The sequence below is a fragment of the Luteimonas sp. Soil_N_1 genome (genome assembly GCF_057656255.1).
Window position 1 is genome coordinate 1,642,389 of the sequence record NZ_JBDGKS010000001.1, and the last position, 56,852, is coordinate 1,699,240.

Sequence of the window (56,852 nt, forward strand, 5' to 3'; positions counted from 1 at the left end):
GCCCGGCTCACCGGTGCATTGGACACCGCGTAGATGCCATCGCCGTTGCGCACCACGCGCGCACCGCCCGCCACACGCTCTGCAAGCGCAGCCACGTCAGGAATGGTCATGGCCTGGCGACGCAGGCGCGACGTGGTGGCGGCATCGAGTCCCACCGCCTCGGCGGCAGCGAGGCTGGCGATGGCTTCGGGCCGGTCCATTGCGGTCACCGCGGCCTCGAGGCGGGCCTCGACGGCATCGGCCACCCGTGCCCGCAGTCGCTGCATCGCGTCGCTGTCGGCCTGTCCGGTGTCGATGGCGTGCTGGCGTGCCGTCGACAGCAGTGCGGCCGCAGCCGCGTCGTCGCGCTTGCCGATCGATGCGACTGCAGACGCGCCGGCGGCATCGAGCAGCCGGTTGGAGACGGGGACGAGCCGCAGATGCTCGGGGTCGGCCTGCCAGGCAAGCGCGAGCGAATCGAATGCGTTCGCCCCTGTGGGTGCGGACAGGTGTCCGTTCCGCAACCGGCGTTCGGCATCCGCGAGGTGCCGGTCGGATGCGGACACCGGTGCGGCCTGCACCTGGGGCGTCTCCGTGGCGCTCGCGGCGGTCCGACCGTCCTCATGCGCCTGGCCGACGACATCGGCCGGAGGCGGCGTGCCGGTGGACGCCTGTGCCGCAAGCGGGGATGGCTCTGCCGGCGCGGGGCTGGCCTGCGGACGCAGCCACAGACCGCTGCCCAGTGCGACCAGCAGCAGGGCCGGCGCCCACATCAGCAGCGGCCGGCGCCTGGCGCCTTCGCCGATGCGCCGCACGACACCGCTGAGCAGCGGCTCCCGCTGCCCGTCACGCTGCGGAATCTGCGCCAGGCCCTGCAGCATGTCGTTGGCATCGGCGAAGCGGCGGGCCGGTGACTTCGCCAGTGCCCGGTCGATGAAACGCTGCCAGTGGCGCAGGGCGGGTGGCAGGCGCGGAATCGGATTCTGGGTGTGCGCGATCGCCATCGACAGGGCGTCGTCGGCCTGGTATGGCAGGCTGCCGTTGAGCATTTCCCAGGCCAGCACGCCGACGCTGTAGAGATCAGCACGGAAATCGACCTGCTGGCCGCGCGCCTGCTCGGGTGCCATGTAGGCAGTGCTGCCGACGGCGAGCCCGATCATCGTCACCCGCGTGCCGTAACCGCGACGCAGGGCGATGCCGAAATCCGCCAGCAGTGGCCGGTCGGCTTCATCGAACAGGACGTTCTCGGCCTTGACGTCGCGATGGATCACGCCTCGTGCGTGCGCATATCCCAACGCCGACAGCAGCGCCCGCAGCACTTCGCGCACGCGGGCGTGATCACTGCTGAGGTTGCGGCGCCCCAGGTGGCCATGCGGCAGGTGGGGCATCGAATACCAGGGCAGCCCGTCGACAGTGCGTCCCACTTCGTGGATGCCCACGATGTGGGGATGCTCGAGCCGCGCGATGGTGCGCACTTCGTTCTCGAAGCGGCGCCGGCTCACCTCGTCGGCGAGTGCCTCGGGTCGCATGACCTTGATCGCCACATCGCGTCCCAGCGACAGCTGGGTGCCGAGGTAGACGGTGGCCATGCCGCCGTGGCCGACCACGCGCAGCAACCGGTAACCGGCGATGTCCGGCAAGACCGTCGAATCGGGTCCGGTTGGCGTGTACGACATGGGTCCCCCTGTGCCCGCACAGCATACCGACGGCGGATCGGAAAACGGTGTGACGCGTTTCCGGATGCATCGGGCCGCGCGGCCACACGGGCGAATGCGCCCGTTGCCGGGCGCGTGCGGTCAGGCCGCGCGTGCGTGTCCGGCCGCGACCATCGCCATCGCCACCGACTCGGCGGCCTTGATGCCGTCCACGCCTGCCGACAGGATGCCGCCGGCGTAACCCGCACCTTCGCCGGCCGGAAACAGGCCGCGGGTGTTCAGGCTCTGGCCGTCGGCATGGCGCGTGATGCGAAGCGGTGACGAGGTGCGGGTTTCCACGCCGGTCAGCAGCGCATCGTGCATCGCGAACCCGCGGAGCTGCCGTTCGAACGCCGGCAGCGCTTCGCGGATCGCGGTGATCGCGTACTCGGGCAGGGCATTCGACAGATCGCCCAGGCGCACGCCGGGCGTGTACGACGGCACCACGCTGCCGAACGCGCTCGACGCGCGACCGGCCAGCAGATCGCCGACCAGTTGCCCCGGCGCCTCGTACTCGCCGCCGCCGAGTTCGAACGCGTTCGACTCCCAATGCCGCTGCAGCGCGATGCCGGCCAGCGGCCCGCCTTCGGGCGCGTAGGGCAGGAAATCCTCGGGCGTGATGCCGACGACGATGGCCGCATTCGCGTTGCGTTCGTTACGCGAGTACTGGCTCATGCCGTTGGTCACCACGCGGCCAGGTTCGCTGGCAGCCGCGACCACGGTGCCGCCCGGACACATGCAGAAGCTGTAGACCGAGCGGCCGTTGCGTGCGTGGTGCACCAGCTTGTAGTCGGCCGCGCCGAGCAGCGGATGACCGGCCTGGGGACCGAAGCGCGCAGCGTCCACCAGCGACTGCGGGTGCTCGATGCGGAAACCGATCGAGAACGGCTTGGCCTCGAGAAACACGCCGCGTGTGTGCAGCATCGCGAAGGTGTCGCGCGCGCTGTGGCCCAGCGCCATCACCACGTGGTCGCTGCGGATCTCGTCACCATTGGCCAGTGTCACGCCGCGCACATGACGCACGCCGTCGGCATCGGTGTCGACCAGCAGATCGTCGACGCGGCTGGAGAAGCGGATCTCGCCGCCCAGCGATTCGATGGTGGCGCGCATGTGCTCGACCATCGACACCAGCCGGAACGTGCCGATGTGCGGCTTGCTGACGTAGAGGATTTCGTCGGGCGCACCGGCGGCGACGAACTCGGTCAGCACCTTGCGGCCGTGATGGCGCTTGTCGGAGATCTGGCTGTAGAGCTTGCCGTCGGAGAACGTACCCGCGCCGCCTTCGCCGAACTGCACGTTGGATTCGGGATTCAGCACCTTCTTGCGCCACAGCCCGAACGTGTCGACGGTGCGTTCGCGCACGGCCTTGCCGCGTTCCAGCACGATCGGCCGGAAGCCCATCTGCGCGAGCACGAGCGCAGCGAACAGGCCGCAGGGCCCCGTGCCGATCACCAGCGGGCGCAGCGGCATCGCATCGCTGGCGCGCGCCACGAAGCGGTACGAAGTGTCTGGTGAGGCACCGACCTTGCCGCTGCCACTGGCCACCGCGCCGTCGCCCTGTTCGCCTGCGGCCGCGGCTTCGGGATCGAGCTCCAGCCGCTGCAGGATGTCCGCCTCGCGCGGCGTGTCCACGTCGACCGAATAGATCAGCACGATCGCCCCGCGCCGGCGCGCGTCGTAGCTGCGCTTGGCGACGGTGAAGCCGGTGAGTTCGTCGGCGTGAATGCCCAGGCGCGCGATGATCGCCGCGGGCAGCGCGGCATCGTCGTGATCGAGGGGCAGTTTGAGGTCGGTGAGTCGGAGCATCGGAATCAGTGCGGTGGAGGCGGGCGTGGGTTTGCTGGCGTGGCGCACCGCACGCATGTGGGTGCGACGATGCAACGGGCGCAGGATCTGGCGCGGGAGACAGGATACCTGTCGAGCCTCTGTAGACGGGGTCGGCTTGCCTGTCGGACCGTCGCATACAGGCCACGGGTAATGGCAGACTGACGGTTCGCAGGACGCGGATCAGGGGAGGCGGGTATGCGCTGGTTGAAGTGGTCGGGTGTGGGACTGCTGGTGGTGGTACTGGTGCTCGCGGCGCTATGGACGTGGTCGCGGTTGCGTGGACCGACACCGGAGCAACGCGCGGCACTGGAGCTGCTGGAAGCGCCGAATGCGTTCGAAGGACGCAACGCCTTCGATGCGATCTGGGTGCTGGCTTATGACGTGCCGGCCGCGAAGTTCGCGTCGGTTGTCGACGAAGACATGCGCGTGCTGGCAGATGCGACGCGCGAGCCGGACGCACTGCTTTCTTTCACGAGTGCCGCCGCGCGTCACCCTGCTCTGGCGCCTGCCCGCAGCGTGGTGGGGTCCTGCAGCTTCAGCGGCGCGACGTGTCTGGGCAAAGTGTCTGCTGCATTCGACGATTACGCATCGCTCGTGCAGGAAAACCGCAAGCTGATCGAGCGTGTCGAAGCGTTGTCGGCCTACAGCCATTTCGAGTCGCGTCTGCCCTACGACTATCGAGTCCCGTTCCCGCACACGACCTTGCTGACCTGGCCTGTCACCGCGCATGCGGTCCAGTTCGCAAGGGGAGAACAGCTGTCGGCGATCGAAGCAACCTGCCGCGACCTCGCCACGATGCGTCGCATCGGTGCGAACAGCGACCTGCTGCTTGTGCAGTCGGTCGGGACATCGCTGGCGACCGGTGGATACGGCGCGCTGCTGGCGGACATGCTGACCGGGCTTCCGCGCGGGGTGGCGCTTCCGGCCAGCTGCGAAGGCGCGCTTGCGGCGCCCACGGTGCAGGAAGCATCGGTGTGCCCGGCGATGCGTGGAGAATTCGCATGGATTACAGGCGTGGCGATCGCCACACCGGAGATCTACCCGTCGGGTGGGTGGAGCTGGCTGGTCTTCGATCCCCGGAACTTCCGCCTTCTGATGGCCGAACGGATTGCAGAGCCATGCGCCAGGGATGCGGAGGTACTCCAGCGCGACGAGCCCTTCATCGCGAGCGGAACGCAGCGCCCCGCCTGGCAGCAATTCGACTGTGTCGCAAACAGCGCCGGTTGCGGATTCGCCGACGTCGGGCCCACTTATGTCCGCTACGGCAACCGCACGTTGGACCATCGCGCCCGCCTGCAACTGCTCGGCACGCTCGCCTGGCTGCGCGACCAGCCCGATGACGGCACGCTCGCCGAACGCCTCGCACGCCGTCCTGCTGCGCTGCGCAGTCCCGCGCGTGACATCACGGTCACCGCTGACGGACGTTCGCTCGAGATCGTGCAGTACGACACCAGCAACGGTGCGACCTGGTCGTTGCCGTTGCCGGCCTACCTTGTCGAATCGACCGCAGCCCCGGACTGACCACTGCGCCGCTTGCGGCGCACGTAGACCTGCTTGCGCACGCGGGCGACCAGTTCGCCCGAGGCATCGACCACGTCGGTGGTGAACCAGTGCAGGTGCTTGCTGCCGTCGGCGGTGAGGGTCCGGATCGCCTCGACCGTCGCGCCGTCGAGATCGAAGGCAGCGGACACGGTGCCGCGGCCGGGGCGAATGAACTCGATTTCGCCGGCCTTGTCCCAGACCACGTGGTCCTTGCCGAGCGCGCGCAGCGTCATGATCATCCAGAACGGATCGGTCATCGCGAACAGGCTGCCGCCGAAGTGCGTGCCCACGTAGTTGCGGTTGAACCAGCGCTGGCGCAGTTCGACGCGCGCATGCCGGAAGCCGTCGTCGATCCGGGTCACGCGGATGCCCGAAAACAGGAACGGCGGCCACAGGTTCATCAGCAGGCGGAAACGGCGCGGCGTCATGGGCGGGCGATCGGCGAGGGGACGCCGATCTTGCCATACGCCGCTGTACGGAATGCGGCGGACCTGCGGATCAGAACAGCAGCGAGGCCATCTTGCGGCGGTAGCGGCCGACCAGCGCCGCATCGTCGACGACGCGGAACGCGTCGATCAGCGCCTTGCGCGCCAGGCCGTCCTGGAAGTCGCGGTCGCGCGTGAGTATCTCGATGAACTGCTCGAGTCCGGCCTCGGCATCACCGCCGACGATATGCCGCACGCCCAGCTGGTGGCGCGCGGTGAGATCGGCGGGGTCGGCGGCGATCGCCGCCTGCAGCGCGTCGGCCGACGGCGCGTCGGCGAGCAGGGTGGCGAAATCCAGGCGCGCGCGTGCCTTCACCGTGCGGTCGTCGGTGGCGAGGTTCGCCGGCAGGCCGTCGAGCAGGCCTTCGGCTTCGCGCGCGGCGCCGGTCTGCAGCAGGGCCAGTGCGAGGTCGAGGCGCAGCTCGGCCTTGTCCGGCTCGGCGGTCACGGCCTCGCGCAGACGCGCGACCTCGGCCGCAGGATCGAGCGGAGCAGGCGCACTGTCATCGACGGTCGCACCGCCTTCGGCCGGCTCGATGCCGTGCTTCTTCAGGAACTCGCGGATTTCACCCTCGGGCAGCGCGCCCGGGAACCCGTCAACCGGCTGGCCGCCGACCAGAAGGAACACGGTCGGTACCGAGCGGATCTGGAAAGCGGCGGCGATCTGCTGTTCCTTGTCGACATCGACCTTGGCCAGCACGAACGCACCGTTGTATTCGCCGGCGAGCTTTTCCAGCACCGGTCCCAGCGACTTGCACGGGCCGCACCATTCGGCCCAGAAATCGATCAGGACCGGGGTCTGCAACGACGCCTGCAGGACCTCGGCCTCGAAGGTCTCGGTGGTCGCGTCGAAGACATGCGGGTGTGCAGCGGGAGCGGGGGCGTTGCCGTCGAGAAGCATGCGGGAATCCGTTGAAGAAGGAATGCGCCGGGCGCGATCCCGAAGGATGGCGACGGATCTGCAGGATACAACCATGTCAAAAATAGTTGACATGGTCGGGTCGGAATGTAAATTCTTCTTGACCTGATGTCCGTTGGAGGAGACACGTATGGCGGTCGATCATCTGCAGCCCCACGTCCAGGCGTTCGGTGAGCGCTACGCACGCGGTGCCGCGCTCGGCGCGGCCTGTCTCTCGGTCTGGACGCTGCTGACGGGCGTCATCGACCCCAGCCCGTTCCCGTTGGCCAGCGTGGTCGGTGTGCTGATGCTGTCGCACTGGTTCCGGCGTCGTGCGCTGGCCGATGCCGAGCGCCGCAGCGGCGTGCTCGAGGACGAACGTGATGCGGTGTTCCTGGCGCAGGGCGACCGTGCGTTCCGGTGGGTCGCCAGTGCATGGGCGGTCGGGCTGGCATTCGCCGTGGCCTTGCCGGCATCGCGCGCGCTGTTGCTGGATGTCGAACTGCGCCTGCCGGGCGTGCTGTTGCTGGGCGTGATCGTCGCCAATCTTGCGGCCCACTCGGCAGTCGCGTTGGCCTACGCGCGTAACCGTCGATGAGCCGCGTCCGATGACCGGCACCCCCATCGCCAACGAGATCCGCCGTCTGCGCTTCGAGCATGGCGAAATGACCCAGCAGGCGCTGGCCGATGCCTGCCAGGTCACGCGGCAGACGATCATCGCGCTGGAAGCGGGGCGCTATGCGCCGTCGCTGGAACTCGCGTTCCGCATCGCGCGGACGTTCGGTACCGGCGTCGAAGGCGTGTTCCGGTGGGCGGCGTGAGCGGCGGGCGGCTGCGTCCGCTGGTCGCCGGCGCGCATGCCTGCACGCTGCTGGCGTTGCTGCTGTTTGCTGTGATGACCGGCGTACCCGCGGGTGCGCCGCTGGCCTGGTCGGGCGCGCGAGGCATGCCGCTTGCGTGGCTGTTCAATCTGCTGGCGTGGATCGGGCCGGGTCTCCTCGTCGCGTTCGCCGCATTGCGGCTGCGCGCAAGGCTGCCGGACGCGGGGCTCGGCGCCGGCATCGCGCTGCGCCTGTTGCTGCTGGCCGCATTGGCATTCGCGGCGCAGGGCATCTGGACGCTGGACCCGAACGAACTCGATGCCGGCGCCAGCCGCTGGCATGCCACGGCGTGGATGGTCTGGAACCTGGCGTTCGCTGCGGGTGCGCTGATGGCCGGAATCGCGCTGCGCGCGGTGCGCTGGCCGTCGCTGGTCATCTGCGCGCTGGTGGCGCTGTGCCTGCTGCTGCCGTCGCTGTCCGGCGATCAGCTCGGTGCGCGCGTGGTGCTGGTGTGCTGGTGGAGCTGGACGCTGCTGCTGGCGTGGCGCCTGCCGCGCCCGCACTAAGGCGGGCGCGGGCATACGCCTTCAGTCGATGACGGGCGCCGCGTCGTCCGGGCTGCGATGCACGCGTCCGGCCGTCATGACGAAATCGACGCCCATCACCGCATTGATGTCGGCGACGGGATCGCCCGGCATCGCGATGATGTCGGCGCGCTTGCCGGGCTCGATGACGCCCTGGTCGTCGACGCCGAGCACGGTCGCCGCGTGCAGCGTCGCCGACTGCAGCGCGTATGCCGCCGGAATGCCGGCCTCGACCATGTAGAGGAACTCGCGCGCGTTGTCGCCGTGCGGGCCGACGCCCTGATCGGTGCCGAACGCGATCGGCACGCCGGCGCGATACGCGCGCGCCGCGGTGTCCTGGATCTGCGCGCCGATCGTCGCCGCCTTCGGCCGCACGACTTCCGGGAAATAGCCGGGCTCCTTCGCCTTGTCGGCGACGAAGCGGCCGGCGTAGATCGTCGGCACGTACCAGGTGCCGCGCTGCTTCATCAGCCGCATGACCTCGTCGTCCATATGGGTGCCGTGCTCGATGCTGGTCACTCCGGCGAGCACCGCGCGCTTCATGCCTTCGGTGCCGTGCGCGTGCGCGGCGACGCGGTAGCCGTAGTCCTTGGCGGTGTCGACGATCGCCTGCACCTCGTCGACGGTGAACTGCGGCGCATCGCCGCTGCGCGCATAGCTCAGCACGCCGCCGGTCGCGGTGATCTTGATGACGTCGCTGCCTTCCTTGTAACGCTGGCGCACGGCCTGGCGCGCGTCGTCAATCGAATTGATGACGCCCTCGGTCGGGCCGGGCGGACCGACCAGATGCGAGAGCATCGAGTTGTAGCCGTTGCTCGGATCGGCGTGGCCGCCGGTGGTGGCGATTGACTTGCCGGCGGCGAAGATCCGCGGCCCCGGCACCAGGCCCTGGTTGATCGCATCGCGCAGGTGCGGACTGACCTCGCCGCCGAGATCGCGCACGGTGGTGAAGCCGGCCGACAGCGTCTTCTCGGCGTAGCCGACCGCGCGGAACGCGTAGTCAACCGGATCGAGGCGGAAGCCTTCCGAGTAGCTCGCCGGGCTGGACTGCGAGCCCAGGTGCACGTGCAGATCGGTCCAGCCGGGCGAACAGGTGCGGTCGCCGAGCACGATCGATGCGACGTCGCCGCCGAGCTTGGCGCGGCCCGGGATCACTTCGCGGATCAGGCCGTCCTGCACGAGGATCGTGTGCTCGCCGAGCACGCGGCCGCTGCGTGCATCGAACAGGCGCTCGCAATGGATCGCGGTCTGTGTGGTGTCACTGGCCGCTGCGGGCAGCAGGGCGGACGCGATCAGGGCGGCGGGCAGGGCTCGAAGGCAAGGGCGCATGGGGACATCCGCGGAGAAGATCCCGGATTGAAGCACGCCTGGCGGCGCCGTGGATCAGCTGACGAAAGACGCGTGCAGCACCCGGTTCCGCCCCTCGGCCTTGGCCCGGTAGAGCGTGGCGTCGGCCATCTGCATCAGCAGTTCGGGGGTGCTGCCGTCGGCGGGACAGGTGGCGATGCCGATCGACATCGTGACCGGGCCCAGCGGCTGGCCCAGATGCTGGACGGTGGCGACTTCCACTGCGCGCCGGACCTGCTCGGCCCGCGCGCAGGCGCCGGCGGCGTCGAGTTCGGGCATCACGACCGTGAACTCCTCACCGCCGTAGCGGCAGGCGATGTCCTCGGCGCGGACGCCGGTCTGGATCTGACGGCCGATCTGCCCCAGCAGCGCATCGCCCGCGGCGTGGCCGTAGGTGTCGTTGAAGCGCTTGAAATGGTCGACGTCGAGCATCAGCACCGACAGCGGCAGGCCGCGCCGCTCGCAGCGCTGCAGTTCGCGCGACAGGCTCTCTTCCAGGTAGCGCCGGTTGAACAGGCCTGTCAGCGGGTCGCGCAACGACTGCGTGCGCAGGGTCTGCCGCAACTGCAGGTTCGCGATCGCCAGGCCCAGGTGTTCCGCGAGTTGGCCGATCAGTTCGTCGATGGCCTCGCGATGATCGATCTGCAGCGTCGGCGCGCTGACGTGCAGCAGACCGATCGACGTGCCCTGCGCATTGAGCGGCAGGCACAGCGCGGTCACGTCGGGCCCCGGCATGCCGGAGTCGAGGTGGGCACAGGTCAACTGGCGCCGCGCACTGCCGGTGACCTCGTGCGGTTGGCTGCGTCGCAGCGCGAGGCAATCGCCCGGCAACAGGGAATCCGCGTTGCTGATCAGCGCATCGCCGAAAGCGGCCACGCTGTCGTGATAGTTCTGGGACGCGCGCAACAGGTAGAACCGGCCGCTGGCGTCGGGCAGCAGCCGCTGGATGGTGTCGATCGAGAGCTGCACGATCTCCTCGACGGTTTCGCAGCTCTGCAGCAGCCCCGAATACCGGCTCAGTTCGTGCCGCTGGTGCGACAGCCGGTCCGCGTGGGCCATGCTCAGCGCCATTTCGTGCGCCACGCCGCGCGCCTCGAGTTCGAGCGCGCGGGCACGCCGGTTCTCGCGGGTCACGCTGGTCATCAGGGTGACCATCAGTGCGACCGACATCAGCATGCCCAGCACGACGATCGCGTTCAGCAATTGCGCGTAGCGGGTGCTGCGGGCCTTGCGCTCATCCAGCAGTTCCAGTTCCTGGCGACGCATCTGGTTGCTGATCGCATCGAACTCGCTCCACTGGCGCAGCGCGAGCGTGGAATCGGTCGCGATGCGCGCCGCGTCGGCGCCCTGGCTCTCCTGCAGGTCGTAGAGCCGCCGCAATTCGGCCAGATGGACCTGCACCGCCTCGCGCAGTTGCGCGTTGCGGGCGTCCTGCACCGGATTGTTGCGGATGGACATCGCCAGCGACCCGGTCGCCCGGTTCACCTCGTCGGCCGAGACCAGATACAGGCTGCGGAAGTCCGGATGCCCGGTCAGCCGATAGGCACGCGCATTCGCCTCCGTGCTCCGGACGGCGCGTTCGACCACCTCGATCCGGTTGATGACCTCGTAGGTGTGCTCGATCCACGCATTGCTGCTGCGCAGGTTGACCACGCCCCACACACTCGCGACGCCGACCCCGAGCATCAGCATCAGGGCAAGCGCGAAGGCATGAAGCCGGTAGGGAGAGAGCCTGGAGCTGGAAACGGGCAAGGGCTGCGGGGCTCGTCGACGCGTACGACCATTCTAGTCAGGCTGCGGGCGGCGCGTCGCGGGCCCCCGTCACGGCAGCGTCCGAATGGCGGCGCCGATCGCGCTGGGGTAGGCTTTCCGGCTGTTTCCGCATCCAGCAGTGTCCCGTGTCCAGCGAACCCGTCGTCGTCGATCCCAACGCCTATCAGCCCACTCCGGTGGAGTCCGATGCCCAGACCTTCTGGACGTCGACCCGCGCGTTCGAGGTCACGGAACGGGCCGACAAGCCGAAGTACTACTGCCTGTCGATGCTGCCGTATCCATCCGGCGCGCTGCACATGGGGCACGTGCGCAACTACACGCTCAGCGATGTCATCAGCCGCTACCAGCGGATGATCGGCAAGAACGTGCTGCAGCCGATGGGCTGGGATGCGTTCGGCCTGCCGGCCGAGAACGCCGCGATCAAGAACGCGACCGCGCCCGCCAAGTGGACCTACGCCAACATCGCGCACATGCGCAGCCAGCTGCAGTCGCTGGGCTATGCGATCGACTGGAGCCGCGAATTCGCGACCTGCGCGCCGGACTACTACGTCCACGAGCAGCGCATGTTCGTGCGGCTGATGAAGAAAGGCCTGGCCTACCGCCGCAACTCGGTCGTGAACTGGGATCCGGTCGACCAGACCGTGCTCGCCAACGAGCAGGTCATCGATGGCCGCGGCTGGCGCTCGGGCGCGCTGGTGGAAAAGCGCGAGATTCCGCAGTGGTTCCTCAAGATCACCGCGTACGCGCAGGAACTGCTCGACGGACTGGACACCCTTGGCGGCTGGCCGGATTCGGTCAAGACCATGCAGCGCAACTGGATCGGTCGCAGCGAAGGCCTGGAGTTCGCGTTCGACGTGGCCGGCAGCGACGACAAACTCGCCGTCTACACCACGCGCCCCGACACGCTGATGGGCGTGACCTTCGTGTCCGTCGCCGCCGAGCACCCGCTGGCGATGCGCGCGGCCGACACCAATCCGGATCTGGCGGAATTCATCGCCGACCTGCGCCAGGGCGGCGTGTCCGAGGCCGAGCTGGAGGCCCAGGTCAAGCGCGGCATGGACACCGGCCTGCGCGCGATCCATCCGGTCACCGGCGAGGAAATCCCGGTCTGGGTCGCCAACTTCGTGCTGATGGGCTACGGCACCGGCGCGGTCATGGCCGTGCCCGGCCATGACCAGCGCGACTGGGAATTCGCCAAGGCCTACGGCCTGCCGATCCGGATGGTCGTCGTGCCGACCGACGTGCGCGATGCGCTCGAGGAAATCGGCCGCGACCGCGCCACGCATACCGATCCGATGCAGTCCGCGCTCGGCGGCGGCGCGTCGCTGGACGTCTACGACACCGGAGCGGCCGTGCAGGTCGTCGAGTCCTTCGAGCGCCGCATCGCCGAAGAGGGTGCGTATACCGATCGCGGCTGGCTGGTGAATTCCGGCGAGCTCGACGGTCTCGATTTCCAGCAGGCGCTCGATGCACTGGCGTCGCGCTTCGAGGCCGAAAGCCGCGGCGCGCGCAAGGTCAACTTCCGCCTGCGCGACTGGGGCGTCAGCCGCCAGCGCTACTGGGGTTGCCCGATTCCGGTGATCTACTGCGACGCCTGCGGCGCGGTGCCGGTGCCCGAAGACCAGCTCCCCGTGCTGCTGCCCGAGGATGTCGAAGACGCGTTCGCCAATCCGGGCGTCGTGCAGTCGCCGATCAAGTCCAATCCCGAGTGGCGCAAGACCACGTGTCCGACCTGCGGCGGCGCGGCCGAACGCGAGACCGACACCTTCGACACCTTCATGGAGTCGAGCTGGTACACCGCGCGCTACACCTCGCCGGGCGCGGCCGACATGGTCGATGACCGCGCCGACTACTGGACGCCGGTCGACCAGTACATCGGCGGCATCGAGCACGCGATCCTGCACCTGCTGTATTTCCGCTTCTATCACCGCCTGATGCGCGACGAAGGCCTGGTGCGCAGCGACGAGCCGGTGATCAACCTGCTGACCCAGGGCATGGTCATCGCCGATACGTTCTATCGGGAGCTCGACAACGGCGGCAAGGACTGGATCAACCCGGCCGACGTCGAGATCGTCCGCGACGACAAGGGCCGCATCACCGGCGCGACGTCGAAGATCGACGGCCAGCCGGTCTCGATCGGCGGCACCGAGAAAATGTCCAAGTCGAAGAACAACGGCGTGGATCCGCAGTCGATGATCGGCAAGTACGGCGCCGACACCGTACGCCTGTTCTCGATGTTCGCGGCCCCGCCCGAGCAGTCGCTGGAGTGGAACGAGGCCGGCGTCGAAGGCATGTCGCGTTTCCTGCGCCGGTTGTGGAACCAGGTGCAGAAGCACGTGCAGGGTGGTGAGGCCGGTGCGTTCGATGTCGCCGCCGCCACGCCCGCGCAGAAGACCCTGCGTCGCCAGCTGCACGAGGCGATCCAGAAGGTCGGCGACGACTATGGCCGTCGCCACAGTTTCAACACCGCGATCGCCGCGGTGATGGAACTGCTCAACCACGTCGGCAAGTTCGACGAGGCCGATGCGAACGCACGCGCGCTGCGCCAGGAAACGTTCGAGACTATCGTGCTGCTGCTCAACCCGATCACCCCGCACATCGCGCACACGCTGTGGCAGGTGCTGGGCCACGCCGAGACGCTGCTCGAAGACCAGACCTTCCCGCAGGCCGATCCCGCCGCGCTGGAGCGCGATGCGCTGACGCTCGCGGTGCAGGTCAATGGCAAGCTGCGCGGTACGATCGAGGTCGCGGTCGACCTGCCGAAGGACGCGGTCGAGGCAATGGCACTCGCCGAGCCCAATGTCATGAAGTTCCTGAGCGGGCTGACGGTGCGCAAGGTCATCGTCGTGCCGGGCAAGATCGTCAACATCGTCGCCGGCTGAACCCGGCGTCGCCGCGCTCCGCGCGCGGCGCTTGCCGGCCCTGTCCCCCTCGTCCAGACTCCGCCCATGCGCATCCTCCGACCGGTTTTCCTGCCTCTGGCCCTCGTCGCCCTCGTGCTGACGCTCTCGGCCTGCGGCTTCCATCTGCGCAATGCGCTGACACTGCCGCCGAACCTCGGCCCGGTCGACATCGTGTCCAGCGATCCCTACAGCCGCCTGGCCCGCTCCGTCGAGCGCGCGCTGGCCGCGGCCGGCGCGGAAATCGCCGAGCCCCGCGCGACCGACGTCGCGACGCTCAACATCCAGTCCGAGCGCTGGGCTTCACTGCCGGCCAGCCTCGACGCGCAGGGCCGCGCGCAGGAATACACGCTGCGCTACGCGGTGGTGTTCTCGATGCGCGATGCCGACGGACGCGACATCGTGCCGCAGCAGGCGATCGAACTCGCCCGCGACTATCTGTCGCCGCCGACCGATTCGATCGGTGCCGATTCCGAGCGTGAGCTGCTGTCGCGCGAACTCGAGCGCGAGATGACCGCCTCGATCATCCGTCGCATCGACGCGGTGTTCCGCAATCCCCAGGAACGCGTCCGCGAGTGAGCCCGTCCGTGCACGGTCTGCGCCCGTCGTGGAACTGACCCCCGAACGCCTGCCCGCGCAGCTCGCGCGTGAGCCGCTGCGTCCGGCGTATCTGATCGCCGGCCCCGAGCCGCTGCGCGTGCTCGAAGCCGCCGATGCCGTGCGCGCTGCCGCACGCGAGCAGGGCGTCGCCGAGCGGGAAGTGTTCGAACCCGAAGGCCGCGACATCGACTGGAATGCGGTCGAGGCCACATTCCGCGCGCCGAGCCTGTTCGCCTCGCGGCGTCTGGTCGAGATCCGCCTGCCGACGACCAAGCCCGGGAAGGATGGCGCTGCGGTCATCAGCGGTTTCTGTGCCGACCCGCCATCCGACGTCACCCTGCTGGTCACCGGCGGCGAATGGAGCCGGCAGCACGGCGGCAAGTGGAGCGAGGCGATCACCGGCATCGGCCATCTCGTGGTCGCCTGGCAGGTCAAGCCGCACGAACTGGAAAGCTGGATCGAGGCGCGCCTGCGCAGCCGCAATGTGCTGGCCGACCGCGCCGCCGTGCAGCAGCTGGCCGAACGCGTGGACGGCAACCTGCTGGCCGCCGCGCAGGAAGTCGACAAGCTCGCGCTGCTCGCCGATGGCAGCACGCTAGACGGGCCGCGCATGCAGGCGCTGGTCGCCGATGCCGCGCGCTTCGACGTGTTCCGCCTGCTCGATGCCACGCTCAACGGCCAGCCGGCGCAGGTCGTGCGCATGCTCGCGGGCCTGCGCGCCGAGGGTGCGGCGATTCCGGCGCTGATGGGCATGGTGGTCATGGAGCTCGCGCGCGCCGCGCAGCTGGCGCAGGTGCAGGCCCGCGGCGGCAACATGGCCAACGAATTCAAGGCGCAGCGCATCTGGGATGCCCGCCAGGCGGGATACCGGCGCGCGCTGCAGCGGCATCCCGAAGCGCGCTGGGTGCGTTTCGTCGCCGAGGCCGGACGCGTCGACCGCATCGCCAAGGGCCGTGGCCGCTGGGGCGTGGATCCCGTCGACGGCTGGCTCGCGCTGGAGCGTCTGCTGGTCGCGGTGGCCGACGCGCGCGCGGGCGCTCTGCTGGCCGCCTGACCGGCTGCGATGGCGCTGCACCTCGTCTACGGCGGTACCTTCGATCCGATCCACAACGGGCATCTGGCGATCGCCTGCGCCGCGCGCGATGCGCTGGCGTGCACGGTCCATCTGATGCCGGCCGGCGATCCGCCGCATCGTGCACCGCCCGGTGCCGACGGCGCGACGCGTGCGGCGATGGTCGCGCTGGCGATCGACGGCGTGCCGGGCCTTGTGCTCGATTGCCGCGAACTGGAACGTCAGGGCCGCAGTTACACCGTCGACACACTGGCCGAACTGCGCAACGCACTCGGTCCGTCGACGCCGCTGGCCTGGCTGGTCGGCGCCGACAGCCTGCTCGGGCTGCCGGACTGGCACCGCTGGCGCGATCTGTTCGTGCTCGCGCATCTGGTGATGGCCGAGCGGTCGGGCAGTGCGCTCGACGCGGAATTGCCGGCGGAGCTTGCCGATGCGCTGCAGGATCGCTGGACCCGCGACGCCGCAGACCTCCAGTCGCAGCCCGCCGGCAGGGTGCTGCGCCTGCATCAGCCGCTGTCCCACGTCTCGGCAACCGCGATCCGCGCCCAGCTCTCGGCAGGCGCCCCAACTGGTGGTCAGCTGCCCTCCGCGGTGGCCGCATTCATCCACGAGAAGGGGTTGTACGGGGCGGCAGCCCGCGCTCCGCTATAATTTCCGCCGCACTTTCAGAGCCAGACCTTTGTCCAATCCCGCACACGTCATCAAGACCCGCCTGCCCGAGCCGCCGCCGTCCCCGGATGCGTTGCTCGAAGTGGCCCGCGCGGCCGTCGCAGAAATCAAGGCCGTCGACGTCATCGACATCGACGTGCGTGGCCGCAGCAGCGTCTGCGATTTCATGGTCATCGCGTCGGGCACGTCCAGCCGCCACGTCAAATCGATCGCCGACGAAGTCGTCAAGCACGCCAAGAAGCTCGGTTGCCAGCCGTTGGGCGTCGAAGGCGAGCGCGAGGCCGAGTGGGTGCTCGTCGACCTGGGCGATGTCATCGTCCACGTGATGCTGCCGCGCGTGCGCGAGTTCTATGCGCTCGAGCGTCTGTGGACCGTCGGCGACCAGCCGCCGGAAGACGAGCGCGGTCCGCGTCGCGATGCCTGATCGCGGCGGCGTCCCGGCACATTGGTCGGGGCGCGATGTGTGATGAGCCGGGCGACATGAAAGCGAAACTGATCGCCGTCGGCGAACGCGCCCCCGCATGGGTGGCCGAAGGGTTCGCCGAGTACCGCAAGCGGCTGTCGCACTGGCTGCCGCTGGATCTGATCGAAGTCGAGCCCGGCCTGCGCGGCAAGGGCCGCGACACCGTGCGCGCGATGTCCGACGAGGGCGCGCGCGTGCTTGCCGCCATCCCGCGCGACGCGCTGGTGGTCGCACTCGACGGCCGTGGCCGCCTGCATTCCTCGGAAGATCTCGCGCAGCGTCTGGAACACTGGCGCATGCAGGGGCGTGATCTCGCGTTCCTGATCGGCGGGCCGGAAGGCCACGCCCCGGATGTCCTGGCCCGCGCCGACGAGCGCTGGTCACTCGGCCCGCTGACGCTGCCGCACATGCTGGTGCGCCTGGTGCTCGCCGAGCAGGTGTATCGCGCTGCGGCGATGCTGGCGAATCATCCGTATCACCGGGCCTGAGGCCACGCTGGACCAGCTGGCTCCAGTCGCAGCCGATCGACTTCCGATGCGACAGCGGCCTGCACGCAATCACGGTGAGGCGTGAAAGGCCGCGTCCGGGCTCTCTAGTCGCGCGACTGGCGGCGCAGCCCGCCACCCCGACCTGCGAGTGACGGGACAGCCTCCGCTTCACCCCCGCGACAGATTGAACGCGATCGGCACCAGCCCGATCGCCTCCACCGGCACGCCATCGCGCATTGCCGGCTGGAACGTCCAGTGCCGTTGCACGTGGCGCATTGCGGCGCGGTCGAGTTCGCGGTTGCCGCTGCCGCGATGCAGACGCACGTCGAGCGGGCGACCGTCACGGCCGACACGGATCTCCAGCAGCACCACGCCTTCGGCGCCGGCAATCAGCGCTGCACGCGGATAGTCGGGCGCGGGCGCATTCGCGTACTGCAGGGCGATGCCGGAGATCGGCGTGGTGTCGATCACGGTCGGCGCGACATCGACCGGCGGGCCGTCGACGGTCGGCAAGGCGGGCAGGGTGCCCGCATCGACGACGACCGCGACGTCGACCGGTGCGGTTCGCGGCACCGGCTGTTGCGGCACGACCGGCGACGGTGCGCTGCGCGGCTGCACGACTTCCACACGCTCGGGCGGCAGTTCGGGTTTCGGCGGGGGCGGGACGATCCATTCGAATTCCTGCTTGAGTTCGGGCAGGGCGTCATCGAGCGCGTCGCGACTGGCCGGCACCAGCAGGACCATGAACAACATGGCGTTGAGGGCGAGGGTGCCGCTGAGTCCGACGATGCGCACGGCATCGGGACGCGACGGTTCCTGGACGGGTCCGCGCATGCGGGGACCAATGGGCTGCAGCACCATGCACCACCTCCTGTGTGCGGGCCGGACGGCCCGTGGAAGCGTCAACGTGGCAGCGGTGGCCATGGGGTCGAAGGCCAGCCGCGCCGTCGCATCGTTCGCCTCGAACCTGCGCCGATCGTTTCATGGGGACAAGACCGTCCCGACGAACGGACCGCTCCGATGGATCGCCGGCAAGGGGGGCGTCGCGCGAAACCGTCGAAACGCCGGACTACGGGACGCCACGCGCGCGGACCTGGATCGGCCGGATACGACAGGGCCCGCACATGGCGGGCCCTGTCGATGCGCTGGCGTGCGGTGACTCAATCCTCCGGCATGCTCTCCGGCTCGCGGTCGAGGCCGCCATCGTCAGGATTGTGCTCGCCGGTGTCGGCCGGTTGCTGGGCGTCACCCTTGTCGTTCGGGTTCTTCTCCGGGTATCCGGGATTCTGCCCGGGCTTGACCGGCGGTTCCGGGGTGGTCCTGTTCTGGCTCATGTCAGCGTCCGAGTTCGAAAACGACGTCCAGATTGGCGGACAGCGTGGTTTCGCCGGGTGAAACCGAGGTGGCCTGGGCACTGTCAGCCATGGCGCGCATCGCCATCATCGGGCGCGGCTGCTGGAAGCCACCGCCTTCGCTGATGCTGACGATGCGGCGCACCTGCATGCCCAGCGAGGCCGCGTAGACCTCGGCCCGGGCCTGCGCCTTCTTCAGTGCGTCGGCACGTGCCAGGTCCTGCACGCCGTCCGCGTCTTCGATCTCGAACGTCGGGCCGTTGATCTGGTTGGCGCCGCTGGCGACCAGCGCATCGAGTACCTGGCCGAGCTTGCCGATGTCGCGGACCTTGAGGTTGACCGTGTTGCTGGCCTGGTACCCGGTGATCGCCGGTGCCTCGTTCTCCGCGTAACGGTACTGGGGGCTGAGATTGATGCCGGAGGTCTGCACGTCGCGTTCGGCGATGCCGGCGGCCTTGATCGCGCTCATCAGCCTGGACATCTGCTCGGCATTGGCGCGCATCGCCGCGTTGGCGTCGGCGGCCTGGGTCACGATACCGGTCGAGAGCGTGGCGATATCGGGCGCGCGACTGGCCTCGGCCTGGGCCGAAATCGACAGCAGCGTGCCATCGCTCGGTGCGGCGTGGTGCGTGGCGGGCTGGGCACTGGCGGTCATCGTCAGGGTTCCGAGAGCGAGGCCGCAGGCGAGCAGCAGGGGGCGGGGGATCAGGTGCATTCGAGGCTCCGTTGAGATGAACAAGGGTCGTCACGCACCGGTGAACGGCCCGTGAGCCGGCCCGGGGTTACGCAGATTCAGCCGGCGGTCGGACACCGCTCGCACGGTATCCTTTCCGGATGCTGCATCTGGCTTCGCAATCCCCCCGCCGCCGCGATCTTCTGGCCCGCCTCGGACTGCCCTTCGGGCGGGTCGATGTCGACGTGCCCGAGGTCCAGGATCCCGGCGAATCCGCTGCCGATTACGTGCTGCGCGTGGCCGCCGACAAGGCGCGCGCCGGGCTGCAGGCGCTCGCCGAATCCGGCGAACCGGGCGACGCCGTCGTGCTCGGCGCCGATACCGAAGTCGTGCTCGACGGTGTCGTGTTCGGCAAGCCGCGCGACGACGCCGACGCCATCCGTATGCTGCAGGCCCTGTCGGGCGGCACGCACCAGGTGATCTCGGCCGTGGTGCTGGCCGCCTCCGGCCGGCAGGCAGAGGCGACGGTGATCACCCAGGTCACCTTCGATGTGCTCGACGCCGACACCATTGCCGCCTACGTCGCCAGCGGCGAGCCGCACGGCAAGGCCGGTGCGTATGCGATCCAGGGCGGCGCGGAACTGTTTGTCACCCGCATGGCTGGGAGTCATTCGGGCGTGATCGGACTGCCACTGCAACAGACCGCGGCGCTGCTGCGCTCGTTCGGACTGCAACCGCAGCCCTTCGCCACCCATGACCACGAGGCGTGACCCGGACATGTCGGAAGAGATCCTGATCAATGTGACCCCGCGCGAGACCCGCGTGGCGGTGGTCGAAAACGGCATGCTGCAGGAACTGCACATCGAACGCGGCTGGCGTCGCGGTGTGGTCGGCAACATCTACAAGGGCAAGGTGCAGCGGGTGATGCCGGGCATGCAGGCGGCCTTCGTCGACATCGGCCTGGAGCGCGCGGCGTTCCTGCATGCCAACGACGTGATGCGCCCGCCGCAGACCGGCAACGACGGCGAGGGCGGCGGCGACAGTGCGCTTGCACCGGCCACGCCGACGCTGCCGGTCAACGAACTGCTGCGCGACGGGCAGGACATCGTGGTGCAGGTGGTCAAGGATCCGATCGGCACCAAGGGCGCGCGTCTGACCACGCAGATCAGCATCCCGTCGCGCTATCTCGTGCTGCTGCCGCAGTCGCGCGTGGTCGGCGTGTCGGCGCGGATCGAGGACGATGTCGAGCGCACGCGGCTGAAGACCCTGGTCTCCGAACTCGCCGCGGCGACCGGCGGCCACGGCTACATCGTGCGCACGAATGCCGAAGGCCAGAGTGCCGAGGCGCTGGCCGACGACATCGCCTACCTGCAGCGCGCCTGGGCGCTGATCGAACACACCACCGGCGACTCGCGCGTGGGCACGCGGGTCTACGAAGACCTGACGTTGCCGATGCGCGCCGTGCGCGACCTGATGCGCCGCGATGTCGACAAGGTCAAGGTCGATTCGCGCGACACCTACGAGAAGCTGTGCATCTTCGCCGCGCAGTACCTGCCGGCGCCGGGCCCGGCCGAGCAGGCGCGTCTGGTCGACCGCATCGAGAGCTACACCGGCACGCGGCCGATCTTCGACCTGTATGGCGTCGAGGACGAGATCCAGCGTGCGCTGAAGAAGGACGTGCCGCTGAAGTCGGGCGGTTATCTGGTCATCGACCAGACCGAGGCGATGACCACGGTCGACGTCAACACCGGATCGTTCCTCGGCCAGCGCAATCTCGAGGAGACGGTGTTCCGCACCAATCTCGAAGCGGCGCAGGCGGTGGCGCGGCAGCTGCGCCTGCGCAATCTGGGCGGCATCATCATCATCGACTTCATCGACATGGTGGACCCGGAGCACAAGCGGCAGGTGCTGCGCACACTGGAGAAGTCGCTGTCCAAGGACCATGCCAAGACCACGGTCTACGACTTCTCGCCGCTGGGTCTGGTCGAGATGACCCGCAAGCGCACGGTCGAGAGTCTGGAGCGCCAGCTCGGCGAAGCCTGCGGCGCCTGTGGTGGACGCGGCATCGTCAAGACCGTGGAGACGGTGACCTACGAGATCTTCCGCGAGATCGTACGCGCGGTGCGCCAGTTCGAGGCCGATCGCCTGCTGGTGATCGCATCGCCGAAGGTCGTGTCGATGATCACCGACGAGGAATCGGCAGCGGTCGTCGAGCTGGAAGAGTTCCTCGGCAAGTCGATCCGCTTCCAGTCCGACGACCAGTACCTGCAGGAACAGTTCGACGTTGTACTGCTCTGACGTCCATCGCAGGCGGACCGCGCATCCCGCGCACGCCGGGTGGGCACAGGCATGACCGCCACCTGGGCGACGCGCCTGCACCACGTGCGGCGCAGCGCGTGGTATCTCGCGGCTGCCGTGCTGGTGACGATGGCGCTGGTCGCGGTCGTGGCCGCGCAGGTCGCATTGCCGTGGCTGGAGCGCAATCCGCAGACGGTCGCGTCCTGGCTCAGCGATCGTGCCGGTCGGCCGGTCGCGTTCGACACGCTCGATGCGACGTGGACGCGTCGCGGTCCGCTGCTGCGCGTGACCGGCCTGCGCCTTGGCGATCCCGATACCGCGGTGCCGATCGGTACGGCCGAGATCCAGGTCGCGCAGTACTCGGGCCTGTTGCCGGGCCGCTCGCTGACGGAGCTTCGGCTGCACGGCATCGAGCTGACCCTGCAACGCAACGACGATGGCAGCTGGCAGGTGCGCGGCCTGCCGGGCGCGGCCCACGCCGAAGACGATCCGCTCGATGCGCTGCAGGGACTGGGTGAGCTGCAGGTGGTCGACGCGCGGCTGACGATCGATGCGCCGTCACTGTCGATCGCACATACGCTGCCGCGCGTGGATCTGCGCATGCAGGTCGACCGGCGTCGCGTACGCGCCGCGGCGCGCGCGTGGGTCGAGGCCGACGGCACGCCGCTGGATCTGCGTCTGGAGCTGCTGCGCGCGCAGGGCGATGGCCGCGCCTACATTGCGATGCCACGCAATGATCTGCAGCTGTGGTCGCCGTTGCTTGCCCCCAGCGGCGTCGCGATCCGCGAAGGCCATGGCAGCGTGACCGCGTGGCTCGACCTGCGTGCGCGCAAGGTCGAAGCGATCACCGGCGAGGTGGCGCTCGATGCGCTCTCGCTGCAGCGCGCCGGCGATGTGGCGCGGGCGGCGGGCGATGCACCTACGGTTGCCTTCGAGGGAGCAACCGCGCGCCTGCACTGGACGCATGCCGATGGTGACTGGCGTCTCGATGCGCCGACGCTGCGGGTGACGCAGCAGGGCCGCGAGCAGGTGCTCGATGGTCTCGTGGTCGCGGGCGGACAGCACTGGGCGATGCAGGCGGCGCGCGTCGAAGTCGCGCCGCTGATCGCGCTGGCTGCGCTCGGCGATGGCGTGACGCCGTCACTGCGCGCCTGGTTGCAGGCCGCAGCGCCGCATGCGGTGCTGTCGGATGTCGACTTCGCCGCGCGTGCGGGCGGGCCGGTGCGGGTGTCGGCGCGGATCGAGGATTTCGGATTCTCGCCGGTGGCGGATCGCCCGGGCCTGCATGGCCTCGGCGGCACGCTGCTTGGTGACGGACAGGGCGTGGTGTTCCGCCCCGATCCTGATGCGCGCCTGGTGTTCGATTGGCCCTCCGGTTTCGGCGTGCCGCATCCGCTGCGGCTCACGGGCGAGATCGCCGGCTGGCGCGATGGCGGCGCGTGGCGCATTCAGACGCCGGGCCTGCGCGTGGAAGGCGACGGCTATGCGGCCGATGCGCGCGGCGGCCTGTCGTTCGACGGCGACGGCACGCGTCCGCGACTGGATCTGGCGGCGGATGTCGACGCGGCGCAGATTCCGGTCGCGAAGAAATTCTGGGTCCACCACACGATGCCGGCCGCCGCGCGCGAATGGCTGGACATGGCGCTGGTGGCGGGGACCGTGCGCAACGGTCGCGGCATCGTCGCCGGCGATCTCGACGACTGGCCGTTCGGCGTCGAGGATGGCAAGGACCGCCGCGGCGTGTTCTTCGCCGAAGGCGACATCGCCGATGCGACGATCCGCTTCCAGGACGATTGGCCGGCGATGACGAAGCTCGGCGGCCATGTGCGCTTCATCAACGACGGCTTCCGGCTCGAGCCCTCGACCGGTGAGCTGGTCGGCGTGCCGCTGCGTGATGTCGTCGCCGGAATCTCCAACTACGGCGAGAGTCCGGTCGAAGTCGCCGCAACGGCGCAGGCCGATGCGAAGCAACTGCTCGCGCTGATGCGGCAGAGCCCGTTCCAGACCGCGCACAGGGAAACGCTCGATGCGCTCGACGTCGTGGGGCCTGCGCACGTGGCGGTGGCGGTGGTCGCGGGGCATGGCGCGCCGATGCGGCTCGATGGCGAAGTGAAGCTCGAAGGCGTCGCGATGCGCGAATCGCGGTTCGACATCGCGTTCGAACACGTACGTGGCCCGGTGGCGTTCGACCAGACCGGATTCCATGCCGACGCGCTGGAGGCGCACCAGGACGGGCAGGCCGGCACGCTCGCACTGCGCGCAGGTCACGGTCACGTGCGCCAGCGCGCCAACGCGTTCGAGGGCGAACTCCACATGCCGCTCGATGCGAGCGCGCTGCTGGCGCGTGCGCCCGATCTGGCGTGGCTGCGCCCACATGTCCGCGGTCACGCGCCGTGGCAGGTGCAGGTCTCCGTTCCCGATGCGCCCGCGACCGCGGGCACGCCTGCCGCACGCCTGCTGCTGCGGTCCGATCTCGTCGGTACGACGCTGCGACTGCCGGCGCCGCTCGACAAGCCGGCCGCGCGCGCGCTGCGCACGACCATCGAAGCGCCGCTGCCGTTCGGAACCGGCGATGTGCTGGTCGGCTTCGGCAATCAGCTGGCGCTGCGTGCGCGCACCAGCGGTGCACGTGCAGGCATTCGCGTCGACATGGGGCAGGCGCGCGTCGATGCCGCGGCGCCCGCGGCCGGCATCGTCGTCTTCGGCCGCACGCCGGTGGTCGACGTGCTCGACTGGATCGGCCTGATGGGCGCGGGCGGCGATGGCGATGGTCTGGCGTTGCAGCAGGTCGACGTGACCACGGCCGATCTGCGACTCGCCGGTGGTCGTCTGGGGCAGACCCGCATCACCGCCGCGCGTCGCGATGCCGGCACCGATCTGCGCCTCGACGGCGCCGCGCTTGCTGGCGACGTGCGCATTCCCGATACCGATGGCGCGCCGGTCGCGATCGCGCTGCAGCGCCTGCACTGGCCGGCGGCGGCACCGAAGCCGGACGCCGTGGCGATCGCCGCACCGGTCACGCCCGCGATCGCCGGCGTGCCTGCGTCGACGCCGGTCGACGACACGCTCGATCCCGCAGCTGTGCCGCCGATCCAGCTCGCGGTAGACGATCTGCGCTACGGCACCGTGGTGCTCGGCCGCGTGGATGCGGCCTCTCGTCGCATTCCCGGCGGGCTGGCCGTCGATCACCTGCAGGTCCGCGCGCCGGACCATCGCATCGACGTGACGGGGCGTTGGACGGGTCGCGGCGACGCAGCGCGCACCGCGTTCCAGGCCGACGTGGAAAGCGAGAACTTCGGCCGGCTCGCGTCGGGCCTCGGCTTCGCCGGCAGCATCGTCGGCGGGCAGGGGCGTGTGGATTTCGACGCCGCCTGGCCGGGTGCGCCGAACGCGTTCCAGGTCGCGCAGCTCGAAGGCGCGATGAAGATCGCGCTGCGCGACGGGCAACTGGTCGAAGTGGAGCCGGGCGCGGGTCGCGTGCTGGGCCTGCTCAGCGTCGCCGAGCTGCCGCGCCGGCTGATGCTCGATTTCCGCGATTTCTTCAGCAAGGGCTTCGGCTTCAACCGCATCGCCGGCGACATCCGCTTCGGCAACGGCACCGCGCGCGGCGACAACCTCGTCATCGACGGGCCGGCGGCGGAAATCCGCATCCGCGGCAGCGCCGATCTCGCTGCGCGCACGCACGACCAGGACATCGAAGTGCTGCCCAAGACCGGCAACCTGCTGCCGGCGGTCGGTGCGCTGACGCTGGGCCCCGTGGGCGCCGCGGTGGGCGCGGTCGCGAACGCGGTGCTGCGCAAGCCGCTGGCCGAGATGGGCGCGCGCAACTATCACGTCAGCGGCCCGTGGCAGGACCCGAAGGTGGACGTGGTCGAACGTCGCGACGCGGCGCAACCGGCGACCGCGCCGTCGACCCGGCCGCAATCGGCGAACTGAGGCGTTTTCGCCGGCGATTGCGGGCCCGCAGGTTCAGTTTCGGCTTGCCATCGACGGCTTTGCCCCCACACTTGGCGGATGTCCGAATCTCCCGTTTCCTCCGGCGGCGCGCTCGCGCTGGCCGAATCCCGTCTGCTGTTGCCCGCCGGTCTCGATACCTCCGGCCTCGACCGCGCGTTCTCCGCTTTGCTCGGTCCCGGCATCGATTTCGGTGACCTGTATTTCCAGCACTCGCGTCGCGAGAGCTGGGCGGTCGAGGACGGCATCGTCAAGAGTGGCTCGCATGCGATCGAGCAGGGCGTCGGCGTCCGCGCGATCAGCGGCGAGAAGACCGGCTTCGCCTATTCCGACGACATCGATGCGGTCGCGCTCCTGGGCGCGGCGCAGTCGGCGCGTGCGATCGCCCGCGATGGCCGCGCGCATGCGCCGCTCGCGCTGGCGCGCACCCGCGCCCACGATCTGTATCCCGCGCAGGACCCGATCGATGCGCTCGGCAGCGAGGCGAAGGTCGAAGCGCTGCGCCGCGTCGATCGCCTGCTGCGCGCGGCCGATCCGCGCGTGCAGCAGGTGATGGTCAGCCTGTCGGGCGGCGTCGACACGGTGCTGGTGGCGCGCAGCGACGGCGTGCTCGCCGGCGACGTGCGTCCGCTGGTGCGGCTCAACATCCAGGTGCTGGTGGAACACAACGGCCGCCGCGAATCCGGCTACTCCGGTTACGGCGGGCGGTACTCGTACGAGGAACTGCTGGGCGACGGCAAGCCGGAACGCTTCGCGCGCGAGGCGCTGCGCCAGGCGCTGGTGAACCTCGAAGCGATCGACGCGCCGGCCGGCACCATGCCGGTCGTGCTCGGTGCAGGCTGGCCGGGCGTGCTGCTGCACGAGGCGGTCGGGCACGGCCTAGAAGGCGATTTCGCGCGCAAGGGCACCAGCACGTATGCGGGTCGCATCGGACAGCGCGTCGCCTCGAAGGGTGTCACGATCGTCGACGACGGCACGCTCGATGGCCGTCGCGGCTCGCTCAACATCGACGACGAAGGCACGCCGACGCATTGCACGACGCTGATCGAAGACGGCGTGCTGACCGGCTACATGCAGGACACGCTCAACGCACGCCTGATGGGCGTCGCGCCGACCGGCAACGGCCGCCGCGAATCCTTCGCGCATCTGGTGATGCCGCGCATGACCAATACCTACATGCTGGCCGGGCAGGACGATCCGCAGGACATGATCCGCTCGGTCAAGAAGGGCCTGTACGCGGTGAACTTCGGCGGCGGCCAGGTCGACATCACCAACGGCAAGTACGTGTTCTCGGCGACCGAGGCCTATCTGATCGAGGACGGCAAGATCACCGCGCCGGTCAAGGGCGCGACGCTGATCGGCAACGGTCCGGAGACGATGCAGCGCGTGCGCATGATCGGCCACGACATGGCGCTGGACGAAGGCGTCGGCGTCTGCGGCAAGGACGGCCAGAGCGTCCCGGTCGGCGTGGGCCAGCCGCATCTGCTGATCGACCAGCTGACCGTCGGCGGCACGCAGGCTTGAGAGCCGGCATGCGGGATCGGGATTCCGGGAGTCGGAGCGGCCTGAGGCTGCGCCCTGACAGTGCCGTCATTCCCGCGCAGGCGGGAATGACGGCAGATCAAACTCAGGGTGCGTCGTCGCCGTTGCCGGGTTCGTCGGCTTCGTCTTCCAGACGCGCTTCCTCCGCCGCAGCGTCTTCGCCCGCCGCCAGCGACGCGGCCGCGAACACGCCGCGCAGCTCGCGGAACAGTTCGCGGAATGCGGCCGGCGGCTTGTTCTTCGCGCGTTCGGCGAGCGCGTTGCGCACCAGCTGGCGCAGGCGCTGGCGGTCGGCTTCCGGATATGCGTCGAGCAGTTCGGCCAGTGCCGCATCGCCGTCGTCGAGCAGGCGCGTGCGCCAGGCTTCGGCGCGATGCAGCTGCGCGGTCTCGACGCGTGCGGCGGTGCCACCGGCATCCATCGCGTCGCGGATCGCTTCCAGCGTCTCGTCGCTCTCGCGGCGCATCTGCTTGGCGAGGAACGCCAGCTGTCGCTTGCGCGCGATGTGCGAGGTGATGCGCCGCGCATCGGCGATGTGCGTCAGCAGGCCTTCGGGAATGGGCAGTTTGCCCAGCTGGTTCTCGGACAGTGCAGCCAGGTCGTCGGCCAGCGACAGCACTTCCAGCGCTTCGCGCCGGTTCTGCTTGCGGCTGGGGCCCAGGTACTCGCCCGAATCTTCGTTTATGCCTCTCATTGCAACAGGATAAGTCATTGCCCATGTCCCACGCCTTGATCGACGTTCATTCGGCCGATGATTCGGCCGTCCGCCTCGACGCATTGGCCGCGCTGTCGCAGCGCCTGCTCGACCGTTGCCGCGCCGCCGGCGCCACCCAGGCCGAGGTGTCGTGCTCGGAAGACGCCGGTCTGAGCGTCAATGTGCGCATGGGCGAGGTCGAAACCGTCGAGTCCACGCGCGACCGCGGCATCGGCGTCACCGTCTACTTCGGCAAGCGCAAAGGCACCGCCAGCACGGCCGATCTGCGCGAGGACAGCCTCGCCGCGACGGTCGACCAGGCGTGCGCGATCGCGCGTTTCACCGAAGACGACGAGGCGTCGGGCCTCGCCGATGCCGACCTGATGGCGCGCCCCGGTGCCGACGGGCGCTTCGACGAGTACGACGCCTGGCATCCCTGGGCGCTGGACGCGGACGCCGCGGTGGATCTCGCGCTGGCCTGCGAGGCCGCCGGCCGCGATGCCGACCCGCGCATCGCCAATTCCGATGGCGCGTCGGTCAGCACGTCGAAGGGCCTGAGCGTCTACGCCAACAGCCATGGCTTCGTCGGCGCCGAACGCGGCAGCCACCACAGCATCGGCTGCGCGCTGATCGCGGGCGAGGGCGAGCACATGCAGCGCGAGGGCTGGTACAGCGTGGCGCTTGCCGAGTCCGATCTCGACGCGCCGGCTTCGATCGGTCGACGCGCCGCCGAGCGCACGCTCGCGCGGCTGGACCCGCGGCCGCTCGCGACCGGCAGCTATCCGGTGCTGTTCCAGGCCGAGGTCGCGCGCTCGCTGATCGGCCATCTGCTGGGCGCGGTCTCCGGCGGCGCGCTGTACCGCCGTGCGAGCTTCCTGCTCGACAGCGTCGGCACGCAGCTGTTCCCCGACTGGTTCAACATCTTCGAGCGCCCGTTCCTCGAGCGCGGTTTCCAGTCGTCGGCCTACGACGCCGAGGGCGTGGCCACGCGCGAATCGTCGTTGATCGAAGGCGGGGTGCTGCAGCGCTATGTGCTCGGCAGCTATTCGGCGCGCAAGCTGGGCCTGCAGACCACCGGCAATGCCGGCGGCGTGCACAACCTCGAGATTCCTGCCAACGCCGGCGGTCTGCAGGATCTGCTGCGCGGCATGGATCGCGGCCTGCTGGTCACCGGCCTGATGGGACAGGGCGTCAACGCGGTGACCGGCGATTACTCGCGCGGCGCATCGGGATTCTGGGTCGAGGGCGGCCAAATCCGCCACGCGGTCGACGGCATCACGATCGCCGGCAATCTGAGACAGATGTTCGCCACCATCGAAGCCGTGGGCAGCGACATCGACCCGCGCTCGCATGTGCGGACGGGCTCGATCCTGCTCGGCCGCATGACCGTTGCCGGCGGCGAGTGACGTTGGCGCACTTGACGGCTGTCCTGCATCCCTGAACAGTGCGCCGCAAGGCTGCGACCTGTAATCCTTTTCATCCAACCCGAGGCGTCCCGCATGAGCGAGTTCGACAAGTACACCACTGCACCGCCTCCCCCCGCCGGCGTTGCGTCCGCGGAAGAACGCCAGTGGGGCCTGTTCGGCCATCTGGCAGCGCTGACCGGTCTGTTCACCGGCGGCATCGGCAACATCGTCGGTCCGCTGGTGATCTGGCTGATCAAGAAGGACACCATGCCCTTCGCCGCCGACCAGGCGCGCGAGGCGCTGAACTTCAACATCACCCTGCTGATTGTCGGCGTCGTGCTGTTGCTGATCACCGTGGTGACCTTCGGCCTGGGCGTGGTGCTGACCATGCCGATCGGCCTGCTGCTCGGCATTGCCTGGCTGGTAATGACCATCGTCGGCGCGATGAAGGCGAACGATGGGGTGGCTTATCGCTATCCCTTTGCGCTGCGTCTGATCAAGTAAGCAATCAAGCCGGCTGCACCGCACAGGCTCCGGCGTCCGCGCCGGGGCCTGTTGCGTTGAGGGGGTGCCGGAAGTCCGGGTGACGTCCGCGTCTGGCGCGGCGTCCAGCGAACGCACAGGCTGCATGCACGATCCACGACCGGAGGTGTCCCATGCAGACCGCATCCTTTCCGCAGACCCTGCCTGCCAGCGACAGCCGCCACTGGGCGGCGGCGATGCATATCGGCGCACTGGTGCTCGCGCTGCTGACGAGCTGGATGTCGGGCATCGCCGGCGCGCTCGTGGCCGGTGTGGTCTACCTGGCCAAGCGCGACGACGACGCCTTCGTCGCCGCGCATGCGCGCGACGCGCTGAACTTCCATCTGAGCATGTGCCTCTACGCCTGCGCGATCTTCGTCGCGGCCATCGGCCTGCTCGGCGCCACGGTGCTGACGCTCGGCATCGGCGCGATCGTGACCCTGCCTGCCGGTCTGATGCTGGTGGCAGCGGCGTGTGGCCTCGCGATGCTGTGGCTGATCAGCAGCATTGTCGCTGCGGTGCGTGCCTTGAACGGCGAGCACTACCGGCATCCGCTGACGATCCGGTTCTTCGGCAGCTGAGTCTGATGAGGCGCGGGCGCGAGCGCGCCCCGGCTTCAGTAATCGCGTTCGATCGCACGGCGGCCGAGCGCCGCCAGCGGAGCGGTGGTCTCGCTGAACGGAACCAGCGCGTCCTGCATGCGCATCGCGAGAGCATCGAGGCGCGCGCGCGAAGCCTCGGCGCCGATCAACGCGGGGAACGTCGCCTTGTCCTGCGCGACGTCCTTGCCGGCGGTCTTGCCGAGCGTTGCGCTGTCGCCTTCGATGTCGAGCAGGTCGTCGCGAATCTGGAAGCCCAGGCCCAGCGCATCGGCGAAATCGTCCAGGCGCGCGTGCGTGCCTGCATCCACGCCTGCAGCGAGTGCGCCCAGCGCGACGGCGGCCCGCAGCAACGCACCGGTCTTCATCGCATGCAGGCGTTCGAGTGCGGCCACGCCGATGGAAGCGCCGTCGCCGGTCGCTGCCAGATCGAGCGCCTGACCGCCGCACATGCCGTTCGCGCCGGACGCACGCGCGAGCGTCGCGACCATTGCCAGACGGACCTCGGCAGCCAGCGGTGCTTCGGCGAGCAACGAGAACGCGAGGGTCTGCAGCGCATCGCCGGCGAGAATCGCCGTCGCCTCATCGAAGGCGACGTGCACGGTCGGCTGGCCGCGACGCAGGGCGTCGTCGTCCATCGCGGGCAGATCGTCATGGACCAGCGAGTACGCGTGTACGAGCTCGACCGCGGCGGCGGCGGCGTCTGCGGCGCCCGCAGGTGCACCGAACGCATGGGCGGTCGCGTGCACCAGCAGCGGACGCATGCGCTTGCCGCCCAACAGCACCGCATGCGCCATCGCGGCATGCAGGCGGGGCTCGCCGTTGGCGACGGTGTCGAGCGCCTGCTGCAGCGTGGCGTCGGTGCGTGCGCGCCAGGTCTCGATCAGCGCGGCGGTGTCACTCGCCGCGTCAGGCATCGGAATCGTCGACGGCGGCATCGCCGAAGGGCTGCGCGCGTTCGGGCGTTGCAGGGTCGCTGAGCAGCTTGACGCGCAGTTCGGCGTCTTCGAGTGCCTGCTGGCAACGCCGGAACAGGCCGACACCACGTTCGTAGGCGGCCAGTGAGTCTTCGAGGCTCAGCTCGCCGCCTTCCATGCGCTCGACCAGCGTCTCGAGCTGGGTCAGGGCGTTTTCGAAGTCGGCGACAGGACTGGTTTCGGCGGCAGCGGTTTTCTTCGGCATCCGCGGATTTTAAGCGATCGGCGCGTCGAGTACCGTGTGCATGGTGCCGGGCGGCGACCAGTGCAGCCGGCGGTCGCCGTCGCGCAGCCAGGCGTCGAAGCCGGCGTCGAAGGCGAGATCGCCGGCGGCCAGCACGCGGCTGTCGCCATCGACCAGCACCGGCAGCTGCGCGCGGACCCAGGGCGGCACGCCGAGCGACTGCAGCACGTGCTTGAGCGCGTGCGTGTGCGCACGGCCGGGCAGGCGGATGCGCTCGCCGCCGTGACGGGCCCGGACGCTCCACGCGCGGTCATCCGGTGCGCCGTCCAGCCACAGCCGGCCGCCATCGGGCAGCTGCAGCGGTGCACCGCCATTCCACTGCGCGGCGAAGCCGGCATCCAGCGGCGCCCGGATCGGCGCGGCCTGCAGCAGACAGCGCCAGCGTTGCAGGCGATGCCCGGCCCAGTCGAAGCGGGGCCCGCGATCCGCGCGGCCGGTGTCGATGTCGGCGTTGCACCAGTCGATCGCGCGCGCCGCCAGTGGTGGGAATTGAAGTTCCGCGATCCAGCGACGCAGGACGCGCGCGCGCCTCGCGACCGGGAGCAAGCGCAATGCGTCGAGTTGCAACACGGACGGATCACATGTCCGCGCCGTCGCCAGCGCCGCATCGTCGCCGGCAGCCAGCAGAGCGCTGGTTTCGGCCTGCAATGCCGCGACCGTCGACAGTGCGGCGTCGGCGTGCGGCCAGCGCGTGCGCAGCAGTGGTAGCACGCGATTGCGCAGGAAGTTGCGGCCCGCATCATCCACCGCGTTGCTCGGATCCTCGATCCATTCGAGACCGTGTGCCTGCGCGTAGGCCAACAGTTGCGCACGCGGCAGCGCGAGCAACGGCCGCCACAGCCACCCGCTCGCGAACGTCCGCAACGGTCGCATCGCTGACAGCCCATCAGGACCCGACGCACGCAGCGCACGCAGCAGCACGGTTTCGGCCTGGTCGTCGCGGTGATGGGCGAGGGCGAGTACATCGCCCGGCTCCAGTTGCGCGGCGAACGCGGCATGCCGCGCGGCACGTGCAGCCGCTTCTGGACCTTCGCCGCTGTCACGCGCCACGTCGACCCGGACCACACTGCACGGCACCTCGAAACGTCCGCAGGTCGTCACGCAGTGCGCGGCCCATTCGTCCGCGCCGGCCTGCAGGCCGTGATGGACATGCACCGCGCGCAAGCCTCGCGCGCGCAGCGCAGGCGTCTGGGCGAGTGCGTGCAGCAGCACGCTGGAATCCAGTCCGCCGCTGTAGCCGACGACGAGGCAGCCATGTGCATCAGGCGGCAGGTCCGGCAGCGGCAGATCGATCGGCATGCCGACATGGTAGCGAGGCAGGCGCGTTCCGCGTTTCTCCGGCGAGCGGCGAGGATCGCGCACGGACGCGATGCAGCGATCCGGTGGTGCGGTCGTCCCGCAGCGCGAGGCAGCCTACAGTCGCGGATCGCATTCGCAGGAAGTGCCCGCATGTCCGCCCTGTTCACCCCGTTCCGCCAGCGCGATCTGACGCTGCGCAACCGCATCGCGGTCTCGCCGATGTGCCAGTACGCATCCGTCGATGGCCTGCCCGATGACTGGCACCGGGTGCATCTGGGCAGCCGCGCGGTCGGCGGCGCCGGACTGGTGATGACCGAGGCCTGCGCGGTGTCGCCCGAAGGCCGGATCTCGCCGCAGGACGCCGGCATCTGGAACGACGCGCAGGTGCAGGCCTGGGCGCCGATCGCGCACTTCATCCGCGCGCAGGGCGCGGTGCCGGCGATCCAGCTGGGCCACGCCGGACGCAAGGCCAGCACGGCCGTGCCGTGGCGCGGGCGCAGCGCGGTGCCGGTCGCCGAGGGCGGCTGGCAGGTCGTGGCGCCGTCGGCGTTGGCCTACAACGCGGAGTATCCGGCGCCGCAGGCGCTCGACGTGGCCGGCATCGCGCAGGTCGTCGACGATTTCCGCGCGAGTGCGTTGCGCGCGTTGGCCGCGGGTTTCGAAGTTGCCGAACTCCACGCCGCGCACGGCTATCTGCTGCACCAGTTCCTGTCGCCGCTGTCTAACACGCGCGACGACGCCTGGGGTGGCAGTTTCGACAATCGCGTGCGCGTGGTGCTCGACGTCGTCGACGTGGTACGCGGCGTTTGGCCCGAACGCCTGCCGCTGTGGGTGCGCATCTCGGCGAGCGACTGGGTCGAAGGTGGCTGGGATGTCGAGCAGAGCGTCGAACTCGCGCGCTTGCTGAAGGATCGCGGCGTGGACCTGGTCGATACCTCGAGTGGTGGCCTGTCGCCGCTGCAGTCGATCGAGGCGGTGCCGGACTACCAGGTGCCCTTCGCACGGCGTATCCGCGACGAGGTCGGTATCGCAACCGGCGCGGTCGGCCTGATCACGACGCCGGCGCAGGCCGAGCGCATCGTCGCCGAAGGCGATGCCGACCTCGTGCTGCTGGCGCGCGAATTGCTGCGCGATCCCTACTTCCCGCGTCGCGCGGCGCGGGAACTGGGCGTCGAGATCGAGACGCCGGACCAGTACCTGCGCGCGTGGTGATGCGTCAGGCGCGCGATTCGCGCTTGGCGATGTCGACCCACTCGCGCTGCTCGCGGCGGTAGTACGCAGGCGCCAGATCCACGCGGCGCAGCGTGTCGGCGTACAGCGTCCGGGCCCTGTCCGTCTGCCCGTGACGTTGCAGCAGGCCCGCGTAACGGACGCGGGCTTCTTCGCCGGGGTAATCCTGGATCAGCGCTTCGTACTCTTCGACGGCGGCAGTGAAATCGTCGCCGGCTTCGACCGCGCGGGCGTAGAGCAGATGGCCGTCGTGCGAACGGAAGTCCGGGTTCGCGGCGATCAGCGCGTCGAGTGTCTCGCGCGCGGCGGAGGGTTCGCCGCGATGGAACTGCGCCTGCGCCAGCCCGAGCATCAGCGTCGGGTCGGTCGCGTACAGGCCGCGCAGCGCGTCGCGATACAGGGTCTCGGCGGCGGCGTAGTCGCCATCGTCGAGCTTGCGCTCGGCGAGCCGGCGGCGGTTGTCGAGCGTGTCGGCGATCTCCAGATCGCGGCTGGCCGCACGCGTGTGGCGCGTGGGGTCGATCCGGTCGCGCACGCGTCCCAGCGCACGGTTCGCGCCGCGGTTGCTGCGCAGTTCGGGCAACACTTCGGCGAGCAGATACACCAGCACGCCGATGTAGGAGCCGATCAGCAGGATGAAGATCCAGTACAGCGGGCGGCCGGTGCGGACCACGTGCACGCCGCAGCCGATCTGCAGCAGGATCGAGAGCAGCAGGATCGGCCCCATCGTGTCGCTCCCTTATGCCGCCTCGTACGCCCCATAGCTGCGCAGGCGCTCGTAGCGGCGCTGCAGCAGCGTCTCGACCGGCAACTGTTCCAGCTGGTCGAGTTCGTTCATCAGCACGGCCTTGAGGCGCGTCGCGGTCTGGCGCGGATTGCGGTGCGCGCCGCCGATCGGCTCGCGCACCACCTTGTCGACAAGGCCCAGCGACTTGAGCCGCTTGGCGGTGAGGCCGAGCTGCTCGGCGGCGTCGCGCGCCTTGCCTGCGTCCTTCCACAGGATCGACGCGCAGCCTTCGGGCGAGATCACCGAATAGGTGCTGTATTCGAGCATCAGCGTGCGATCGCCGACGCCGATCGCCAATGCGCCGCCCGAGCCGCCTTCACCGATCACGGTACAGATGATCGGGGTCTTGAGTTCGGCCATTTCCAGCAGGTTGCGGGCGATGGCTTCGGACTGGCCGCGCTCTTCCGCGCCGATGCCGGGATACGCGCCCGGCGTATCGATGAAGGTCAGCAGCGGAAGCTTGAAGCGCTCGGCCATCTTCATCAGCCGCAGCGCCTTGCGGTAGCCCTCGGGGCGCGGCATGCCGAAATTGCGGCGCACCTTGGTCTTGGTGTCGCGGCCCTTCTGGTGGCCGATGATCACCACGCTGCGGCCGTCGATGCGGCCCAGACCACCGACGATCGCGGCGTCGTCGGCATAGGCGCGATCGCCGGCCAGTTCCTCGAACTCGTCGCAGATGCTGCGGATGTAGTCGTTGGTGTACGGGCGCTGCGGGTGGCGGGCGAGCTGCGAGACCTGCCACGGCGTAAGGTCGCGGAAGATGTGCGCGGTGCGCTTGCGCAGCTTGTCGCGCAGCGTGGCGAGCTCGGCGTCGATATTGACCGCCGGGCCGTCGCTGGCCTGGCGCAGTTCCTGGATCTTCGCTTCGAGATCGGCGATGGGCTGTTCGAAGTCGAGGTAATTCGGATTCATTCGGGAGAGCCGTCCGTTGGGAGGCGACCGCGGTGCGGACCCGGGCGCAGTGCGCCACGCGGGCCCGGCCGGAGCCGGAAAGGGCGACAGTCTAGCGGAGAGCGCCCATTGGGGCCGTACGAGGGCGTCTGGATCGCAGATCGCCGCATGTTGGCGGATGTTGCGGAGCCGGATGCGGCGCAGTTTGCGCTCAGTTGGCCCAGGGCTTGGCGATGTCCAGCCTGGCGATGCGCACGCCGGCCTGGGCGCGCAGGGTGCCGGGCAGCTCGGCGTCCACGCGCACCGAGTGCGCGCCGTTGACGTCGAGCGTGCCGGCGCTGCCGGCCTCCAGCAGCAGGTCCAGACGCAGCGGGGTCTTGCCGGGGCGATGCTGGGCCAGTACCTGCTCCACGCGCGCCAGTGTGCCGGGCACGCGCAGGTCCAGACGCAGCGACAGCCGTCGCGCGTGCTCGGGGCAGACGGTGTGGAAATCCCAGCAACGCTTCACCCGCAGCGCGAAGCCGCCGCTGAACTCGTCCTCGCGCAGGCCGCCTTCGACGATCAGGATGCGGTCGCGCGTCAGCAGATGCGCGTACTCGCTGCTGGCATCGGCGAAAAAGCCGCATTCGAGCCGGCCGCGACCGTCTTCCAGCAGCACGAAGGCCTGCGAGTCGCCGCGCTTGCGCATCGCGCCGACCTGGCCGGCGATGATCACCTGGGTTTCCGGACGCCAGCTGTTGCCGCCGCCCTTCTGGTCGCGCGCCGCCCACAGGCTGTCGAGCTGGCCCAGATCGGTGCCGACCAGCGCCTGCAGTTCGTCGCGATAGGGATCGAGCGGATGGCCGCTGAGGTAATGGCCCAGCGTGTCGCGCTCGCCGTCGAGTTTCTGCTTGAGCGGCCATTCCTCGCACTCGGGCAGATCGATATGCAGCGCATCGCTGTCGCCGACGCTGCTGCCGAACATGTCGACGATGCCGGCGCTGCGGTTGCGCGCAAGCTGGTCGGTCGCCTTCAGCGCCTCGGGCAGCTGCAGCATCAGCGAGGCGCGGTTCTTGCCGAGCGCGTCGAGCGCACCGGCATTGATCAGCGCTTCGAGCGTGCGCTTGTTGAGGCGCGAGGAATCGACGCGGCGGCAGAAATCCAGCAGGTCGGGGAACACGCCCGCTTGCACACGCGCCTCGACGATGTTCTCGCAGGCGCCGCGGCCGACGCCCTTCACTGCGCCGAGCCCGTAGCGGATGGTCTGCGGATCGATGGCCTCGAACATGTAAGCCGATGCGTTGACGTCGGGCGGCAGCACGTCCAGGCCCATCGTCCGCGCTTCGGTCAGGAAGCCGGTGACCTTGTCGGTGTTGTCCATGTCCGACGACAGTACCGCGGCCATGAATTCGGCCGGGTAATGCACCTTCAACCACGCCGTCTGGTAGGCGACCAGCGCGTAGGCGGCGGAGTGCGACTTGTTGAAGCCGTACTCTGCGAACTTCTCCATCAGGTCGAAGATCTGCGTGGCCTGGACCGGGTCCACCGCGTTCGCCGCCGCGCCGGCTTCGAACTTGGCGCGCTCCTTGGCCATCTCCTCGGGCTTCTTCTTGCCCATCGCGCGACGCAGCATGTCCGCGCCGCCCAGCGAATAGCCGGCCAGGACCTGGGCGATCTGCATCACCTGTTCCTGGTAGACGATGACGCCGTAGGTCGGCGACAGCACCGGTTCCAGAGACGGATGCGGATAGCTCACGTCCGTGCGGCCGTGCTTGCGGTCGACCCATTCCTTGTCCATCCCCGAACCCAGCGGGCCGGGACGGAACAGCGCGGCGAGCGCGATGATGTCTTCGAACGTGTCGGGCTGCGCGCGCTTGAGCAGCTCGCGCATGCCGCGCGATTCGAACTGGAACACCGCAACCGTGTCGCCGCGCGCGAACAGCTTGTAGCTTTCGATATCGTCGAGCGGCAGTGCGGCGATGTCGAGCGGCGCTTCGTCCGCGGTGGCGCGGCGCGCGTTGATCGCCTTGACCGCCCAGTCGATGATCGTGAGCGTGCGCAGGCCGAGGAAGTCGAACTTCACCAGGCCGATCGTCTCGACGTCGTCCTTGTCGAACTGGGTGACCGGATTGCGGCCGCGGCCGCCTTCGTCGTGTTCGGCGAACAGCGGGCAGAAATCGCTGAGCGGCGACGGCGCGATCACCACGCCGCCGGCGTGCTTGCCGGCGTTGCGGGTCAGATCCTCGAGCTGCAATGCGAGATCGAGCAGATCGTGGACATCGTCCTCGTCGTTGTAACGCGCGATCAGTTCATCGGAGCGCCAGGCATCGTCGCTGCGCGACTTGTCGGTGCGTCCGAGCGCGTCTTCCAGACCGATGCCCAGCGTCGGCGGCACCAGCTTGGAGATGCCGTCGACCATGCCGTAGGGATAGCCGAGCACGCGGCCGGTATCGCGCACCACGGCCTTCGCGGCCATGGTGCCGTAGGTGATGATCTGGCTGACGCGGTCGCGGCCGTATTTCGCGGCGACGTAGTCGATGACCTCGTCGCGGCGGTCCATGCAGAAGTCGATGTCGAAGTCGGGCATCGACACGCGTTCGGGATTGAGGAAGCGCTCGAACAGCAGGTCGTAGGGCAGCGGATCGATGTCGGTGATCTTCAGCGCCCATGCGACCAGCGAGCCGGCGCCGGAACCACGGCCCGGGCCGACGGGGATGTCGTGTTCCTTGGCCCACTTGATGAAGTCGGAGACGATCAGGAAGTAGCCGGGGAACCCCATCTTGCAGATGACGTCGAGCTCGACATCGAGGCGTTCGATGTAGCTCTCGCGCGTGTGTCCGGCCGCGACCGGATACTTCTCCAGACGCTCGACCAGACCATCGTGCGACTGCGAGCGGATCCAGGTGTCGAGCGTGTGGTCGCTCGGTACGGGATACGCAGGCAGGTAGTAGGTGCCCAAGCGCAGTTCGAGATTGCAGCGCTGCGCGAGCGCGAGCGTATTGTCGATCGCATCGGGCACGTCGGAAAACAGCGCGGCCATCTCATCGGCCGACTTCAGGTACTGCTCGCGCGTGTAGAGCTTCGGTCGGCGCGGATCGTCGAGCACGCGGCCGGTCGAGATGCACACGCGCGCTTCGTGCGCGTCGAAGCCTTCGGCATCGAGGAAGCGCACGTCGTTGCCGGCGATCACCGGCAGCGACAGGTCGGACGACACCTGCAGCGCGAGCGCGTTGTGCACGGCTTCGTCGTCGAAGCCGCAGCGGGTGAGCTGCAGGAACAGGCGATCGTCGAAGACCTCGCGCCACTGCGCGTACCACTGCCGGGCGAGATCATCGCGGCCACCGGCCAGCAGCTTCGCCGCCGGGCCATGACGACCCGCGATCACGAACAGGCCGGTATTCGCCTCGCGCAGCCACTCGGGGCGCACGACGACGCCATCGGTGCGATGGCCTTCCATCCACGCGCGCGTGAGCAGGCGCGACAGCGACAGATAGCCATCGTGGTCGCGGCAGAGCAGGGTCAGCGTCGAGGCCGGTTCGTCGCCTTCGGCGAGTGAGATGTCGGCGCCCATCACCGGCTTGATGCCTGCGCCCTCGGCCGCCTTGTAGAACTTCACCAGCGCGAACAGATTGTTGCGATCGGTCAGCGCGACCGACGGCTGGTCGAGCGCGGCGCAGCGTTTCACCAGCTCCTTGATCCGGATCGTCGAATCGGAGAGCGAGTATTCGCTGTGGACGTGCAGGTGGGCGAAGCGCGCGGACATTGCAGGGGCGTGGCAACCGGAGGGTCAGGTTAGGGCCGGGGCGGGGGCCGGACAAGGCTTGACAGGGAGCGGGGCGCGCTCTGGCGCGGCGGGGGTGTGCCGGCTCACCGGGAACGGTTCAGTCGTGGGCGTCCGGCGCGCGGAAATCAGGCCGGCAATGGCTCGGCGAACAGGTCTGCGGTCGTGGGTTCGGCGATGACATCCGACACGGCTTCGGGCAGCAGACGCGACACCGGTGCGAAGCTGCGGCGGTGATGCACGCAGGGGCCGTGCGCGAGCAGCGCGGCGAGATGCGTCGGCGCGCTGTAGCCCTTGTGCCGGTCGAACCCGTAATCGGGAAACTGCGCATGCAGTTCGACCATCGCGCGATCGCGCGCGACCTTGGCGAGAATCGAGGCCGCCATGATCGACTGCTCGATCGCGTCGCCGCCGACGATCGCGCGTGCGGGGCAGGGCAGGCCGCGCGGCAGGCGGTTGCCGTCGATCAGCACGCGTTCGGCCGCGGGCGCGAGCGCCTGGACTGCGCGCGCCATGCCGACCATCGTCGCCTGGAAGATGTTGATGCGATCGATCTCGTCGACATCGACGAACTCCACCCGCCACGCCAGCGCCCGTTCGACGATCTGTGGGTAGAGGGCCTCGCGACGTTTTTCCGTCAGCTTCTTGGAATCGTCTAGGCCGTCGATCGGGCGCTTCGGATGCAGGATCACCGCCGCGACGACGACCGGTCCGGCCAGCGGCCCACGCCCGGCCTCGTCGACACCGGCGATACGCAGGCGTCGGGTCACAACGTCTGCCCGGGTGCGGAAGGCGCAGGCAGCGCGGGCACGGCGAGACGCGCGACGGCATCGGCTGCGGTCGCCGATGCGCCCTGGCGCAGCTGCAGATGCAGATCGCGATAGACCGGCTGCAGCGCATCGGCGGCAGCTGGATCGCAGAACCAGTGCAGCACCGCGGCGGACAGGTTTTCGGGCGTGCAGTCTTCCTGCATGAACTCCGGCGCGATCGTACGACCGGCGAGCACGTTGGGCAGCGAGAAGCGATCGACCTTCATCAGTTTGAAGAGGCGCACGAGAAACGCGGTACTCGGCGCGATGCGGTAGCTAACCACCATCGGGCGTTTGGCCAGCAATGCTTCCAGCGTCGCGGTACCCGAGGCGAGCAACACGACATCACTGGCCACCATCGCGGCGCGCGCCTGGCCGTCAAGCACGCGCACATCGAGCGTGGAAAAGCGGGGGTGTGCGAGCAATGCATCGATCGCGGCGCGGCAGCCGGCGTTCGCGGCCGGCACGACGATCTGCAGGCCGGGCAGGGCGGCGGCGACACGCGCGGCGGCATCGAGGAACACCTCGCCGAGCCGGCCGATCTCGCCAAGGCGCGAGCCCGGCAACACCGCCAGCACGGGCGCGTCCTGCGGCAGCCCGAGCGCATCGCGCGCGGCGGCGCGATCGGGCTCCAGCGCCACCATCTCCGCCAGCGGATGACCGACGAAGCGCGCGTCGACGCCATGCGTCGCATAGATCGGCGGCTCCATCGGGAACAGACACAGCACGAGGTCCGCGCTGCGACCGATCTTCGCCGCGCGCCCCTGTCGCCAGGCCCAGATCGACGGGCTGACGTAATGCACGGTGCGGATGCCGCGGTCCTTGAGCGTGCGCTCCAGACCCAGATTGAAATCGGGCGCGTCGATGCCGATGAACACATCCGGGCGCCAGTCGATCAGGCGCGCGCACAACGTCTTGCGCAATCGCAGCAGGCGCGGCAGATGGCGCAGCACTTCCGACAGCCCCATGACCGCGAGTTCGGACGCGTCGTGCCAGGTTTCCATGCCGGCCGCGCGCATCGCATCGCCGCCGACACCTGCGAAGATCGCTTGCGGATAGCGCGCGCGCAGCTGTTCGATCAGGCCGGCGCCGAGCAGGTCGCCGGATGCTTCGCCGGCGACGAGTGCGATGCGCAGCGGCGCACCGGACGTGCGGTCGTCGATCAGGGACACGGATGCGGGCGCGGGACTGGACACGGTGGCATTGTGCGACATCGACGGATCGTCGTGCCGCAGAAGCGGTCAACGCAGCAGCGGACGATCGCCTGCCTCGATGAAATCGAGAAACGCGCGCACGTCTTCGCTGCCCTGCGCCATCTCTTCCAGACGCACGCGCGCATCGGCCAGCGAATCGCCCGACACGTACAGGGCGCGGTAGGCGCGCTTGATCGCCGAAGTGCGTGCGCTGTCGAAGCCGCGGCGCTTCAGGCCTTCGGCGTTGATGCCGCGCGGCCGGCCGTAGCCGTCCTGCGCCACCATCACGAACGGCGGCACGTCGCCGTTGACGAACGCGCCCATGCCGATGAACGCATGCGCGCCGATCCGGCAGAACTGGTGGATGCCGACGAAGCCGCTGAGGATCACGTGGTCGCCGACGGTGACGTGGCCGGCCAGCGTGGCGTTGTTCGAGAACACGCAGCGGTTGCCGACCACGCAATCGTGCGCGACGTGCGTGTAGGCGAGGAACCAGTTGTCGTCGCCGACGCGGGTGATGCCGCCACCGTCGCCGGTGCCGCGATTGATCGTGACGAATTCGCGGATCGTGTTGCGGTCGCCGATCACCAGTTCGGCGCGTTCGCCGGCGAACTTCTTGTCCTGCGGCTCGCCGCCGATCGCGGCATGGCCGTGGATGTGGTTCTCGCGGCCGATACGCGTCGGCCCATGGATGCTGGAGTGTGGTCCGACGATGGTGCCGGCGCCGATCTCGACGTCCGGGCCGATCAGCGTGAACGCACCGATGCGCACGTCGTCGCCCAGCGTCGCGCCGGGATCGACGACCGCGCTGGGATGGACCTGCGCAGCGCCCATGTCAGCGCGGGACCTCGGCGCAGAGGATCTCCGCGCATGCCGCCTGTTCGCCGTCCACACGCGCGATGCCGCTGTACATCGTCATGTTGCGGATCTCGCGCTTGATCGTGACCTCGAGCTCGAGACGATCACCCGGCACCACCATGCGCGAGAACTTCGCAGCGTCCACCTTGACCAGATACGACAGATTGCCTTCGCAATCCTTGCCCTTGGTCAGATGGGTCAGGATGCCGCCGGCCTGCGCCATCGCCTCGACGACGAGCACGCCCGGCATCACCGGTTGACCGGGGAAATGGCCCTGGAAGAACTCCTCGTTGGCCGAGACGTTCTTGTAGCAGAGCACGCGCTTGCCGTGCTCGAACTCGACGACGCGGTCGACGAGCAGGAACGGATAGCGGTGCGGCAGCAGCTTGTGGATGCCGTCGATGAGGATCGGCAGCGTGATCTGTTCGGTCATGGTTCCCCCTTCCCGAGCGCCGTGACGCGACGCGCGAGCGAATCGAGCTGGCGGATCCGGACGGCATTCTTCCGCCACTCGCGCGTGGGCTGGGCGGGAATGCCGGCGGAATATTCGCCAGGCTCGGTGATGGATGCGGACACCATCGTCATCGCGTGGACGACGACCTTGTCGCAGATTTCGAGATGGCCGGCGACGCCGACCTTGCCGGCGAGCAGGCAGTAACTGCCGATCTTCGTGCTGCCGGCAATGCCGACGCAGCCCGCGATCGCGGTATGCGCACCGATGCGCACGTTGTGTCCGATCTGGATCAGATTGTCGAGGCGCACGCCTTCGGCGAGCGTGGTGTCTTCCAGTGCGCCGCGGTCGATCGTCGTATTGGCGCCGATGTCGCAATCGTCGCCGACGACCACACCGCCGAGCTGCGGCACATTGATCCAGCGTCCGGCATCCATCGCCAGGCCGAAGCCTTCCGAGCCCAGTACCGCGCCCGGATGGATGGTGACGCGGGCACCCAGACGCACGCGCTTGACCAGGGTCACGCGGGCGATCAGGCGACTGCCGTCACCGACGACACAATCCTCGCCGATCACGCAGCCGGCGCCGATGGTCGCGCCAGCGCCGATCAGGCTGCGCGCGCCGATGCTGACGTGCGGGCCGATCGACGCTGAAGCATCTACCTGCGCACTCGGATCGACGACCGCGGAGGTGTGGATGCCCACGGGCGCATCGCTGACAGGATCGAACAGCGCGGCGATCTTCGCGTAGGCGACGTAGGGATCCTTCGCGATCAGTGCGGTGCCGGGGTAACCGTGCGCATCCGCCTCGCGCAGCACCACGATGCCGGCCGTGGTGTCGGCCAGCTGCGGGCGATAGCGCGGGTTGGAGAGGAACGCGAGCTGGCCAGCGGTTGCGGTGGCCAGCGTCGCGACACCGGCGACCGAGGTCTCCGGCGCACCGTGGACAACGAGACCGAAGCGCTGCGCGAGCGCTTCGGCGGTATGGCGGGTCTGCGTGTCGGTCATCGGTCGCGCTGAATCAGAACGCGCCGCCGAAGGTGAACTGCAGACGCTCGACTTCGTCGCCCTGCTTGATCAGCTCACCCGAGCCACCGCGCACTTCCTTCTGCTGGCGCAGGGGGTACGAGTAGCTGATCGAGATCGGGCCGACCGGCGCACGCCACATCAGCGCGACGCCCGCCGAGGCGCGCAGTTCCTTCGCGTCCCAGCTGTCGACGTCCTTGTAGACGTTGCCGAAGTCGACGAAGGCCGAAATGCGTGCCGCCGGCGACTTGATCAGCTGCGGGAAGAACATTTCCGCAGAGCCAATCGTCTTGACCGCACCACCGATGGGCTGCAGGAAGCTGCTGCCGAATGCGGACTCGCGCGGACCCAGCGTGTTGTCGCGGAAGCCGCGGACCGAGCGCGGGCCACCGGCGTAGAAGTTCTCGTAGAACGGCAGGCCGCTGGCGGTGATCGTGCGGATGTAGTCGGGCGAGGTCAGGTCGCAGGGATCACTGTTGACCGGCACTGGCGGGTTCGGATTGGCTTCGGTGGGCGGTGTCGGCGCGGTGAAGCACACATTGCGCACGACGTCGCTGCCGTAGCTGTCGCCGTAGCCGAGCTCGGCGCGCGTGTTGAGCACCAGATGGCGGTTGATCGGCCAATACTTGGAGATCTCGTAGTTGAGCTTGTAGTACTCGGCGGTCGAGCCGGGCAGGGTGGTTTCGAGCGACACACGCTGCATCATGCCGCGCGTGGGCTGCAGGTAATCGTTGCGGGTGTCGCGCGCCCAGGCCAGCTCGCTGCGCCACGCGTGGAAGGTGCGCGAACCGAAGGCATCGACGTAGTCGACGATCGACTCGGGCGAAGCGCCGCGGAAGGTGAAGATCTGGTTGCGGTCGACGCCGAACAGCAGCGAGATCGAGTCGTTCTCGGTCAGCGGGATGCCCAGGATGGTCTGGCCTGCGGCGCTGGTCGAGGAGTACTGCGCGGTGTTGAACTCGGAGTTGTCGAACTCGCGCCACCACAGGTTGTAGCCCAGCGACATGCCGCCGTCGGTGAAGTACGGGTTCATGAAGGAGAACGAGTAGCGCTGCAGGTAGACGTTGCGCTGCGCTTCCACCGACACGCGGTTGCCGCTGCCCAGGAAGTTGTTCTGCGACAGCTGCACCGACGTGGTGACGCCGGCCAGCTGCGAGTAACCCAGGCCGAACACGAAGCTGCCCGACGTGGTCTCGGTGACGCTGAACACCACATCGACTTCGTCGTTGCTGCCGGGCACCGGCTGGCTTTCGACGTTGACACTGCCCGATTCGAAGTAGCCCAGACGCTGCAGGCGGACCTTGGAGCGGTCCACGGCGGCCTGCGAATACCAGCTGCCTTCGAACTGGCGCATCTCGCGGCGCATCACTTCGTCGGCGGTGCGGTCGTTGCCGCGGAACTGGATGCGGCGGACCTGGACGCGCGGGCCCGGCACGACCTGCATGTTGATCGACACCGTGCGGTTCTCACGGTCGACTTCCGGAATCGGATTCACCTGCGCGAATGCGTAACCGATGTTGCCCAGCGTCGCGATGATCGCGTCCGAACTCAGTTCGAGCAGAGCACGCGAGAACACCTGGTCCTTCTGTACGAAGACCCGGCTGCGGATTTCCTCTTCGGGCAGCACCAGGTTGCCGGTGACCTGCACGTCCGACACCTTGTAGATCTCGCCTTCGGTGATACCGGCGGTGATGAACATGTCGGCCTTGTCGGGGCTGATCGAGACCTGGATGCTGTCTTCGCTGAAGTCGATGTAGCCGCGGTCGAGGTAGAAGTTGTGCAGCTTCTCGCGGTCGCCCTCGAGCTTCTCGCGCGAGTACTGGTCGTCACGGCGGTACCAGCTGAGCCAGTTCGACTCGCCCGATTCCCAGTTGTCGGTCAGCGTGTCGAGGTCGTAGACCTCGTTGCCGACGATGTTGATGTGGCGGATCTTGGCAGCCTTGCCTTCCTCGACGTTGATCGCGATGTCGACGCGGTTGCGGTCCAGGCGCGACACCGTCGGCGTGATCTTGACGTTGTACTTGCCGCGGTTGTTGTACTGCCGCACCAGTTCCTGGGTCACGCGGTCGAGATCGAGGCGGTCGAAGGTCTCGCCTTCCGACAGGCCGATATCGTTCAGACCCTTCATCAGGTCTTCGCTCTTGATGTCCTTGTTGCCCGTCAGCGTCAGCCGGTTGATCGCCGGGCGCTCGGTCACCGTGAACACCAGGATGTCGCCCTGACGCGCGACCTGGATGTCTTCGAAGAAGCCGGTGCGATACAGCGCGCGGACAGCGTCGCTGATGCGGGTCGGGTTGACGGAATCGCCACGCTCGACCGGCAGGTAGGTGAACACGGTGCCCGCGCCGATGCGCTGCAGGCCGTCGACGCGGATGTCGCTGACCGTGAAGCTGCTGGCGCTGGGGGGCGCCAACGGCGGCAGGGCGGCGGGTGCCGGCGCGGCCACGGGTGCGTTCGCTGCCGTCTGGGCCCAGGCCGGTGCGGCGATCACCGCGGCGAGGGCGAGGGCAAGCAGGCGGCGGTCAGGCATTCGCGTCATCTTTGAATCCGGGTAGGGGAGAGGTTCCGGCGCATTACGCGCGGCGGAATCCAGGTCGGGGCAGGTGTCAGCGCACGAGTTGGAGGATGTCGTTGTAGAACGCCAGGCCCATCAGGCTGACCAGCAGGGCCAGGCCAACGTATTGCCCGGCCACCATCGCGCGCTCGCTGACCGGGCTGCCTTTGACCAACTCGATAAGGTAATACAAGAGGTGTCCCCCATCCAGCAGCGGGATGGGGAGGAGGTTCAGGATCGCCAGGCTCAGCGACAGCAGGGCGAGGATCGTCAGGTACCACGCAGGCCCCTGGCCGGCATAGGTATTGGCCGCGCGCGCGATCGTGATCGGCCCGGCCACGGTGTTCTCGATGGCGACCCGGCCGGTGAAGGCGCGACCGATCATGCCGACCAGCTGGCCGGTCAGATGGCCGACTTCGTGGAACGCCGCCGGCACCGACGCGAACACGCCGTACTGCTGGATGGCGTCCTTCGGCGGCAACGGCAGGTCGCGCGGCGGTGCGATGCCGAACGCCCAGTACTCGCCACGTCCGTCAGGCAGTTCCATGCGCCTGGGGGTCATTTCCAGCGCGAGGCGCTCGCCGCCACGATCGACCTCGACCATCGCCTGGCCGCCGCGATCGCCGAGCGTCTGCACCAGCGGGCCGATGTCCTCGAACACGCGGACCGGACTGCCGTCGATGGCGGTGAGGCGGTCGCCTTCGGCCAGCACGCCCCAGGCCGCGGATTCGGGTTCGACGCGGCCCACGACCGCCGGCAGCAGCAGATGCCGCGGCCACAGGCCGATCGCCGGCGTGATGCGGCGCTGGTCGAAATCCTGGGGGAGCTGGGACAGACGCAGTTCGCGCACGACCTGGCGGTCGCGCTCGTCGGTCACGCGCAGGGCGACGTCCTCGCGATCCAGCGCGGCCGGCAGCAGGGCGAGCTGCACCTCCATCCACGTCGGCGTCTCGCGGTCGCCGACCGCGTCGATGTGGTCGCCCGCACGCAGTCCGGAGATTTCGGCGATGCCGCTGGCCTGGCCGACGACGGGCGCGTAATCGGGCCGGCCGATGACGAACATCGCCCACAACAGCGCCACGCACAGGATCAGGTTGGCGATCGGTCCGGCGGCGACGATGGCGATGCGCTTCCAGACCGATGCGCGATTGAAGGCTTCGTGTGCTTCGGCTTCCGGCACCGGGCTTTCGCGCTCGTCGAGCATCTTGACGTAGCCGCCCAGCGGGATCATCGCGATCTGGTAGACCGTGCCGTCCTTGCCGCGGCGCGACCACAACGCGCGGCCGAATCCGACCGAGAACCGCAGCACGCGCACACCGCAGCGGCGCGCGACCCAGTAGTGGCCGAACTCGTGGAAGGTGACCAGCACGCCCAGGCTGACGATCAGCCACCACACCGAGCCGAAGAATTCAGACATCACGCTTGCTCAATGGATGGCACCGGTTTCGATCGCCTGCGTGGCGACGTGGCGCGCGCGCGCGTCGGCATCGCGCAGCACGGCCAGCGACGCCGCGTCAGCGGCAGGAAGCGTGTCGAGCACGTGCTCGACCAGCGTGGGAATGGCTAGAAAACGCAGGTGCCCCTGAAGAAAGGCTGAAACCGCCACTTCGTTGGCCGCGTTCAGCAGCGCAGGCGCAGTGCCGCCGGCAGCCAATGCGCCGCGGGCGAGGGCCAGACAGGGGAATGCGTCGGTATCCGGCGCCTCGAAATCGAGGCGGCCGTGTTGCAGCAGGTCCAGGCCCGTCACGCCGGAGGCGATGCGGTCTGGATAGCCCAGGCCGACGGCGAGCGCAGTGCGCATGTCGGGCAATCCCAGCTGGGCGAGGGTGGAACCGTCGATGAACTCCACGAAGGAGTGCACCAGGCTCTGCGGATGCACGAGGACATCGAGGCGCTCGACCGGCGTCGCGAACAGGTGGTGGGCTTCGATCAGCTCCAGCCCCTTGTTCATCAGCGTGGCGGAGTCGACAGAGATTTTCGGCCCCATCGACCATTTCGGATGGGCGACGGCCTGGGCGGGCGTCACGTCGGCGAGCGATGCACGATCGCGACCGCGGAACGGGCCACCGGACGCGGTCAGGATGATGCGCGCAACGCCGCTGCAGTCGCCGTCCGCGGGCAGGCATTGATGGATCGCGTTGTGTTCGCTGTCGATCGGCACGATGGTCGCGCCCGCGTCGCGCGCGGCCTGCATCATCAGCGCGCCGGCCAGCACCAGCGACTCCTTGTTGGCCAGCAGCACACGCTTGCCGGCGCGCAGCGCGGCCAGCGTGGAATCGAGTCCGGCGGCGCCGACGATTGCGGCGACGACCGTGTCGCAGGTGTCTGCATCGCTGGCGAGCGCATCGAGCGCGGGCATGCCGGCGTGCGGCGTGGTGTCGAGGCCGGCGTCGCGCAGCGCTGTCGCCAGCGCGTCGAGCAACGCGGCATCGGCGATCACCGCGTGGTCCGGGCGATGCGTGACACACAGCGCGACCAGTGCCGCCACGTTGCTGCCCGCCGCCAGCACGCTGGCGCGCAGGCGATCAGGATGCCGCGCGATGACATCCAGCGCCGAGGTGCCGATCGAACCGGTGGCGCCGAAAACTGCGACCTTGCGGATCATGCGCGGCACATCCGGCCGCGGCACGCGGATACGGACTGCATCGTCAGAAGCCGAGCCAGATCTGGCCGAATGCGAACACCGGCAACGCGGCGAGCACGCTGTCGAGGCGATCGAGCACGCCGCCATGACCGGGAATCAGCGTGCCCGAGTCCTTGGCGCCGACGTGCCGCTTGAGCAGGCTTTCGAACAGATCGCCGACCACCGATGCCAGCACCGTCAGCACTGCGACGAGTGCGACCAGCGGCAACTGCGCCACCGTCGCGCCGGCCAGCGGTGCGAACGCGACCGCGACGACGACACCGGCGACGACACCGCCTGCCAGGCCCTCGATGGTCTTGTTCGGGCTGATGCGCGGCGCCAGCTTGTGCTTGCCGAACTTGCGGCCCGCGAAATACGCGCCGGTGTCGGTGGCCCAGACGATCGCCAGCGCCAGCAGCAGCCAGCGGTTGCCGTGGCCGCCGTTCTCGCCTGCGTGGATCACGCACAGCGCGGCCCAGGCGGGAATCACCGCCAGCGTGCCGGCAGCGAGCTTGAACACCCGTGCCTTGGTGTCGTGGTCGGACGCGAAGTCGTAGTGGCGCAGCCACAGGGTTGCCAGCAGCCACCAGCCCACGCCCACCATCGCCAGGATCTTCAGCAGCACCAGTGACCCGCCGCCGGTCGCCGATGCCCAGACCACCGCGACCATCAGCAGCAGGTTGAGCAGCAGCAGCGCGGTGCGGGCGAGGGTGTCGTCGATGTCGGTCAGGCGCAGCCATTCCCACAGCGCTGCAAGGAAGATGATCGCCGAGACCGCGGCCATCCACGGCGTATTGAGCAGGAGTACCGCCGCGATGGCGACGGGCGCCATCAGCAGGGCGGCGAGGATGCGGGTCGATGTCATGGGTGGCCCTCCACGGGCGGTGCATCCTGGGCGTTGGCGACCTGCTCGCCGGTGAGTCCGAAACGGCGCTCGCGCGACGCGTAGACGCGCAAGGCCTGTTCCAGTTCCTCGACGCCCAGTTCGGGCCAGAGGGTCTCGGTGAACCACAGTTCGGTGTAGGCCAGCTGCCACAGCAGGAAATTGCTGATGCGCAGATCGCCGCCGGTGCGGATGAAGAGATCGGGCTCGGGCAGGTCGGCCAGTGCGACCCGCCTGGCGATCGCGGCCTCGTCGATCTGCTCGGGACGCATGCGACCGGCCGCGACATCCTCGGCCAGCGAACGCGCCGCCAGCGCGATGTCCTGGCGTCCGCCGTAACTGGCGGCCACCGCCAGTGTCAGGCGCGTATTGCCGGCGGTCAGCGCTTCGGCCGCCGCCATGCGAGCGCGGATCGCATCGCTGAAGCGGTCGCGCTCGCCGATGAAGCGCAGGCGCACGCCACGACGGTGCAGTTCGCCGACTTCACGGTCCAGTGCACCGAGGAACAGCTTCATCAGCGCGCCGACTTCCTCATCGGGGCGGCCCCAGTTTTCGCTGGAGAACGCGAACAGGGTGAGCGCGCGGACGCCGCGTTCGAGGCAGAAGTCGATGCAGAGATTGACCGTGCGCGCCCCGGCCCGGTGACCGATGGCGCGCGGACGCTTGCGGCGCGCGGCCCAGCGCCCGTTGCCGTCCATGATCACGGCGATGTGGCGCGGGACGGCGCCGGTGGTGTGCGGTTCGTTCATGCGGACTGCGGTCGGGCCGTCAGACCGTCATCAGTTCCTGTTCCTTGCCCTTGACCACCTCGTCGACGTCCTTGATCGCCGAGTCGGTGACCTTCTGGATCTCGTCTTCGCTGCGGCGCACATCGTCCTCGGAAACGAGCTTTTCCTTGAGGAGTTCCTTGATCTGCTGGTTGGCGTCGCGGCGGATGTTGCGGATGGCGACCTTGGTGTCTTCGCCTTCGCTGTGCACGACCTTCGACAGTTCCTTGCGGCGCTCTTCGGTCAGGGCGGGCAGGTTGAGGCGGATCGTCGTGCCGGCGGTATTCGGGGTCAGTCCCAGATCGGAGGCGAGGATCGCCTTTTCGATCGCGCCGACGATCTGCTTCTCCCACGGGGTGATCATCAGCGAACGCGCGTCGGATACCGCAACGCTGGCGACCTGGTTCAGCGGCATTTCCGAGCCGTGGTAGTTGACCTTGATGTGGTCGACCAGCGCGCTCGTCGCGCGGCCGGTGCGCACCTTGACCAGCGTGTGCTTAAGCGCGTCCACGCTCTTGGCCATGCGGGCCTGCGTGTCTTTCTTGATGTCATTGAGCATGGAAGGCCCCGGTCCGTGTGCGGAATCGGACGATTATAAGCGCCCGGCAGCGGTGACGGGGCCGGCATGCATGCCGCAGCGCGGCACGCAGCCCTGCAGTCAGCTGCGACCCTGCACGAGCGTGCCGATGGCTTCGCCGCGCAGGATGCGCAGCAGCACGCCGGGCTGGCTCATGTCGAAGATGCGCAACGGCAGATCGGAATCGCGCGCGAGGGCGAATGCCGCGGTGTCCATGACTTCCAGGCCCTGACGCAGTACTTCGTCGTAGGTCAGGCGGTCGTAACGCTTGGCATCCGGCACCTTCTTCGGGTCGGCGTCGTACACGCCATCGACCTTGGTCGCCTTCAGCAGCAGATCCGCGCCGATTTCGATGCCACGCAGCGCGGCGCCCGAATCGGTGGTGAAGAACGGGCTGCCGACGCCGGCGGCGAAGATCGCGATGCGGCCCTTCTCCATGTGGCGGATCGCGCGTCGGCGGATGTAGTCCTCGCAGACGTCGTTGATCTTGATCGCGCTCATGACACGCGCACGCGCGCCACGCTTCTCGAGCGCATCCTGCATCGCCAGCGCGTTGATCACCGTGGCCAGCATGCCCATCTGGTCGCCGGTCACCCGGTCCATGCCGCCGGCCGCAAGGCCCGCGCCGCGGAAGATGTTGCCGCCGCCGATTACCAGGCCGACTTCGGCGCCGGCCTTCTGCGCCTCGATCACTTCATCTGCCAGCCGGCCGATCACCTTGGGATCGATGCCGTAATCCTCGTCTCCCATCAGGGCCTCGCCGGACAACTTGAGCAGGACGCGGCGGTAGGCGAGCGGGGCAGACGACATGCGGTAACTCCGGGGGCGAGGACGGTGCGGATTCTAGGGGATCGACGCTTGCCGTGCGCGGATCCGCTGCCACATGCTGTGTCCTGCAGCGTGCTTTCGTGACGCAGGTGCCGGCCGGGGCGGGCGATGTGCTGACGTCCGATGTCGGCGACCGCAAGGCGGATCGATCGCGACGAAACTGCGTCAGGCAGGCGCCGGCCACCGGGCTGCGGACGCGTCCGGCAGGTCAACGTTCCGCGACGCCGCTCAGACGCCTCCGGTGTCCCGGTCTTCCGGCGCCCTCCCGTCGGAATCCTCGTTTTCACCGGTCTCGGGCGGAACCGCGTCGACACTGCCATCGGCGTGGACGCGGCGTTCGAACGCGGGGCCCGATGTCAGCGACGCATCGTTGCCTTCGGCGGACCGGTTGTTGTCATGGGCGTACGCGTCACCACGAGCCGCCTTGCGGTCGTTGACCGCCACGTGGTCGGCCTGCTGGACCTGATCGGGATTGTTGGCGGAGCCGGGTGCGTCAGGCGTCATGGCGGCGGTTCTCGTGGTCGGGGCCACTGAAGGTGAGCGCGTGCATGACGTTGCGCCGTGAATCGGACGGCGATGCGCATACAGCAGGCGCTACGGGTCTTTCAGAATTTTCTCAGGGACGCATTCAGTCCCTTTGGCGGCATGCTGGGGCCTGCAGACGGGAGCGTGAGCCACACTGTTGCGGAACGCAGACACGTCCGAGATGGAGACCGATGCCGACAACAGGCCGCAGCAACGACTGCGGTCCGTGCGGGCGATGCGCAATGCCGGCCTCACGCTCGGAATCGTGCTGACCGTGGGCCTGTGCGCACTGGTGCTGTTCGACCGCCAGGCGCGTCTGGATGCGGCATCGCGTCAGGCCCGGGCCCTGGCCACGGGCGTCGACCGCCTGTTGCATTACGAACTGCGCAACATCCAGCGCGCCATGCACGGCATCGTCGCCGAGCAGGCAGCGGATGCGGCGCTGCCTGCCTCCGAAGCGTCTGCGCGTCTCGATGCCTGGATCCGGGGCGTCGTGGGCCGTCACGACGAGCTCGAGGAGATCCTGCATTTCGACGCGGGCACGGCCATGCCCACCACCGATGCGCGGATCGTGGCCTGGGTGGCGACCCTCGCACCGTCCGATGCGCTGCTGACCGCAGGTCCTCCGTTGCCCGTGACCGGCGGCTGGGTGCTGCCGCTGGCGCTGCCGGCGCGCAACGGCGGCTGGCTGGTCGCGATGTTCCGCACCGCCGAGCTGCAGCGCATGGTCGATGCGCTGGACACCGGTCGCGAGGGCGGCGCGACGATCTACACGCAGAGCGGCATCGTCACGGCAAGCTTCGGGCGTCCCGCTGTGGACGTGGGCAGGCGGGTCGAGCTGCCGGTCGGCATCCGGGAGGAAGGCGCCCGTCTCGGCACACGTCTCGTCAACCCGCTCGACGGCATCGAGCGGGCGGTCGCCTTCAGCAACACGAGTGACTTCCCCTTCGTCGTCAGTGCCGGCATCGGGTTGCACGAGGCGCTTGCAGCCTGGCGGGTCTACGCGATGTGCGCGCTCGTGCTGGCACTGCTCTACTGGCTGGTGTTCGCGCTGGTGCTCAGGCGTGCGCGGCGCGACGAACACGCGCGCAACGCGCTCGCCGCAGAAGTCGCCGAGCAGGCGGACTGGCTGCAGCAGGCCCAGCTCGCTTCCGGCACCGGCGTGTGGCGCCTGTATCCCGCGCAGGGCCAGGTGCGCGCGAGCGACGAGATGGCCGCGCTCTACGGGCTGGCATCCAGGGGCGAGCAGATTCCGGTCGACGCCTTCTTCGAGCGCATCCACGAGGACGACCGCGCCCGCATCCGGGACGAACTGGCCGCCGCCCGGATCGACCGGCTGCCGTTCGTGCAGGAGTACCGGGTGCGACCGGGTGACGGCAGCGTGCGCTGGCTCAAGGTGCGTGGCGCGACTGTGTGCGACGGCGCCGCGCCGGTGATGACCGGGACCGTCATCGACGTCACCGAGCGCCGGGATGCGCAGCAGCGAGTGGAGCGCGCCGAGCTGCAGTTCCGGCACATCTTCGAGCGCAATCCGCTGCCGGCCTGGGTCTACGATCTCGAGGATCTGCGCTTCCTCGCCGTCAACGAAGCGGCGGTCGAGACCTACGGTTACAGCCGCGAGGACCTGCTGCACATGGCGGTCACCGATCTGCTCGCGCCCGGGGACCCGGGCGTCGGATCCGAAGTCCCTGCGCCCGGCAGCGCGCAGGACACGCAGGACCGCCCCTGGACGCTGATGGCCCGCGACGGGCGACACATCGAAGTCTGTGTGCACGCGCGCATGATCGAGCTCGACGGTCGGCCGGCGCGCCTCGTGCTGGCCGAGGACGTCAGTGCACGCGTGCGCTACGAACGTGACCTGGCCTGGCGCGCGGACCACGATCCCACCACCGGCATGCTGACGCTCGCGGCGCTCGCCGAACAGCTCGACGCGCACTGCGCTGCAGATCCGGGTGCCGGATTCGCCATCGCCTACGTCCAGCTCCGCGATCTCGAACTGATCGCGCCGACGCTCGGCCGCCGTGCCGGCGAGACCATCCTGTGCGAGGCGGCGACCCGCTTCAACGCCGTCGCCGGGCGGTACGGCGCCTGCGGCTACATGCCGTCGGAAACCTTCGTCGTTGCTGCATTCGATCCCCACGCGATGAGGGCGCTGGTCGACACGCTGCTCGAGGCGATCGGCATGCCGGTCGAGGCCGAAGGCGGCACGTTCCCGCTCGAGGCGTGGATCGGGCTGGCCACCGGTCCTTGCGGGGACGGTGGCGCCGAGAAGGTCATCGGGCACGCGGCCCTCGCGTCACTGCATGCGCGGCGCGAGAACCAGCAGGTCGTGCAGTACAGCGCGGCCATGGCCGAACAGGCATCGAGCCGTCTGGCGATGGTGCGGCAACTGCGGCGGGCGCATGAGCGTGGCGAGTTCGAGTTGCATTTCCAGCCGATCCACCGTCTCCACGACGGCAGCCTGGCCGCGATCGAAGCGCTGCTGCGCTGGCGTCAGCCCGACGGCAGCGACATCCCGCCTTCGCAGTTCATTCCCCTGTGCGAAGAATCCGGGCTGATCGTGCCGATCGGTGGCTGGGTGCTGGAGGAGTCGGCACGCACGCACGCGCGGCTGGCCGCTGCGGGTCTCGGCGACGTGGCGATCGCCGTGAATGTCTCGGCCGTGCAGTTCGAGGCCGACGTGAATCCGGACTCGATCCGCAAGCTGTTCGAGCGTCACGCGCTGCCACCGGGCGCGCTGCATCTGGAGCTGACCGAAAGCGTGCTGCTGCGGCGTCCCGACGATGCGCAATCCCTCATGCGCACGCTGCGCCACGAAGGCCTGTGCCTGTCGATCGACGACTTCGGCACCGGCTTTTCCAGCATGGCCTACCTGCGCGAACTGCCGCTCGACCATCTGAAGATCGATCGCGCGTTCGTGCGCGACGTCACCCACGACCGCCGCAGCGCCGCGATCTGCCGCGCGCTGATCGCCCTGGGCCACGGTCTGGGACTGGTGGTCATCGCCGAGGGCGTCGAAGACGCCGAACAGCTCGACTGGCTGCGCGCGCACGGTTGCGACCAGGCGCAGGGCTATCACCTCGGACGGCCGATGCCGTTCGACGTCCTGCTCGATGCCCTGGCGGAAACGACCAGCGACACCCGCTGAGTCCACGCAACGCACAGCGCCCCGCCCAGGGTGTGATGGCTGGCGTGTGACGCTGCCGTGCGGGTGCCGACGGCGGCCGTGGGCTAGAGCCGCGCACCGATCGCGGCGGCGTCCACGGGCCTGCCGAAGTGGAAGCCCTGCAGCGAGGTGCAGCCCAGTTCGGTCAGCAGCCGCTGTTGGGCTTCGGTCTCGACGCCTTCGGCGATCACCGACAGGTTCAGTGTCCGCCCGAGCGCGATGATGGCCGAGACGATCGCGGCGTCCTCGCTGCCGGCGACCAGATCCTTGACGAAGGCGCGGTCGATCTTGAGTTCACTGGCCGGCAGCCGCTTGAGATACAGCAGGCTGGAGTACCCCGTGCCGAAGTCGTCGATCGAGATCTGCACACCCAGGGCCGACAGCCGCTGCAGGATCGCCAGGCTGGCTTCGGGATCGTGCATCGCGGTCGATTCGGTGATCTCCAGCACCAGCGATGACGGCGGCATGCCGTGGCGTGCGAGTGCGCCCTTGATCTTGCCGAGCAGCCCCGGCGAGCGGAACTGGGTCGCCGAGAGGTTCACCGACACCGTCGGCACCTCACGGCCCTGCGCGCGCCATTCCATCAGCTGGCGACAGGCCTCGTTGATGACCCAGCGGCCGATCTCCAGGATCAGGCCGGTCTTCTCGGCCAGCGGAATGAAGGTGTCCGGCATGACCAGCCCGCGCTCGGGATGGTGCCAGCGCAGCAGCGCTTCCAGCCCGACCAGCGGGCCGTCCGGTGCACGGAGCTTGGGCTGGTAGTTGAGCGTGAACTGGTCGAGTGCGAGCGCGCGGCGCAGGTCCTGGATCAAGGCCAGCTCGGCATGCGCGCCGCGGTTCATCGACGGCTCGAAGAAGCAGTAGGCATTGCGGCCCTGGTCCTTGGCCGAGTACATCGCCGCGTCGGCATTGGCCATCAGTTCGCGCGCACTGGTGCCGTCGGCGCCGAAGATCGCGATGCCGATGCTGCCGGTCACGTTGAGCTCGCCTGCTTCGACCTGCACCGGCATCGCGACGGTCTGCAGCAGCTTGTCGGCCAGCGTCGCCGCATCGCTCGGGTCGCGGATGTCGGCGAGCACGACGAACTCGTCGCCGCCCAGACGCGCCAGTGTGTCTTCGGCGCGTATCTCGGCAGCCAAGTGGCGCGCGACCTGCAGCAGCAGGCGATCGCCGATCGGATGGCCGTAGGCATCGTTGACCGACTTGAAGCCGTCGAGATCGAC

General features: G+C 68.9%; 49 protein-coding genes (2 of these 49 cut by a window edge). 19 read left to right on the forward strand and 30 right to left on the reverse strand.

Annotated elements, in window-relative coordinates; genetic code table 11:
* Together AC3A4E_RS07660 and AC3A4E_RS07665 are read right to left on the reverse strand one after the other, a co-directional pair.
* On the reverse strand, positions 1–1,655 hold the 5' portion of the coding sequence (locus tag AC3A4E_RS07660; protein WP_487630913.1) for a serine/threonine-protein kinase. Its footprint begins 400 nt before the window's first position; the window shows 1,655 of its 2,055 coding nt (coding positions 1–1,655); the start codon lies at positions 1,653–1,655; its stop codon lies off the left edge, out of view.
* Positions 1,656–1,775: 120 nt separating this feature from the next.
* Entirely contained in the window at positions 1,776–3,479 is a 1,704-nt protein-coding gene (locus AC3A4E_RS07665) for an NAD(P)/FAD-dependent oxidoreductase (protein ID WP_487630914.1), read from the reverse strand.
* A 216-nt stretch (positions 3,480–3,695) separates the two neighbouring features.
* Between AC3A4E_RS07665 and AC3A4E_RS07670 the strand changes: the two genes are divergently transcribed.
* Positions 3,696–5,021, forward strand: a complete 1,326-nt coding sequence (locus tag AC3A4E_RS07670) for a hypothetical protein (protein WP_487630915.1) — start codon at positions 3,696–3,698, stop codon at positions 5,019–5,021.
* Here the strand turns inward: AC3A4E_RS07670 and AC3A4E_RS07675 are convergent.
* Both AC3A4E_RS07675 and trxA read right to left on the reverse strand, forming a co-directional pair.
* The gene (locus AC3A4E_RS07675) at positions 4,988–5,470 is read right to left on the reverse strand and encodes a DUF4442 domain-containing protein (protein WP_487630916.1); all 483 of its coding nucleotides are present in this window, start codon (positions 5,468–5,470) and stop codon (positions 4,988–4,990) included. The two genes, AC3A4E_RS07670 and AC3A4E_RS07675, sit on opposite strands and share 34 nt — an antisense overlap.
* A 70-nt stretch (positions 5,471–5,540) precedes the next feature.
* A complete protein-coding gene (gene trxA, locus AC3A4E_RS07680) occupies positions 5,541–6,428 on the reverse strand; it encodes a thioredoxin (RefSeq protein ID WP_487630917.1) in 888 nt (295 codons plus the stop codon).
* Between the two features lie 148 nt (positions 6,429–6,576).
* Here trxA and AC3A4E_RS07685 point away from each other — a divergent pair, with 148 nt between their 5' ends.
* The 3 genes from AC3A4E_RS07685 to AC3A4E_RS07695 are packed head-to-tail and all read left to right on the forward strand — an operon-like array spanning position 6,577 to position 7,812.
* Complete coding sequence (locus AC3A4E_RS07685) at positions 6,577–7,023, forward strand: hypothetical protein (protein ID WP_487630918.1); 447 nt, start codon at positions 6,577–6,579, stop codon at positions 7,021–7,023.
* A 10-nt stretch (positions 7,024–7,033) separates the two neighbouring features.
* Positions 7,034–7,246, forward strand: coding sequence for a helix-turn-helix transcriptional regulator (locus AC3A4E_RS07690; RefSeq protein WP_232137756.1), 213 nt, complete (start codon positions 7,034–7,036; stop codon positions 7,244–7,246).
* Complete coding sequence (locus AC3A4E_RS07695) at positions 7,234–7,812, forward strand: hypothetical protein (RefSeq protein WP_487630919.1); 579 nt, start codon at positions 7,234–7,236, stop codon at positions 7,810–7,812. The genes AC3A4E_RS07690 and AC3A4E_RS07695 overlap by 13 nt, the downstream gene beginning before the upstream one ends.
* 21 nt (positions 7,813–7,833) lie before the next feature.
* On the opposite strand, the gene AC3A4E_RS07700 is transcribed toward AC3A4E_RS07695, so the two are convergent.
* Together AC3A4E_RS07700 and AC3A4E_RS07705 are read right to left on the reverse strand one after the other, a co-directional pair.
* Positions 7,834–9,159 carry a metal-dependent hydrolase family protein gene (locus tag AC3A4E_RS07700; RefSeq protein WP_487630920.1) on the reverse strand — a complete coding sequence of 442 codons (1,326 nt, stop codon included), beginning with the start codon at positions 9,157–9,159 and terminating at the stop codon, positions 7,834–7,836.
* A gap of 54 nt (positions 9,160–9,213) precedes the next feature.
* Positions 9,214–10,929 (reverse strand): sensor domain-containing diguanylate cyclase, encoded by a 1,716-nt coding sequence (locus tag AC3A4E_RS07705; RefSeq protein WP_487630921.1) that lies wholly within the window; start codon positions 10,927–10,929, stop codon positions 9,214–9,216.
* Between the two features lie 146 nt (positions 10,930–11,075).
* Here AC3A4E_RS07705 and leuS point away from each other — a divergent pair, with 146 nt between their 5' ends.
* From leuS to rlmH, 6 genes are all read left to right on the forward strand, one after another.
* The gene (gene leuS / locus AC3A4E_RS07710) at positions 11,076–13,832 is read left to right on the forward strand and encodes a leucine--tRNA ligase (protein WP_487630922.1); all 2,757 of its coding nucleotides are present in this window, start codon (positions 11,076–11,078) and stop codon (positions 13,830–13,832) included.
* A gap of 66 nt (positions 13,833–13,898) precedes the next feature.
* A complete protein-coding gene (locus AC3A4E_RS07715; protein ID WP_487630923.1) occupies positions 13,899–14,429 on the forward strand; it encodes an LPS-assembly lipoprotein LptE in 531 nt (176 codons plus the stop codon).
* A 28-nt stretch (positions 14,430–14,457) separates the two neighbouring features.
* Positions 14,458–15,504: a DNA polymerase III subunit delta gene (gene holA / locus AC3A4E_RS07720; RefSeq protein WP_232137750.1), complete on the forward strand. Its 1,047-nt coding sequence runs from the start codon at positions 14,458–14,460 to the stop codon at positions 15,502–15,504.
* A gap of 9 nt (positions 15,505–15,513) precedes the next feature.
* Positions 15,514–16,173, forward strand: coding sequence for a nicotinate-nucleotide adenylyltransferase (gene nadD / locus AC3A4E_RS07725; RefSeq protein ID WP_487630924.1), 660 nt, complete (start codon positions 15,514–15,516; stop codon positions 16,171–16,173).
* A 28-nt stretch (positions 16,174–16,201) separates the two neighbouring features.
* Positions 16,202–16,615, forward strand: coding sequence for a ribosome silencing factor (gene rsfS, locus AC3A4E_RS07730; RefSeq protein WP_310152743.1), 414 nt, complete (start codon positions 16,202–16,204; stop codon positions 16,613–16,615).
* A gap of 56 nt (positions 16,616–16,671) precedes the next feature.
* Entirely contained in the window at positions 16,672–17,142 is a 471-nt protein-coding gene (rlmH, locus tag AC3A4E_RS07735; protein ID WP_487630925.1) for a 23S rRNA (pseudouridine(1915)-N(3))-methyltransferase RlmH, read from the forward strand.
* A gap of 168 nt (positions 17,143–17,310) precedes the next feature.
* Here rlmH and AC3A4E_RS07740 read toward each other — a convergent pair whose 3' ends face one another.
* The 3 genes from AC3A4E_RS07740 to AC3A4E_RS07750 all read right to left on the reverse strand — a co-directional run bounded on the left by AC3A4E_RS07740 (position 17,311) and on the right by AC3A4E_RS07750 (position 19,209).
* Positions 17,311–17,976 carry an energy transducer TonB gene (locus tag AC3A4E_RS07740; RefSeq protein ID WP_487630926.1) on the reverse strand — a complete coding sequence of 222 codons (666 nt, stop codon included), beginning with the start codon at positions 17,974–17,976 and terminating at the stop codon, positions 17,311–17,313.
* A 326-nt stretch (positions 17,977–18,302) separates the two neighbouring features.
* Complete coding sequence (locus tag AC3A4E_RS07745; RefSeq protein WP_487630927.1) at positions 18,303–18,476, reverse strand: hypothetical protein; 174 nt, start codon at positions 18,474–18,476, stop codon at positions 18,303–18,305.
* A 1-nt stretch (position 18,477) separates the two neighbouring features.
* Positions 18,478–19,209 (reverse strand): SIMPL domain-containing protein, encoded by a 732-nt coding sequence (locus AC3A4E_RS07750; protein ID WP_487630928.1) that lies wholly within the window; start codon positions 19,207–19,209, stop codon positions 18,478–18,480.
* A gap of 119 nt (positions 19,210–19,328) precedes the next feature.
* On the opposite strand from AC3A4E_RS07750, the gene AC3A4E_RS07755 reads away from it, so the two are divergent.
* The 4 genes from AC3A4E_RS07755 (at position 19,329) to tldD (ending at position 26,943) form a co-directional block, all read left to right on the forward strand.
* Positions 19,329–19,937 (forward strand): Maf family protein, encoded by a 609-nt coding sequence (locus tag AC3A4E_RS07755; protein ID WP_487630929.1) that lies wholly within the window; start codon positions 19,329–19,331, stop codon positions 19,935–19,937.
* A 7-nt stretch (positions 19,938–19,944) separates the two neighbouring features.
* On the forward strand, positions 19,945–21,465 hold the full coding sequence (gene rng / locus AC3A4E_RS07760; protein WP_487632040.1) for a ribonuclease G: 1,521 nt from the start codon (positions 19,945–19,947) through the stop codon (positions 21,463–21,465).
* 51 nt (positions 21,466–21,516) lie between these two features.
* Entirely contained in the window at positions 21,517–25,401 is a 3,885-nt protein-coding gene (locus AC3A4E_RS07765) for a YhdP family protein (RefSeq protein ID WP_487630930.1), read from the forward strand.
* 78 nt (positions 25,402–25,479) lie between these two features.
* Entirely contained in the window at positions 25,480–26,943 is a 1,464-nt protein-coding gene (gene tldD / locus AC3A4E_RS07770; RefSeq protein ID WP_487630931.1) for a metalloprotease TldD, read from the forward strand.
* 103 nt (positions 26,944–27,046) lie between these two features.
* On the opposite strand, the gene yjgA is transcribed toward tldD, so the two are convergent.
* Entirely contained in the window at positions 27,047–27,655 is a 609-nt protein-coding gene (gene yjgA / locus AC3A4E_RS07775; RefSeq protein WP_487630932.1) for a ribosome biogenesis factor YjgA, read from the reverse strand.
* 23 nt (positions 27,656–27,678) lie between these two features.
* Between yjgA and pmbA the strand changes: the two genes are divergently transcribed.
* The 3 genes from pmbA to AC3A4E_RS07790 all read left to right on the forward strand — a co-directional run bounded on the left by pmbA (position 27,679) and on the right by AC3A4E_RS07790 (position 30,164).
* Entirely contained in the window at positions 27,679–29,061 is a 1,383-nt protein-coding gene (gene pmbA / locus AC3A4E_RS07780) for a metalloprotease PmbA (RefSeq protein ID WP_487630933.1), read from the forward strand.
* A gap of 93 nt (positions 29,062–29,154) precedes the next feature.
* Positions 29,155–29,565, forward strand: a complete 411-nt coding sequence (locus AC3A4E_RS07785; protein ID WP_487630934.1) for a DUF4870 domain-containing protein — start codon at positions 29,155–29,157, stop codon at positions 29,563–29,565.
* Between the two features lie 152 nt (positions 29,566–29,717).
* Entirely contained in the window at positions 29,718–30,164 is a 447-nt protein-coding gene (locus AC3A4E_RS07790) for a DUF4870 domain-containing protein (RefSeq protein WP_487630935.1), read from the forward strand.
* A 35-nt stretch (positions 30,165–30,199) separates the two neighbouring features.
* On the opposite strand, the gene AC3A4E_RS07795 is transcribed toward AC3A4E_RS07790, so the two are convergent.
* Genes AC3A4E_RS07795 through tilS form a run of 3 tightly spaced genes read right to left on the reverse strand, consistent with a single transcriptional unit; the run spans position 30,200 to position 32,702 of the window.
* On the reverse strand, positions 30,200–31,099 hold the full coding sequence (locus AC3A4E_RS07795) for a farnesyl diphosphate synthase (protein ID WP_487630936.1): 900 nt from the start codon (positions 31,097–31,099) through the stop codon (positions 30,200–30,202).
* On the reverse strand, positions 31,092–31,364 hold the full coding sequence (locus AC3A4E_RS07800) for an exodeoxyribonuclease VII small subunit (protein ID WP_487630937.1): 273 nt from the start codon (positions 31,362–31,364) through the stop codon (positions 31,092–31,094). Before AC3A4E_RS07800 ends, AC3A4E_RS07795 begins: the two co-directional genes overlap by 8 nt.
* Positions 31,365–31,373: 9 nt before the next feature.
* Entirely contained in the window at positions 31,374–32,702 is a 1,329-nt protein-coding gene (gene tilS / locus AC3A4E_RS07805) for a tRNA lysidine(34) synthetase TilS (protein ID WP_487630938.1), read from the reverse strand.
* A gap of 150 nt (positions 32,703–32,852) precedes the next feature.
* On the opposite strand from tilS, the gene AC3A4E_RS07810 reads away from it, so the two are divergent.
* The gene (locus AC3A4E_RS07810) at positions 32,853–33,914 is read left to right on the forward strand and encodes an NADH:flavin oxidoreductase/NADH oxidase (RefSeq protein ID WP_487630939.1); all 1,062 of its coding nucleotides are present in this window, start codon (positions 32,853–32,855) and stop codon (positions 33,912–33,914) included.
* A 4-nt stretch (positions 33,915–33,918) separates the two neighbouring features.
* Here the strand turns inward: AC3A4E_RS07810 and AC3A4E_RS07815 are convergent, their stop codons facing one another.
* From AC3A4E_RS07815 to AC3A4E_RS07890, 16 genes are all read right to left on the reverse strand, one after another.
* The gene (locus AC3A4E_RS07815; RefSeq protein WP_487630940.1) at positions 33,919–34,659 is read right to left on the reverse strand and encodes a tetratricopeptide repeat protein; all 741 of its coding nucleotides are present in this window, start codon (positions 34,657–34,659) and stop codon (positions 33,919–33,921) included.
* A gap of 12 nt (positions 34,660–34,671) precedes the next feature.
* On the reverse strand, positions 34,672–35,631 hold the full coding sequence (locus AC3A4E_RS07820) for an acetyl-CoA carboxylase carboxyltransferase subunit alpha (RefSeq protein WP_232137718.1): 960 nt from the start codon (positions 35,629–35,631) through the stop codon (positions 34,672–34,674).
* A 190-nt stretch (positions 35,632–35,821) separates the two neighbouring features.
* Entirely contained in the window at positions 35,822–39,352 is a 3,531-nt protein-coding gene (gene dnaE, locus AC3A4E_RS07825) for a DNA polymerase III subunit alpha (protein WP_487630941.1), read from the reverse strand.
* 146 nt (positions 39,353–39,498) lie between these two features.
* Positions 39,499–40,140 (reverse strand): ribonuclease HII, encoded by a 642-nt coding sequence (gene rnhB / locus AC3A4E_RS07830; protein ID WP_232137715.1) that lies wholly within the window; start codon positions 40,138–40,140, stop codon positions 39,499–39,501.
* Positions 40,137–41,393, reverse strand: coding sequence for a lipid-A-disaccharide synthase (gene lpxB / locus AC3A4E_RS07835; protein ID WP_487630942.1), 1,257 nt, complete (start codon positions 41,391–41,393; stop codon positions 40,137–40,139). The genes rnhB and lpxB overlap by 4 nt, the downstream gene beginning before the upstream one ends.
* Positions 41,394–41,420: 27 nt before the next feature.
* Positions 41,421–42,206 carry an acyl-ACP--UDP-N-acetylglucosamine O-acyltransferase gene (gene lpxA, locus AC3A4E_RS07840; RefSeq protein ID WP_232137713.1) on the reverse strand — a complete coding sequence of 262 codons (786 nt, stop codon included), beginning with the start codon at positions 42,204–42,206 and terminating at the stop codon, positions 41,421–41,423.
* A gap of 1 nt (position 42,207) precedes the next feature.
* Positions 42,208–42,663, reverse strand: a complete 456-nt coding sequence (fabZ, locus tag AC3A4E_RS07845; protein WP_232137712.1) for a 3-hydroxyacyl-ACP dehydratase FabZ — start codon at positions 42,661–42,663, stop codon at positions 42,208–42,210.
* Positions 42,660–43,688, reverse strand: coding sequence for a UDP-3-O-(3-hydroxymyristoyl)glucosamine N-acyltransferase (gene lpxD / locus AC3A4E_RS07850; RefSeq protein ID WP_487630943.1), 1,029 nt, complete (start codon positions 43,686–43,688; stop codon positions 42,660–42,662). Before lpxD ends, fabZ begins: the two co-directional genes overlap by 4 nt.
* Positions 43,689–43,701: 13 nt before the next feature.
* Entirely contained in the window at positions 43,702–46,245 is a 2,544-nt protein-coding gene (gene bamA / locus AC3A4E_RS07855; RefSeq protein ID WP_487630944.1) for an outer membrane protein assembly factor BamA, read from the reverse strand.
* A gap of 67 nt (positions 46,246–46,312) precedes the next feature.
* Entirely contained in the window at positions 46,313–47,677 is a 1,365-nt protein-coding gene (gene rseP, locus AC3A4E_RS07860) for an RIP metalloprotease RseP (protein WP_487630945.1), read from the reverse strand.
* Between the two features lie 9 nt (positions 47,678–47,686).
* On the reverse strand, positions 47,687–48,865 hold the full coding sequence (gene dxr / locus AC3A4E_RS07865) for a 1-deoxy-D-xylulose-5-phosphate reductoisomerase (protein ID WP_487630946.1): 1,179 nt from the start codon (positions 48,863–48,865) through the stop codon (positions 47,687–47,689).
* Positions 48,866–48,908: 43 nt separating this feature from the next.
* A complete protein-coding gene (locus AC3A4E_RS07870) occupies positions 48,909–49,748 on the reverse strand; it encodes a phosphatidate cytidylyltransferase (protein ID WP_487630947.1) in 840 nt (279 codons plus the stop codon).
* The gene (gene uppS / locus AC3A4E_RS07875) at positions 49,745–50,515 is read right to left on the reverse strand and encodes a polyprenyl diphosphate synthase (protein WP_487630948.1); all 771 of its coding nucleotides are present in this window, start codon (positions 50,513–50,515) and stop codon (positions 49,745–49,747) included. Before uppS ends, AC3A4E_RS07870 begins: the two co-directional genes overlap by 4 nt.
* Before the next feature lie 19 nt (positions 50,516–50,534).
* Positions 50,535–51,092, reverse strand: a complete 558-nt coding sequence (gene frr / locus AC3A4E_RS07880) for a ribosome recycling factor (RefSeq protein WP_487630949.1) — start codon at positions 51,090–51,092, stop codon at positions 50,535–50,537.
* A gap of 99 nt (positions 51,093–51,191) precedes the next feature.
* Complete coding sequence (gene pyrH / locus AC3A4E_RS07885) at positions 51,192–51,920, reverse strand: UMP kinase (protein WP_487630950.1); 729 nt, start codon at positions 51,918–51,920, stop codon at positions 51,192–51,194.
* Positions 51,921–52,166: 246 nt separating this feature from the next.
* Entirely contained in the window at positions 52,167–52,442 is a 276-nt protein-coding gene (locus AC3A4E_RS07890) for a hypothetical protein (RefSeq protein ID WP_487630951.1), read from the reverse strand.
* A gap of 178 nt (positions 52,443–52,620) precedes the next feature.
* On the opposite strand from AC3A4E_RS07890, the gene AC3A4E_RS07895 reads away from it, so the two are divergent.
* Positions 52,621–55,611, forward strand: a complete 2,991-nt coding sequence (locus tag AC3A4E_RS07895) for a bifunctional diguanylate cyclase/phosphodiesterase (protein ID WP_487630952.1) — start codon at positions 52,621–52,623, stop codon at positions 55,609–55,611.
* An 83-nt stretch (positions 55,612–55,694) separates the two neighbouring features.
* Here the strand turns inward: AC3A4E_RS07895 and AC3A4E_RS07900 are convergent, their stop codons facing one another.
* Positions 55,695–56,852, reverse strand: the 3' portion of a protein-coding gene (locus tag AC3A4E_RS07900) for a putative bifunctional diguanylate cyclase/phosphodiesterase (RefSeq protein WP_487630953.1). Its footprint extends 930 nt past the window's final position; the window shows 1,158 of its 2,088 coding nt (coding positions 931–2,088); its start codon lies beyond the right edge, outside the window; it ends in the stop codon at positions 55,695–55,697.

What these genes read in the sequence shown, in the direction of transcription:
- AC3A4E_RS07665 (WP_487630914.1), bottom strand. Translation starts at nt 3,479, where the DNA reads ATGCTCCGACTCACCGACCTCAAACTGCCCCTCGATCACGACGATGCC.
- AC3A4E_RS07670 (WP_487630915.1), top strand. Translation starts at nt 3,696, where the DNA reads ATGCGCTGGTTGAAGTGGTCGGGTGTGGGACTGCTGGTGGTGGTACTG.
- AC3A4E_RS07675 (WP_487630916.1), bottom strand. Translation starts at nt 5,470, where the DNA reads ATGACGCCGCGCCGTTTCCGCCTGCTGATGAACCTGTGGCCGCCGTTC.
- trxA (WP_487630917.1), bottom strand. Translation starts at nt 6,428, where the DNA reads ATGCTTCTCGACGGCAACGCCCCCGCTCCCGCTGCACACCCGCATGTC.
- AC3A4E_RS07685 (WP_487630918.1), top strand. Translation starts at nt 6,577, where the DNA reads ATGGCGGTCGATCATCTGCAGCCCCACGTCCAGGCGTTCGGTGAGCGC.
- AC3A4E_RS07690 (WP_232137756.1), top strand. Translation starts at nt 7,034, where the DNA reads ATGACCGGCACCCCCATCGCCAACGAGATCCGCCGTCTGCGCTTCGAG.
- AC3A4E_RS07700 (WP_487630920.1), bottom strand. Translation starts at nt 9,159, where the DNA reads ATGCGCCCTTGCCTTCGAGCCCTGCCCGCCGCCCTGATCGCGTCCGCC.
- AC3A4E_RS07715 (WP_487630923.1), top strand. Translation starts at nt 13,899, where the DNA reads ATGCGCATCCTCCGACCGGTTTTCCTGCCTCTGGCCCTCGTCGCCCTC.
- nadD (WP_487630924.1), top strand. Translation starts at nt 15,514, where the DNA reads ATGGCGCTGCACCTCGTCTACGGCGGTACCTTCGATCCGATCCACAAC.
- rlmH (WP_487630925.1), top strand. Translation starts at nt 16,672, where the DNA reads ATGAAAGCGAAACTGATCGCCGTCGGCGAACGCGCCCCCGCATGGGTG.
- AC3A4E_RS07740 (WP_487630926.1), bottom strand. Translation starts at nt 17,976, where the DNA reads ATGCGCGGACCCGTCCAGGAACCGTCGCGTCCCGATGCCGTGCGCATC.
- AC3A4E_RS07745 (WP_487630927.1), bottom strand. Translation starts at nt 18,476, where the DNA reads ATGAGCCAGAACAGGACCACCCCGGAACCGCCGGTCAAGCCCGGGCAG.
- AC3A4E_RS07750 (WP_487630928.1), bottom strand. Translation starts at nt 19,209, where the DNA reads ATGCACCTGATCCCCCGCCCCCTGCTGCTCGCCTGCGGCCTCGCTCTC.
- AC3A4E_RS07755 (WP_487630929.1), top strand. Translation starts at nt 19,329, where the DNA reads ATGCTGCATCTGGCTTCGCAATCCCCCCGCCGCCGCGATCTTCTGGCC.
- rng (WP_487632040.1), top strand. Translation starts at nt 19,945, where the DNA reads ATGTCGGAAGAGATCCTGATCAATGTGACCCCGCGCGAGACCCGCGTG.
- AC3A4E_RS07765 (WP_487630930.1), top strand. Translation starts at nt 21,517, where the DNA reads ATGACCGCCACCTGGGCGACGCGCCTGCACCACGTGCGGCGCAGCGCG.
- tldD (WP_487630931.1), top strand. Translation starts at nt 25,480, where the DNA reads ATGTCCGAATCTCCCGTTTCCTCCGGCGGCGCGCTCGCGCTGGCCGAA.
- yjgA (WP_487630932.1), bottom strand. Translation starts at nt 27,655, where the DNA reads ATGAGAGGCATAAACGAAGATTCGGGCGAGTACCTGGGCCCCAGCCGC.
- pmbA (WP_487630933.1), top strand. Translation starts at nt 27,679, where the DNA reads ATGTCCCACGCCTTGATCGACGTTCATTCGGCCGATGATTCGGCCGTC.
- AC3A4E_RS07785 (WP_487630934.1), top strand. Translation starts at nt 29,155, where the DNA reads ATGAGCGAGTTCGACAAGTACACCACTGCACCGCCTCCCCCCGCCGGC.
- AC3A4E_RS07790 (WP_487630935.1), top strand. Translation starts at nt 29,718, where the DNA reads ATGCAGACCGCATCCTTTCCGCAGACCCTGCCTGCCAGCGACAGCCGC.
- AC3A4E_RS07795 (WP_487630936.1), bottom strand. Translation starts at nt 31,099, where the DNA reads ATGCCTGACGCGGCGAGTGACACCGCCGCGCTGATCGAGACCTGGCGC.
- AC3A4E_RS07800 (WP_487630937.1), bottom strand. Translation starts at nt 31,364, where the DNA reads ATGCCGAAGAAAACCGCTGCCGCCGAAACCAGTCCTGTCGCCGACTTC.
- tilS (WP_487630938.1), bottom strand. Translation starts at nt 32,702, where the DNA reads ATGCCGATCGATCTGCCGCTGCCGGACCTGCCGCCTGATGCACATGGC.
- AC3A4E_RS07810 (WP_487630939.1), top strand. Translation starts at nt 32,853, where the DNA reads ATGTCCGCCCTGTTCACCCCGTTCCGCCAGCGCGATCTGACGCTGCGC.
- AC3A4E_RS07815 (WP_487630940.1), bottom strand. Translation starts at nt 34,659, where the DNA reads ATGGGGCCGATCCTGCTGCTCTCGATCCTGCTGCAGATCGGCTGCGGC.
- AC3A4E_RS07820 (WP_232137718.1), bottom strand. Translation starts at nt 35,631, where the DNA reads ATGAATCCGAATTACCTCGACTTCGAACAGCCCATCGCCGATCTCGAA.
- dnaE (WP_487630941.1), bottom strand. Translation starts at nt 39,352, where the DNA reads ATGTCCGCGCGCTTCGCCCACCTGCACGTCCACAGCGAATACTCGCTC.
- lpxB (WP_487630942.1), bottom strand. Translation starts at nt 41,393, where the DNA reads ATGTCGCACAATGCCACCGTGTCCAGTCCCGCGCCCGCATCCGTGTCC.
- lpxA (WP_232137713.1), bottom strand. Translation starts at nt 42,206, where the DNA reads ATGGGCGCTGCGCAGGTCCATCCCAGCGCGGTCGTCGATCCCGGCGCG.
- fabZ (WP_232137712.1), bottom strand. Translation starts at nt 42,663, where the DNA reads ATGACCGAACAGATCACGCTGCCGATCCTCATCGACGGCATCCACAAG.
- lpxD (WP_487630943.1), bottom strand. Translation starts at nt 43,688, where the DNA reads ATGACCGACACGCAGACCCGCCATACCGCCGAAGCGCTCGCGCAGCGC.
- bamA (WP_487630944.1), bottom strand. Translation starts at nt 46,245, where the DNA reads ATGACGCGAATGCCTGACCGCCGCCTGCTTGCCCTCGCCCTCGCCGCG.
- rseP (WP_487630945.1), bottom strand. Translation starts at nt 47,677, where the DNA reads ATGTCTGAATTCTTCGGCTCGGTGTGGTGGCTGATCGTCAGCCTGGGC.
- dxr (WP_487630946.1), bottom strand. Translation starts at nt 48,865, where the DNA reads ATGATCCGCAAGGTCGCAGTTTTCGGCGCCACCGGTTCGATCGGCACC.
- AC3A4E_RS07870 (WP_487630947.1), bottom strand. Translation starts at nt 49,748, where the DNA reads ATGACATCGACCCGCATCCTCGCCGCCCTGCTGATGGCGCCCGTCGCC.
- uppS (WP_487630948.1), bottom strand. Translation starts at nt 50,515, where the DNA reads ATGAACGAACCGCACACCACCGGCGCCGTCCCGCGCCACATCGCCGTG.
- frr (WP_487630949.1), bottom strand. Translation starts at nt 51,092, where the DNA reads ATGCTCAATGACATCAAGAAAGACACGCAGGCCCGCATGGCCAAGAGC.
- pyrH (WP_487630950.1), bottom strand. Translation starts at nt 51,920, where the DNA reads ATGTCGTCTGCCCCGCTCGCCTACCGCCGCGTCCTGCTCAAGTTGTCC.
- AC3A4E_RS07890 (WP_487630951.1), bottom strand. Translation starts at nt 52,442, where the DNA reads ATGACGCCTGACGCACCCGGCTCCGCCAACAATCCCGATCAGGTCCAG.